The organism is Gryllotalpicola reticulitermitis (genome assembly GCF_042651345.1).
Classification (GTDB): domain Bacteria; phylum Actinomycetota; class Actinomycetes; order Actinomycetales; family Microbacteriaceae; genus Gryllotalpicola; species Gryllotalpicola reticulitermitis.
Genome location: NZ_JBHSCN010000002.1, coordinates 450,687 through 505,049 on the forward strand (window position 1 = coordinate 450,687; position 54,363 = coordinate 505,049).

Annotated in this window: 59 protein-coding genes and 1 tRNA gene (2 of these 60 running past the window's edge); 32 read left to right on the forward strand and 28 right to left on the reverse strand. The window is 68.9% G+C overall.

Features of this window, described 5'->3' with window-relative positions:
- Positions 1–569, forward strand: the 3' portion of a protein-coding gene (gene serC, locus ACFOYW_RS02630) for a phosphoserine transaminase (protein WP_390227061.1). 544 nt of this gene lie to the left of the window's left edge; 569 of the gene's 1,113 nt are visible here — the last part of the coding sequence; the start codon falls outside the window, past its left edge; its stop codon occupies positions 567–569.
- Positions 570–595: 26 nt separating this feature from the next.
- Here the strand turns inward: serC and ACFOYW_RS02635 are convergent, their stop codons facing one another.
- The gene (locus tag ACFOYW_RS02635) at positions 596–1,375 is read right to left on the reverse strand and encodes a DUF3027 domain-containing protein (protein WP_390227062.1); all 780 of its coding nucleotides are present in this window, start codon (positions 1,373–1,375) and stop codon (positions 596–598) included.
- Positions 1,376–1,377: 2 nt separating this feature from the next.
- Positions 1,378–1,758, reverse strand: coding sequence for a cold-shock protein (locus tag ACFOYW_RS02640; protein ID WP_390227064.1), 381 nt, complete (start codon positions 1,756–1,758; stop codon positions 1,378–1,380).
- Between the two features lie 105 nt (positions 1,759–1,863).
- Here ACFOYW_RS02640 and ACFOYW_RS02645 point away from each other — a divergent pair, with 105 nt between their 5' ends.
- From ACFOYW_RS02645 to ACFOYW_RS02655, 3 genes are all read left to right on the forward strand, one after another.
- Positions 1,864–2,145 (forward strand): hypothetical protein, encoded by a 282-nt coding sequence (locus ACFOYW_RS02645; protein ID WP_390227065.1) that lies wholly within the window; start codon positions 1,864–1,866, stop codon positions 2,143–2,145.
- A gap of 29 nt (positions 2,146–2,174) precedes the next feature.
- Positions 2,175–3,983 carry a helicase-associated domain-containing protein gene (locus ACFOYW_RS02650; protein WP_390227066.1) on the forward strand — a complete coding sequence of 603 codons (1,809 nt, stop codon included), beginning with the start codon at positions 2,175–2,177 and terminating at the stop codon, positions 3,981–3,983.
- 71 nt (positions 3,984–4,054) lie between these two features.
- The gene (locus ACFOYW_RS02655) at positions 4,055–5,704 is read left to right on the forward strand and encodes a DNA repair helicase XPB (RefSeq protein ID WP_390227067.1); all 1,650 of its coding nucleotides are present in this window, start codon (positions 4,055–4,057) and stop codon (positions 5,702–5,704) included.
- Positions 5,705–5,727: 23 nt separating this feature from the next.
- Here the strand turns inward: ACFOYW_RS02655 and ACFOYW_RS02660 are convergent, their stop codons facing one another.
- The 3 genes from ACFOYW_RS02660 to ACFOYW_RS02670 are packed head-to-tail and all read right to left on the reverse strand — an operon-like array spanning position 5,728 to position 8,646.
- Positions 5,728–6,486: a dihydrofolate reductase family protein gene (locus ACFOYW_RS02660; RefSeq protein ID WP_390227068.1), complete on the reverse strand. Its 759-nt coding sequence runs from the start codon at positions 6,484–6,486 to the stop codon at positions 5,728–5,730.
- Positions 6,483–7,397 (reverse strand): dihydropteroate synthase, encoded by a 915-nt coding sequence (gene folP, locus ACFOYW_RS02665; protein ID WP_390227359.1) that lies wholly within the window; start codon positions 7,395–7,397, stop codon positions 6,483–6,485. Before folP ends, ACFOYW_RS02660 begins: the two co-directional genes overlap by 4 nt.
- Positions 7,398–7,413: 16 nt before the next feature.
- Positions 7,414–8,646 carry an NAD(P)/FAD-dependent oxidoreductase gene (locus ACFOYW_RS02670; protein WP_390227069.1) on the reverse strand — a complete coding sequence of 411 codons (1,233 nt, stop codon included), beginning with the start codon at positions 8,644–8,646 and terminating at the stop codon, positions 7,414–7,416.
- Positions 8,647–8,730: 84 nt separating this feature from the next.
- On the opposite strand from ACFOYW_RS02670, the gene ACFOYW_RS02675 reads away from it, so the two are divergent.
- From ACFOYW_RS02675 to ACFOYW_RS02685, 3 genes are all read left to right on the forward strand, one after another.
- Complete coding sequence (locus ACFOYW_RS02675; protein ID WP_344754799.1) at positions 8,731–9,423, forward strand: response regulator transcription factor; 693 nt, start codon at positions 8,731–8,733, stop codon at positions 9,421–9,423.
- A gap of 119 nt (positions 9,424–9,542) precedes the next feature.
- Complete coding sequence (locus tag ACFOYW_RS02680; protein ID WP_390227070.1) at positions 9,543–11,300, forward strand: sensor histidine kinase; 1,758 nt, start codon at positions 9,543–9,545, stop codon at positions 11,298–11,300.
- A gap of 128 nt (positions 11,301–11,428) precedes the next feature.
- Entirely contained in the window at positions 11,429–11,725 is a 297-nt protein-coding gene (locus tag ACFOYW_RS02685) for a WXG100 family type VII secretion target (protein WP_390227071.1), read from the forward strand.
- Between the two features lie 96 nt (positions 11,726–11,821).
- On the opposite strand, the gene groL is transcribed toward ACFOYW_RS02685, so the two are convergent.
- The 4 genes from groL to ACFOYW_RS02705 form a co-directional block, all read right to left on the reverse strand.
- Entirely contained in the window at positions 11,822–13,441 is a 1,620-nt protein-coding gene (gene groL, locus ACFOYW_RS02690) for a chaperonin GroEL (RefSeq protein ID WP_390227072.1), read from the reverse strand.
- 186 nt (positions 13,442–13,627) lie between these two features.
- Positions 13,628–13,828 (reverse strand): cold-shock protein, encoded by a 201-nt coding sequence (locus tag ACFOYW_RS02695; RefSeq protein WP_390227073.1) that lies wholly within the window; start codon positions 13,826–13,828, stop codon positions 13,628–13,630.
- Positions 13,829–13,964: 136 nt separating this feature from the next.
- The gene (locus tag ACFOYW_RS02700; RefSeq protein ID WP_390227074.1) at positions 13,965–14,564 is read right to left on the reverse strand and encodes a LytR C-terminal domain-containing protein; all 600 of its coding nucleotides are present in this window, start codon (positions 14,562–14,564) and stop codon (positions 13,965–13,967) included.
- Between the two features lie 32 nt (positions 14,565–14,596).
- Positions 14,597–14,851 carry a DUF3263 domain-containing protein gene (locus tag ACFOYW_RS02705; protein WP_390227075.1) on the reverse strand — a complete coding sequence of 85 codons (255 nt, stop codon included), beginning with the start codon at positions 14,849–14,851 and terminating at the stop codon, positions 14,597–14,599.
- Between the two features lie 159 nt (positions 14,852–15,010).
- Between ACFOYW_RS02705 and msrB the strand changes: the two genes are divergently transcribed.
- The 9 genes from msrB (at position 15,011) to ACFOYW_RS02750 (ending at position 20,653) form a co-directional block, all read left to right on the forward strand.
- Positions 15,011–15,433 (forward strand): peptide-methionine (R)-S-oxide reductase MsrB, encoded by a 423-nt coding sequence (msrB, locus tag ACFOYW_RS02710; protein ID WP_390227076.1) that lies wholly within the window; start codon positions 15,011–15,013, stop codon positions 15,431–15,433.
- A gap of 28 nt (positions 15,434–15,461) precedes the next feature.
- Positions 15,462–15,866, forward strand: a complete 405-nt coding sequence (locus ACFOYW_RS02715; RefSeq protein ID WP_390227077.1) for a TOBE domain-containing protein — start codon at positions 15,462–15,464, stop codon at positions 15,864–15,866.
- A complete protein-coding gene (gene modA / locus ACFOYW_RS02720) occupies positions 15,863–16,657 on the forward strand; it encodes a molybdate ABC transporter substrate-binding protein (RefSeq protein WP_390227078.1) in 795 nt (264 codons plus the stop codon). Before ACFOYW_RS02715 ends, modA begins: the two co-directional genes overlap by 4 nt.
- Complete coding sequence (locus ACFOYW_RS02725) at positions 16,654–17,514, forward strand: ABC transporter permease (RefSeq protein WP_390227080.1); 861 nt, start codon at positions 16,654–16,656, stop codon at positions 17,512–17,514. Before modA ends, ACFOYW_RS02725 begins: the two co-directional genes overlap by 4 nt.
- Positions 17,511–18,695, forward strand: coding sequence for a molybdopterin molybdotransferase MoeA (locus ACFOYW_RS02730; protein WP_390227081.1), 1,185 nt, complete (start codon positions 17,511–17,513; stop codon positions 18,693–18,695). Before ACFOYW_RS02725 ends, ACFOYW_RS02730 begins: the two co-directional genes overlap by 4 nt.
- Entirely contained in the window at positions 18,688–19,173 is a 486-nt protein-coding gene (gene moaC, locus ACFOYW_RS02735) for a cyclic pyranopterin monophosphate synthase MoaC (protein WP_390227082.1), read from the forward strand. Before ACFOYW_RS02730 ends, moaC begins: the two co-directional genes overlap by 8 nt.
- Complete coding sequence (locus ACFOYW_RS02740) at positions 19,170–19,640, forward strand: MogA/MoaB family molybdenum cofactor biosynthesis protein (RefSeq protein ID WP_390227083.1); 471 nt, start codon at positions 19,170–19,172, stop codon at positions 19,638–19,640. The genes moaC and ACFOYW_RS02740 overlap by 4 nt, the downstream gene beginning before the upstream one ends.
- Positions 19,641–19,693: 53 nt before the next feature.
- The gene (locus ACFOYW_RS02745; RefSeq protein ID WP_390227084.1) at positions 19,694–20,272 is read left to right on the forward strand and encodes a nucleotidyltransferase family protein; all 579 of its coding nucleotides are present in this window, start codon (positions 19,694–19,696) and stop codon (positions 20,270–20,272) included.
- Between the two features lie 69 nt (positions 20,273–20,341).
- Complete coding sequence (locus ACFOYW_RS02750; RefSeq protein WP_390227085.1) at positions 20,342–20,653, forward strand: hypothetical protein; 312 nt, start codon at positions 20,342–20,344, stop codon at positions 20,651–20,653.
- 10 nt (positions 20,654–20,663) lie between these two features.
- Here the strand turns inward: ACFOYW_RS02750 and ACFOYW_RS02755 are convergent, their stop codons facing one another.
- From ACFOYW_RS02755 to ACFOYW_RS02765, 3 genes are read right to left on the reverse strand one after another with little or no spacing between them, the layout of a single operon-like run.
- Positions 20,664–21,224 carry an isochorismatase family protein gene (locus tag ACFOYW_RS02755; RefSeq protein WP_390227086.1) on the reverse strand — a complete coding sequence of 187 codons (561 nt, stop codon included), beginning with the start codon at positions 21,222–21,224 and terminating at the stop codon, positions 20,664–20,666.
- A complete protein-coding gene (locus ACFOYW_RS02760) occupies positions 21,221–22,966 on the reverse strand; it encodes an MFS transporter (RefSeq protein ID WP_390227087.1) in 1,746 nt (581 codons plus the stop codon). Before ACFOYW_RS02760 ends, ACFOYW_RS02755 begins: the two co-directional genes overlap by 4 nt.
- Positions 22,963–23,400 carry a MarR family winged helix-turn-helix transcriptional regulator gene (locus ACFOYW_RS02765; RefSeq protein ID WP_390227088.1) on the reverse strand — a complete coding sequence of 146 codons (438 nt, stop codon included), beginning with the start codon at positions 23,398–23,400 and terminating at the stop codon, positions 22,963–22,965. The genes ACFOYW_RS02760 and ACFOYW_RS02765 overlap by 4 nt, the downstream gene beginning before the upstream one ends.
- A 95-nt stretch (positions 23,401–23,495) precedes the next feature.
- Here ACFOYW_RS02765 and ACFOYW_RS02770 point away from each other — a divergent pair, with 95 nt between their 5' ends.
- The gene (locus ACFOYW_RS02770) at positions 23,496–24,311 is read left to right on the forward strand and encodes an SDR family oxidoreductase (RefSeq protein ID WP_390227090.1); all 816 of its coding nucleotides are present in this window, start codon (positions 23,496–23,498) and stop codon (positions 24,309–24,311) included.
- A 44-nt stretch (positions 24,312–24,355) separates the two neighbouring features.
- On the opposite strand, the gene ACFOYW_RS02775 is transcribed toward ACFOYW_RS02770, so the two are convergent.
- On the reverse strand, positions 24,356–24,721 hold the full coding sequence (locus tag ACFOYW_RS02775) for a hypothetical protein (protein WP_390227091.1): 366 nt from the start codon (positions 24,719–24,721) through the stop codon (positions 24,356–24,358).
- A 137-nt stretch (positions 24,722–24,858) separates the two neighbouring features.
- Between ACFOYW_RS02775 and ACFOYW_RS02780 the strand changes: the two genes are divergently transcribed.
- Positions 24,859–25,476 carry a TetR/AcrR family transcriptional regulator gene (locus tag ACFOYW_RS02780; RefSeq protein WP_390227093.1) on the forward strand — a complete coding sequence of 206 codons (618 nt, stop codon included), beginning with the start codon at positions 24,859–24,861 and terminating at the stop codon, positions 25,474–25,476.
- A 300-nt stretch (positions 25,477–25,776) separates the two neighbouring features.
- Here the strand turns inward: ACFOYW_RS02780 and ACFOYW_RS02785 are convergent.
- From ACFOYW_RS02785 to ACFOYW_RS02795, 3 genes are all read right to left on the reverse strand, one after another.
- Positions 25,777–25,852, reverse strand: a tRNA-Thr gene (locus ACFOYW_RS02785).
- Positions 25,853–25,891: 39 nt separating this feature from the next.
- Positions 25,892–26,878 carry a beta-ketoacyl-ACP synthase III gene (locus tag ACFOYW_RS02790; RefSeq protein WP_390227094.1) on the reverse strand — a complete coding sequence of 329 codons (987 nt, stop codon included), beginning with the start codon at positions 26,876–26,878 and terminating at the stop codon, positions 25,892–25,894.
- Positions 26,879–26,929: 51 nt separating this feature from the next.
- Positions 26,930–27,853, reverse strand: a complete 924-nt coding sequence (locus ACFOYW_RS02795; protein ID WP_390227095.1) for a DsbA family protein — start codon at positions 27,851–27,853, stop codon at positions 26,930–26,932.
- 154 nt (positions 27,854–28,007) lie between these two features.
- Between ACFOYW_RS02795 and ACFOYW_RS02800 the strand changes: the two genes are divergently transcribed.
- The 3 genes from ACFOYW_RS02800 (at position 28,008) to lepB (ending at position 31,334) form a co-directional block, all read left to right on the forward strand.
- Positions 28,008–29,099: an ABC transporter ATP-binding protein gene (locus ACFOYW_RS02800; protein ID WP_390227096.1), complete on the forward strand. Its 1,092-nt coding sequence runs from the start codon at positions 28,008–28,010 to the stop codon at positions 29,097–29,099.
- 90 nt (positions 29,100–29,189) lie between these two features.
- A complete protein-coding gene (locus ACFOYW_RS02805) occupies positions 29,190–30,470 on the forward strand; it encodes a DUF4032 domain-containing protein (protein WP_390227097.1) in 1,281 nt (426 codons plus the stop codon).
- A 108-nt stretch (positions 30,471–30,578) separates the two neighbouring features.
- On the forward strand, positions 30,579–31,334 hold the full coding sequence (gene lepB, locus ACFOYW_RS02810) for a signal peptidase I (RefSeq protein ID WP_390227099.1): 756 nt from the start codon (positions 30,579–30,581) through the stop codon (positions 31,332–31,334).
- Positions 31,335–31,376: 42 nt separating this feature from the next.
- Here the strand turns inward: lepB and rlmB are convergent, their stop codons facing one another.
- Genes rlmB through ACFOYW_RS02835 form a run of 5 tightly spaced genes read right to left on the reverse strand, consistent with a single transcriptional unit; the run spans position 31,377 to position 36,628 of the window.
- Entirely contained in the window at positions 31,377–32,369 is a 993-nt protein-coding gene (gene rlmB, locus ACFOYW_RS02815; protein WP_390227101.1) for a 23S rRNA (guanosine(2251)-2'-O)-methyltransferase RlmB, read from the reverse strand.
- A gap of 23 nt (positions 32,370–32,392) precedes the next feature.
- On the reverse strand, positions 32,393–33,814 hold the full coding sequence (gene cysS, locus ACFOYW_RS02820) for a cysteine--tRNA ligase (protein WP_390227103.1): 1,422 nt from the start codon (positions 33,812–33,814) through the stop codon (positions 32,393–32,395).
- Between the two features lie 47 nt (positions 33,815–33,861).
- Positions 33,862–34,959 carry a hypothetical protein gene (locus ACFOYW_RS02825; protein ID WP_390227105.1) on the reverse strand — a complete coding sequence of 366 codons (1,098 nt, stop codon included), beginning with the start codon at positions 34,957–34,959 and terminating at the stop codon, positions 33,862–33,864.
- Between the two features lie 4 nt (positions 34,960–34,963).
- Positions 34,964–36,112, reverse strand: a complete 1,149-nt coding sequence (gene ispD / locus ACFOYW_RS02830; protein ID WP_390227106.1) for a 2-C-methyl-D-erythritol 4-phosphate cytidylyltransferase — start codon at positions 36,110–36,112, stop codon at positions 34,964–34,966.
- Between the two features lie 33 nt (positions 36,113–36,145).
- The gene (locus tag ACFOYW_RS02835; protein WP_390227107.1) at positions 36,146–36,628 is read right to left on the reverse strand and encodes a CarD family transcriptional regulator; all 483 of its coding nucleotides are present in this window, start codon (positions 36,626–36,628) and stop codon (positions 36,146–36,148) included.
- A gap of 180 nt (positions 36,629–36,808) precedes the next feature.
- Between ACFOYW_RS02835 and ACFOYW_RS02840 the strand changes: the two genes are divergently transcribed.
- Positions 36,809–37,351, forward strand: coding sequence for a hypothetical protein (locus ACFOYW_RS02840; protein ID WP_390227108.1), 543 nt, complete (start codon positions 36,809–36,811; stop codon positions 37,349–37,351).
- Between the two features lie 81 nt (positions 37,352–37,432).
- Here ACFOYW_RS02840 and ACFOYW_RS02845 read toward each other — a convergent pair whose 3' ends face one another.
- Positions 37,433–38,116: a response regulator gene (locus tag ACFOYW_RS02845; RefSeq protein WP_390227109.1), complete on the reverse strand. Its 684-nt coding sequence runs from the start codon at positions 38,114–38,116 to the stop codon at positions 37,433–37,435.
- The gene (locus ACFOYW_RS02850; protein ID WP_390227110.1) at positions 38,113–39,306 is read right to left on the reverse strand and encodes a sensor histidine kinase; all 1,194 of its coding nucleotides are present in this window, start codon (positions 39,304–39,306) and stop codon (positions 38,113–38,115) included. The genes ACFOYW_RS02845 and ACFOYW_RS02850 overlap by 4 nt, the downstream gene beginning before the upstream one ends.
- A 199-nt stretch (positions 39,307–39,505) precedes the next feature.
- On the opposite strand from ACFOYW_RS02850, the gene phoU reads away from it, so the two are divergent.
- Complete coding sequence (gene phoU, locus ACFOYW_RS02855; protein ID WP_390227111.1) at positions 39,506–40,165, forward strand: phosphate signaling complex protein PhoU; 660 nt, start codon at positions 39,506–39,508, stop codon at positions 40,163–40,165.
- A 63-nt stretch (positions 40,166–40,228) separates the two neighbouring features.
- On the opposite strand, the gene ACFOYW_RS02860 is transcribed toward phoU, so the two are convergent.
- Complete coding sequence (locus ACFOYW_RS02860) at positions 40,229–40,981, reverse strand: phosphoglyceromutase (RefSeq protein WP_390227113.1); 753 nt, start codon at positions 40,979–40,981, stop codon at positions 40,229–40,231.
- Positions 40,982–41,034: 53 nt separating this feature from the next.
- On the opposite strand from ACFOYW_RS02860, the gene ACFOYW_RS02865 reads away from it, so the two are divergent.
- Complete coding sequence (locus ACFOYW_RS02865) at positions 41,035–41,868, forward strand: class I SAM-dependent methyltransferase (RefSeq protein ID WP_390227114.1); 834 nt, start codon at positions 41,035–41,037, stop codon at positions 41,866–41,868.
- Between the two features lies 1 nt (position 41,869).
- On the opposite strand, the gene ACFOYW_RS02870 is transcribed toward ACFOYW_RS02865, so the two are convergent.
- From ACFOYW_RS02870 to ACFOYW_RS02885, 4 genes are all read right to left on the reverse strand, one after another.
- The gene (locus ACFOYW_RS02870) at positions 41,870–42,943 is read right to left on the reverse strand and encodes an FUSC family protein (protein ID WP_390227116.1); all 1,074 of its coding nucleotides are present in this window, start codon (positions 42,941–42,943) and stop codon (positions 41,870–41,872) included.
- A gap of 12 nt (positions 42,944–42,955) precedes the next feature.
- Positions 42,956–44,215 carry a CAF17-like 4Fe-4S cluster assembly/insertion protein YgfZ gene (gene ygfZ, locus ACFOYW_RS02875; RefSeq protein ID WP_390227118.1) on the reverse strand — a complete coding sequence of 420 codons (1,260 nt, stop codon included), beginning with the start codon at positions 44,213–44,215 and terminating at the stop codon, positions 42,956–42,958.
- 3 nt (positions 44,216–44,218) lie between these two features.
- A complete protein-coding gene (locus ACFOYW_RS02880; protein WP_390227120.1) occupies positions 44,219–44,815 on the reverse strand; it encodes an FABP family protein in 597 nt (198 codons plus the stop codon).
- A gap of 182 nt (positions 44,816–44,997) precedes the next feature.
- Positions 44,998–45,276, reverse strand: coding sequence for a hypothetical protein (locus ACFOYW_RS02885; protein ID WP_390227123.1), 279 nt, complete (start codon positions 45,274–45,276; stop codon positions 44,998–45,000).
- Positions 45,277–45,376: 100 nt separating this feature from the next.
- Between ACFOYW_RS02885 and ACFOYW_RS02890 the strand changes: the two genes are divergently transcribed.
- From ACFOYW_RS02890 to pstB, 8 genes are all read left to right on the forward strand, one after another.
- Positions 45,377–46,042 carry a winged helix-turn-helix transcriptional regulator gene (locus ACFOYW_RS02890; RefSeq protein WP_390227124.1) on the forward strand — a complete coding sequence of 222 codons (666 nt, stop codon included), beginning with the start codon at positions 45,377–45,379 and terminating at the stop codon, positions 46,040–46,042.
- 5 nt (positions 46,043–46,047) lie between these two features.
- On the forward strand, positions 46,048–46,947 hold the full coding sequence (gene mshD, locus ACFOYW_RS02895) for a mycothiol synthase (protein ID WP_390227126.1): 900 nt from the start codon (positions 46,048–46,050) through the stop codon (positions 46,945–46,947).
- A gap of 23 nt (positions 46,948–46,970) precedes the next feature.
- On the forward strand, positions 46,971–49,142 hold the full coding sequence (locus ACFOYW_RS02900; RefSeq protein WP_390227127.1) for an RNA degradosome polyphosphate kinase: 2,172 nt from the start codon (positions 46,971–46,973) through the stop codon (positions 49,140–49,142).
- Positions 49,139–50,074: an NUDIX hydrolase gene (locus ACFOYW_RS02905; RefSeq protein ID WP_390227128.1), complete on the forward strand. Its 936-nt coding sequence runs from the start codon at positions 49,139–49,141 to the stop codon at positions 50,072–50,074. Before ACFOYW_RS02900 ends, ACFOYW_RS02905 begins: the two co-directional genes overlap by 4 nt.
- A 211-nt stretch (positions 50,075–50,285) precedes the next feature.
- Complete coding sequence (locus tag ACFOYW_RS02910; RefSeq protein ID WP_390227129.1) at positions 50,286–51,431, forward strand: substrate-binding domain-containing protein; 1,146 nt, start codon at positions 50,286–50,288, stop codon at positions 51,429–51,431.
- Positions 51,432–51,555: 124 nt separating this feature from the next.
- Positions 51,556–52,707 (forward strand): phosphate ABC transporter permease subunit PstC, encoded by a 1,152-nt coding sequence (pstC, locus tag ACFOYW_RS02915; protein WP_390227360.1) that lies wholly within the window; start codon positions 51,556–51,558, stop codon positions 52,705–52,707.
- Entirely contained in the window at positions 52,704–53,810 is a 1,107-nt protein-coding gene (pstA, locus tag ACFOYW_RS02920; RefSeq protein WP_390227130.1) for a phosphate ABC transporter permease PstA, read from the forward strand. Before pstC ends, pstA begins: the two co-directional genes overlap by 4 nt.
- A gap of 28 nt (positions 53,811–53,838) precedes the next feature.
- A protein-coding gene (gene pstB / locus ACFOYW_RS02925; RefSeq protein WP_390227131.1) for a phosphate ABC transporter ATP-binding protein PstB crosses the window boundary here: on the forward strand, positions 53,839–54,363 show its 5' portion. The gene runs 255 nt beyond the window's last position; only the first 525 of its 780 coding nucleotides appear in the window; its start codon is at positions 53,839–53,841; its stop codon lies off the right edge, out of view.

The following is a 54,363-nucleotide window of genomic DNA, read 5'->3' on the forward strand; positions in this document are numbered from 1 at the left end:
TCGACCAGGCGGATGTCTACTATTTCGCGCCGCAGAAGAACCTCGCCTCCGACGGCGGTCTGTGGCTCGCGGCCATGTCGCCCGCCGCCATCGAGCGCATCGAGCGCATCGCGGCATCCGGTCGCTACATTCCTGACTTCCTCAGCCTCAAGCAGGCCGTCGACAACTCGCGCCTCAACCAGACGCTGAACACGCCGGCCGTCGCGACCCTCATCCTGCTCGACGAGCAGCTCAACTGGATCAACGACAACGGCGGCCTCGCATGGGCCTCCGCGCGTACGAAGCAGTCGAGCGACCAGCTCTACGAGTGGGCCGAGCGCACGTCATACACGACCCCGTTCGTCGCAGACCCCGCGGACCGCTCACAGGTCGTCGCGACGATCGACTTCGATGGCATCGACGCAGCAGCCGTGGCGAAAGCGCTGCGCGAGAACGGCATCGTCGACACCGAGCCGTATCGCAAGCTCGGCCGCAACCAGCTGCGCGTCGCGACCTTCGTCTCGATCGACCCGGCCGACGTCGCGAAGCTCATCTCGTCGATCGAGTACGTGGTCGAACACCTGGGCTGAGGCGAGGCTCCCGCCCCCGACGCGAGTCACTCCTCGTCGAGGGTGAGAGCGGCCGACTCTGCGCCCTGAAGCTCTGCCGCCTCGTCGAACTCGTCCGGTTCGGCGTTGTCGAGCCCGTCGTCCAGCTCCGACTCGTCGTCATCATCGTCGTCGTCGTCGGACTCGGGGTCGTCCACGTCGTCGAAGTCGTCATCGGATTCGTCGTCCTCGAGATCGCCGTCGTCGAGATCGCCGTCCTCGTCGTCATCGTCGTCGAAGTCGTCATCGGATTCCTCGACCTCGAGGCCCGAATCGTCGACGTCATCCACATCGACGTCGTCCACATCGACGTCGTCGGCGTCATCGTCCTCATCGCCCGACGGGAAGTCGTCGTCAGGCTCCGGTTCGCCGGCCGCGGCCGCAGCCTCACGCTCCGCACGCTTCTGCGCCTGGTACTCAGCGAGCCGGTCGGCCCACGGCACCCAGTCGGGCGCGGTCAGCGCCTGGTCGCCCGGCATGAGCTCGGCTTCGAGCACGTTCACTTCCGAGGAGTCCGCCTCCCGCGACAGCGAGACCGTCCAGTACCAGCCCGGATATCCGGGAAGCCGGTTCTCGAACAGCAGCGAGAGCACGCGCTCGCCCTCGACGACGTGCCCGGCCGGCGCACCGACGGTTGCCGGGGCTGTGATCTCGTGCAGCGCCGAGCGCGCGACATCCGCCGCGTTCAGCAGCACGTCGTCGGCGACGGCGACCGTCGTGGCCGCGGGGGTGGGTTCGGTGGCGGCAGCGATCGCGTCGTCGTCTGAGGTCACGGATTCATCGCTCATCTCTAGGCCTCGAGGTCGTCGGCGACGCGACGCAGGGCCTGGGCGACTTTAGCCCCGTGCGACTTCGACGGGTACCTGCCGTGCCGCAGGTCGTTGCCGATGCCGTCGAGCACCTGGATGAGGCTCTCGACCACGGCGGCCATGTCGTCAGGCTTCATGCGGCGCTGACGCGCGAGGCTGACGGGAGCCTCGACGACGCGCACGGACAGCGCCTGCGCACCGCGCTTGCCGTCGGCGATGCCGTACTCGAGCCGCGTTCCGGCCTTCACCTGGGCGCCGTCGGGCAGGGCGCTGGCGTGCAGGAAGACTTCCTGGCCGTCATCGCCCGCGATGAAACCGAAGCCTTTCTCCTCGTCGTAGAACTTCACCCGTCCGCTGGGCATCGAAACCTCTCTCATTGAATTGGCCGTGCGCAGCTGCGGGCCGGTTCATCTCACTGGCCCCGGTACGTAGCCGCCCCGAGGCCGAACTCAATTATCCTGTATCCCGTGCCCTCTGAATCCCGACCCAGCGCAGCCCGCGCCGACCGTGCCGGTCGTCTGCAACGCTCGCTGGCGTATTTCAGCCTCACGCTGATCGGTCTGTCCATCATCGCGATCGTCATCATCATGATCGTCGGCGGTGCAGGGGTGAAGCGGCCGGTGGCCGAGATGGCAGTCGTCTATCTCTTCCCCGCCATCGCCCTGCCGCTGGGTGCGCTCGGCATCATCGCGATCTTCGTCATCAACGCTATCGAGCGGCGCCGACTGAATCAGCGGCAGATCAAGTAGGCTGTGACAGCGACCGGGCGGGGGCAATCATGACGAGCACGTTGACGCTCGCGTCCCACCTCGCCGGGCTCGATGACGAGTCATTGCATCGTCTGATCTCGGCTCGCCTGCCGCTGCGACCGAAGATCGACGACTTCTTCGACCTGGCCGAAGCCCTGCTCGAGCATCCGTCGGTGCAGCACGCGCTGACGACGCTCGACCGGCCCGCGCTCGCGCTTCTGGCCGCACTGGTGAACGGCGACGAGGTCGATGAGACGGATGCGGCGAGCGCGGCCCGACTCGGGCTGCTCCGCGGCCGGGCTCTCATCGAGCGCTCCGACAACGGCTGGGCCGTCTACGACGCCGTCGCGGAACGGCTGCAGGCGTGGCCGCACGAGGGCCTGCCGAGCGTTCGCCAGCTGCTCACGGAGACGCCGCCGCCGGCTCTGGCCGCGGTGCCGAGCGACGACCGCGGGGCGACCGATCAGCTCGCGAGCGAGCGAGCGTTCCATTCGGTGACCGCCTTCGCCGAACTTCTGGGCGAGCTCGACCGCGAGCCGGCCAGAGAGTTGCAGAAGGGCGGCCTCAGCCTGCCTGACGGCCGGCGGCTCGCCGCCGTGATGGCCGTTGACGGTCCTGTCGTGCCGGTCGCGATGTGGCTCGCGGAGCTGGCCGGGCTCGTGGCGCGCGACGGGTCCGTGTGGCTCACCACCGACTCAGCGGAGCAGTGGCTCGCCGGCTCGACCGGTGACCGCTGGCGCGGGCTCGCGGCGACGTGGCTCGAGGCGGTTCCGCCGTCGATCCGCGATTTGCTGCAGCAGCGCACCCGCCAGCCGTGGGGGCGCACACTGCACGAGACGCTCGCGTGGTTCTACCCGGCATCCGGTGAGCCGTTGCAGCGCTCGGTCGAGCGCTTCGAGGCCTCCGCCGAGTTGCTCGGCATCACGGCGGGCGAGCTGCCCAGCCGGGCTGGAGCGGCGCTGCTCGAATCGGGGCCGGCGGCCGCGGCATCCGCAATGACCAGCCTTCTGCCGCCCGAGGTCGACAGGGTCTACCTGCAGCACGACCTGACGATCGTGAGCCCGGGCCCCCTCGCGCCGAGCCTCGATTCGCATCTGCGGCGCATCGCTGAGGTCGAGAGCCGCGCGCTGGCGTCGACGTACCGGGTCACGGCGGGCAGCCTCGAGCGGGCGATCGCGGGCGGCGAGACGGAGGCCTCGATCCGCGGCTTCCTCACCAGCATCTCCCTGAGCGGCATTCCGCAGCCGCTCAACTACCTGATCTCGGAGACGGTGAAGCGCTACGGCCTCGTGCGCGTTCGCGAGGCGCCGGACGACGGGCGTGCTCGTTCGCTCGTGCGCTCCGTCGATCCCGACCTCATCGGCGCGATCGAGGTCGACCAGGCGTTCTCGTCGCTCGTCCTGACCCGCGTTTCGCGCACCGAGCTCACCTCGCGATTCAGCCGCGACGTCGTCTACTGGGCACTCGCCGACGCACGGTATCCGGTCGCCGCCGAAGACCAGGACGGGCGCGTCGTGGGCGTCAGGAAGCGGCATGCGCCAGTGACGGATGCGGTGCCGACGGTCGATCGCGCGACGGTCCTCGTCGGCCGCCTGCGGGAGCACGCGGCGACCGAGGCGGCTCAGTCGCCGGAGGCGTGGCTCTCCCGCCAGCTCGAGACGGCGGTGAAGGCCCGGGTCCCGCTCATCGTCACGGTGGGCATGCCCGACGGCTCGGAGCTCAACTTCACCCTCGAGCCGACCGGCGTCGGCGGCGGCCGCCTGCGCGGTCGTGACCGCAAGGCCGACATCGAACGCACGTTGCCCCTCAAGAGCATCAAGGGCGTTCGCGCGCCGTGATCCTGACTCCGCGCCCCCGATCGGGGGCGCTCAGAGCGTGCGCGTAACTCTCGGGGGTAGGCTCGTTCGCTATGGCTGACGGACCTCTCATCGTCCAGAGCGACCGCACCGTGTTGCTTGAAGTGGCACACCCGCAGGCGGAGGACGCCCGGCACGATCTCGCGGTATTCGCAGAGCTCGAGCGCGCGCCGGAGCACATCCACACGTACCGCATCACACGTCTCGGCCTGTGGAACGCACGCGCGGCGGGCCACCGTGCCGAGGACATGCTGGCCACGCTCGAGCGGTACTCCAAGTTCCCGATCCCGCAGTCGGTCGCCGTAGACATGCGCGAGACGGTCGAGCGCTACGGCAAGCTCGTCATCGAGCGCGACGACGACGGTCAGCTGATCCTCAAGAGCAGTGACCGCGCGGTGCTCACCGAGGTGGCTTCGGCGAAGCGCATCGCGCCGCTGCTGCCGCGTCGCGTCGATGACGACACGTATGCCGTCGAGGCCTGGGCGCGCGGCGCCCTCAAACAGGAGCTCGTGAAACTCGGGTGGCCCGCCGAGGACCTGGCCGGCTACACCCCCGGCACGCCGCATCCGATCGACCTGGAAGAGAACGGCTGGCACCTGCGCGACTACCAGACCAAAGCCGTCGACAATTTCTTCGAGGGCGGCTCGGGCGTCATCGTGCTGCCGTGCGGCGCGGGCAAGACCCTCGTAGGCGCAGGCGCGATGGCGACCGCCAAGACGACCACGCTGATTCTCGTGACCAACACGGTGTCGGCGCGCCAGTGGCGCGACGAGCTGCTGCGCCGGACCTCGCTCACCGCCGAGGAGATCGGTGAGTACTCGGGCCAGAGCAAAGAGGTGAAGCCGGTCACCATCGCGACCTATCAGATCCTCACGGCGAAGCGGAAGGGGCAGTACGCCCACCTGGCCCTGCTCGATGCGCTCGACTGGGGTCTCGTCGTCTACGACGAAGTGCACCTGCTGCCCGCCCCGGTGTTCAAGCTCACCGCCGAACTGCAGGCTCGGCGCCGGCTCGGCCTCACGGCGACCCTCGTGCGCGAAGACGGCCGTGAAGGCGATGTGTTCTCGCTGATCGGCCCGAAGCGCTTCGATGCTCCGTGGAAGGAGATCGAGGCGCAGGGCTACATCTCACCGGCCGCCTGCTACGAGGTCCGGGTCGACCTGCCGCCCTCGGAGCGCCTGGAGTACGCGGCATCCGCCGACGACGAGCGCTACCGTCTCGCCGCGACGGCCGATGCGAAGCTCGACGTCGTGCGCTCGCTCGTGAAGAAGCACGAGGGTGAGCGCATCCTGATCATCGGGCAGTACCTCGATCAGATCGACACGCTGTCCGATGCGCTCGGCGCGCCGCAGCTGACGGGCTCGACGCCGGTCGACGAACGCGAGCGGCTGTTCCAGCAGTTCCGCACCGGCGAGTTGAAGGTGCTCGTCGTCTCGAAGGTCGCGAACTTCTCGGTCGACCTGCCCGAGGCCACGGTCGCGATCCAGGTCTCGGGGTCGTTCGGGTCCCGGCAGGAGGAGGCGCAGCGCCTCGGCCGCCTGCTGCGCCCCAAGGAATCGGGGCTGTCGGCCAACTTCTACACGCTCGTCGCCCGCGACACCGTCGACCAGGACTTCGCCCAGAATCGCCAGCGATTCCTGGCCGAGCAGGGCTACTCCTACACGATCCTCGACTCGGATTCCCTGGCCGAGGTCGCCGCGTAGACCCCCGAGCGAGTCGTGGGCGCTCAGTCCCGTACGTAGCGCAGGAGCAGCGTCGACTCGGAGCGTAGTGCGAGTGCGAGGCGCATCGCGTGGGGGTCGGCCGGCACCTCGCCCGTGATGCGGCCGGCGTCACCGCCCTCGAGCGTCGGCGAGAGCGTGAGGCAGAACTCGTCAACCGCACCATCGGCGAGCATCAGGCCGGCGAAGGTCGGACCGCCCTCGCAGTGCACGCGTAGGTGCCCGCGCCGCTGCAGCTCTTCGAGCAGGAACGTCGGCTCGACGAGGTCGACGCCGGCGACGACGACATCCGCCACCTCGTTCAGCTCGTGAAAACGGTCGTCCGGCGCGTCCGCGGTCGTGAAGATGATGGGCCGCACGGGAGCCGCGGCGAAGATCGGCGCAGCGGGCCCGAGACCGAGCTCGGCAGAGACCGTGGCGAACACCGGCTGCGCGCTGAAGCCGTGCGCGACGCGCCATGCGGCATCGGCGTCGGACAGCCGCATCGGCCCGTAGCCCTCCTTGCGCACTGTGCCCGCCGCGACCAGCACGACGTCGGCGAGCCGGCGCAGCAGTCCGAACACGCGGCGGTCAGCGTCGTCGCTGAGGCCGCCCGACACACCGTCACGCGTGACGGCGCCATCGATCGACGTGACGAAGTTGAGCCGCACCCAGGGGCGGCCGTCGGGCCGTGCGGCGCCTTCCGAGTACCATTCGAGCACCTGCTCGTCGTCCGCGTCGGCGATGGCGCTCGGAACGAGCCGGTCGAGGCGGCCGCGGGTCATGCGTTCGCCTCCTGCGTGTTGTGCACGAGTGGACCCATCGGGCCGCGCCAGCCGAAAATCGCCTCGGTCATGTGCACCGCGGCGACCGCCTCGCGGACGTTGTGCATGCGCACGATGCGCGCGCCCTGGGTGATCGCGACGATCGCCGCGGCCAGTGACCCCTCGACTCGCGCCTCGCGGGGGGCGCCGAGGGTCTCTCCGATGAAATCCTTGTTCGATACCGCGGCGAGCACGGGAAGCCCGAGCTCCGCGATCTCCGAGAGCCGGCGCGTGAGCTCGAGCGAGTGCTGCGTGGTCTTGTTGAGGTCGTGACCGGGGTCGATGATGAGGTTCTGCGGCGCGATGCCCTCCCCGATCGCGTAGGCGACCCGCTCCGCGAGGAAGTCGCGCACCTCTGTCACCACATCGCCGTAGTCGGGTCGTGCGAACTGGGTGCGCGGTCCCGCACCGCGCGACGCCGCGAGCGAGTGCGTGACGACGAGGGTCGCGCCCGCGGCCGCAACTACGCCGGCGAGCCCGGGGTCGTGGAGACCGGTCGTGTCGTTCACGACGTCGGCTCCTGCGGCGAGCGCGGCCCGCGCCACCGCTGCGTCGAACGTGTCCACCGAGATCACCACATCGCTCGCGGCGCGCACCGCCTCGACCACCGGCACGACCCGATCGATCTCATCGCTCACCGAGAGCGCGGGCCCCGGAGCGAATGGCGCGCCCCCGATGTCGACCCAGTCGGCTCCGGAATCCGCCGCCGCACGGCAGGCCGTGACCGCGGCGTCCAGGGCAAAGGTGCCGCCGCGGTCGTAGAACGAGTCGGGGGTGCGATTCACGACCGCCATCACGGCGACCTGCCGCGAGAAGTCGAAGGTGCGTGCGCCGATGCGGCGCACGGGCTCGATCAGCGGGGGCTCGTACATCACAGGCACCGCCGCCTCACACCTCGAGGATCGGCACGTTCGGGTCGGTGAGCCGGGAGACGTCGACTCTGCGCCCTTCGCGGATCACAGTCTGGATGTCGTCCGACACGTCCCACACGTTGACGTTCATGCCGGCCACGAGCTTCCCGCCCGAGACCCAGAACGCGATGAACTCGCGTCGGTCGACGTCGCCGCGGAACACCGGGCGCACGTCGGTCGCGAGCATCGAGTAGCCCGCGAACTCCATGCCGGCGTCGTATTGGTCGCTGAAGAAATAGGGCACGTCGTCGTACACGACGTCCTGGCCGATCATCGCCTTCGCGGCCGTGCGGCCGCCGCCGATGGCATTCGCCCAGTGCTCGCTGCGCAGGCGCCGGCCGAGTGCGGGGTGAATGGGGTTGGCGACATCTCCCGCGGCGAAGACGTGCGGGTGCGAGGTGAGCAGCGAAGCGGATGTCAGGATGCCGCCGCGCACGTCGAGCCCGGCGTCTTCGGCGATCTCGACGTTGGGCACGGCCCCGTGGCCGACGATGACGATGTCGGCGGAGATGACTTCGCCGTCCTCATCGGTCGCGACTCCCGTGACCGCGCCGTCCGCGTAACGGATCTCACGCACCTCGCGCTGCAGTCGGAACTGCACGCCGTGATCGCGATGCAGATCGCTGTAGATCGACCCCAGTTCCGGGCCGATCGCACTCGACAGAGGCACAGCGCCGCGCGCGACGATCGTCACGTCGTTGCCGTAATTGCGCGCCGTCGCCGCGGTCTCCATCGCGATCCACCCGGACCCGAGCACCACGACGTTCTTGCCGCCGCCTGCGATCGCCGCTCGAAGGTCCGCGCTGTCGTCGAGGGTGCGCAGGTGATGGACGCCGGAAGCGTCAGCACCCGGCACCGCGAGCCGTCGGGGCTTGGCGCCGGTGGCGATCAGTGCCTGGTCGAACGGAACCGACGACGTCTCGTCGAGAATCACGCGCTGGTCGACCAGATCGAGCTCGACCGCGAGCGTGCCGGTCAGCACATGGATGCCGTGCTCGGTGTACCACTCCCACGGGTGCACATACGTCTCGGCGGGCTCTTTGCTCGGGTCCGCGAGGTAGTCCTTGGAAAGCGGCGGTCGCAGGTACGGCAGGTGGCGCTCCGAACCGATCACCATGATGTCGCCGTCGTAGCCCTCATCGCGAAGCGTCTCGGCGGCAGTTGCCGCAGCCAACCCGCCCCCGATGATCACGAAGCGCCGTGTCGTCATGCATCGAGCCTATTCCGCCCGGGGCATACCTCGCGTTCAAATACCTCTCTGGTGGAATTCAGGAAACCATCAGAGAATGGCTCCATGAACGCTGGACCCCGCATTCTGATCGTCGACGACGAACCGAACATCCGCGATCTGCTGACCACCAGCCTCCGCTTCGCCGGTTTCGCCGTCCGCGCCGTCGCCAACGGCGCCCAGGCCATCTCCGCTGTGCTCGAGGAAGAGCCCGACCTCATCATCCTCGACGTCATGCTTCCGGACATGAACGGCTTCGGCGTCACCAAGCGCCTTCGCGGCGCGGGGTACACGGCTCCGATCCTGTTCCTCACCGCCAAGGACGACACGGAGGACAAGATCACCGGCCTCACGGTCGGTGGCGACGACTACGTGACGAAGCCCTTCAGCCTCGACGAGATCGTGGCCCGCATCAAGGCGATCCTGCGTCGCACGATGCAGGCCGACGATGACGCGATCATTCGCGCCGGCGAGCTGACGATGGACCAGGACACGCATGAGGTGTTCGTCGGCGACACTCCCATCGAGCTCTCCCCCACCGAGTTCAAGCTGCTGCGCTACCTGATGCTCAATCCCAACCGGGTGCTTTCGAAGGCGCAGATCCTCGACCACGTCTGGGAATACGACTTCAACGGCGACGCGGGCATCGTCGAGAGCTATATCTCGTACCTGCGCCGCAAGGTCGACGCGCACTCGAGCGAGCCGCTCATTCAGACCAAGCGCGGCTTCGGCTACATGCTCAAGGCCGGCAAGGCCTAGGTCGAGTTCCAGCGCCTGAGCAAGCACAGCTTGCTCAGCGGCGCGGACGCGGTGCCGACCCACCGGGTCCTCACCCTTAGCGGTCCACATCCAGCAACCCGGGGTACTTTTCGAGGTCTATGCACCGCTCACTGCTCGCCGCGTGGAACGCGATCTCGTTGCGTACCAAGATCACGGGCGTGACGGTGCTGGTGCTCACCTTCGGGCTGCTGCTCACCGGCATCGGCACCACGCTGCTGTTCAAGCCGGTGCTGATCTCTCAGCTCGATCAGCAGCTTCAGGCCGCGTCGACCGTAGCGAGCATCAATGCGATGGTCGCAGCCGAGTCGACCAGCAACGACACCGCAAAATCCGACGGCGACTCGAGCGCGTACTTCCTCGCCCTCTACGACTCGAACGGCAAGCTGCTGTCGTACAACTGGCGTGACAAATCGAGCACCGTGCGGCCGGCGATCGATACCTCGCTGCCCGCGTCGATGCAGTCGCTCTGCAAGGAGGGCGACGCGTTCGACCTGCAGAGCAACGACGGCACGGTGCAATACCGCGCACGGTGCGTGAACCTGCAGTACAGCTCCGACGGGTCGAACGGCTCGGCGATCGTCGCGACGTCGACCGGTTCCATCGACGTGCTCATGGCGGCGTACCTCACGATCTTCCTCGGTTTCGGCGTGATCGTCGTAGTCGTCGGCGCGGTGCTCACCCGCATGCTCGTGACGACGACGTTCGCTCCGCTGCGTCAGGTCGAGCGCACGGCCGCGGCGATCGCCGACGGCGACTACAGTCAGCGCCTCGGCGGAGCGGAGCCGAACACCGAGGTGGGGCGCCTCAATCGATCGCTCAACACGATGCTGTCGCGCATCGACCGGGCATTCAAAGACCGCGCCGGAACGATCGAGCAGATGCGTCGCTTCGTCGGCGATGCGAGCCACGAGCTCCGCACGCCGCTCGTGTCGGTGCGGGGCTACGCCGAGCTGTACCGCATGGGCGCCCTGCAGGACGAAGACGCCGTCGCGGGCGCGATGGAGCGCATTGAGAAAGAGGCGCTGCGCATGGGCGGCCTCGTCGAGGACCTGCTCGAACTGGCGCGCCTCGATGAGACCCGGCCGTTGCAGCTCGCCCACGTCGACCTGCTACCGCTCGCCTACGACGCCGCGATGGACGCCCGGGCGGCGCACCCCGCGCGTCAGTTCCGGGTGATCGCGGACCTGCCGCACGCGGAGCCCCCCGTTTCCGGTCTGTCGGCCGCTGTCGACCCGACGCCCACGGCGGTGCTGCCCATCGTCGGCGGCGAGCCCGCGCCGACCACGACCGGCCGCACGCGCGCGACCACCCGTAGCGGCATCCGCCTGCCGCAGCGCAGCACGAGCGGTGAGGGGGGCACCGGGCCCGTCGGCTTCACGGCATCCGCTCTCGCGCGCCTGCGCCGCCGCCCCCAGACGCGCCGCGTCGAGATCGCGCTCGCCGAGACCATCCCACTGCAGCTCGAGGACATTCCCGAGCCGCGCACCGTTCCTGCGCTGGTGATGGGCGAAGAGAACAAGCTGCGCCAGGTGCTCGGCAATCTCATCGGCAACGCCGTGCGATACACCCCGGGCGGCTCGCCCATCGAGATCCGCGTGTCGGCGGACCCGCGGGCGGGGCGCGCGAGCCTCGAGGTGGTCGATCACGGCGAAGGCGTGCCCCCGCAGATCCGCGAGAAGATCTTCGAGAGGTTCTGGCGCGCCGACACGTCGCGCACCCGCGAGACCGGGGGCAGCGGGCTCGGGCTCGCGATCGTGACGTCGATCATCGCCGCCCACAAGGGCGCCGTCGACGTTGTCGAGACACCGGGCGGGGGCGCGACCTTCCGCGTGCTGCTGCCGCTCGCCGTCGGCTGAGCCGACTTCTCGCCCACAGGCCGCGGCGCGGCCGACTTCTCCACAGCCGGCGGCTTCGGGCAGGCGACGGATGCTTCGCCGCAGGTAGCGTCGCGGCATCCGCTTTCGCTCAACCTTCGGAGGATGCCATGACCACGTTCCAGGTCGACAGCACTGCCGTGCTCGACGCCACCCGCACCGCTCAGGCGACGCTCGAGCAGCTGCGTGGTGACGCCACCCAACTGACGGCCACTCTGACCGCCCTGCAGGGCTCATGGTCGGGCCAGGCGGCGAACGCGTTCCAGCAGGTGCTCGCCAACTGGACGGCCACTCAGCGCACGATCGAGACCCAGATGGTTCAGCTGCAGCACGTGCTCGCGACGGCTGCCCAGCAGTACCAGGAGAGCGAGTTGCGCAACTACCAGATGTTCGCCGCCGGGCTGTAGCCGCGGGCGACGAGACGACGAAAGGGGCGCTCCCTTGCGGGAGCGCCCCTCTTCGCTGATTCGTCAGAGACGAGCTGTGGCCGACGGCCTGTGGACTTAGAAGTCCATGCCGCCGGTCGGGTCGGCCGGAGCCGCCGCAGCCTTCTCGGGCTTGTCGGCGACGACCGCCTCAGTGGTGAGGAACAGGCCGGCGATCGACGCCGCGTTCTGCAGCGCCGAGCGGGTGACCTTCGCCGGGTCGATGATGCCCTGCGCGAGCAGGTCACCGTATTCACCGGTGGCGGCGTTGAGACCGTGGCCGAAGGGCAGCTCGGCGACCTTCGCCGCGACGACACCCGGCTCGAGGCCCGCGTTCAGGGCGATCTGCTTGAGCGGGGCCGAGATGGCGACCTTGACGATGTTCGCGCCAGTGGCCTCGTCACCGACGAGCTCGAGCTTCTCGAAGGCGATCTTGCCGGCCTGGATCAGGGCGACACCACCACCCGCGACGACGCCCTCTTCGACGGCAGCCTTCGCGTTGCGAACGGCGTCCTCGATGCGGTGCTTGCGCTCCTTGAGCTCGACCTCGGTGGCCGCGCCCGCCTTGATGACGGCGACGCCGCCCGCGAGCTTGGCGAGACGCTCCTGGAGCTTCTCGCGGTCGTAGTCGCTGTCGGTGTTCTCGATCTCGTTGCGGATCTGCTGCACGCGGCCGGCGATCTGCTCGGCGTCGCCGGCACCCTCGACGATGGTGGTCTCGTCCTTGGTGATGACGACCTTGCGCGCCTGACCCAGCAGGTCGAGCGTGACGTTCTCGAGCTTGAGGCCGATCTCCTCGGAGATGACCTGGCCGCCGGTCAGGATCGCGATGTCCTGCAGCTGGGCCTTGCGGCGGTCACCGAAGCCGGGGGCCTTGACGGCGACCGACTTGAAGATGCCGCGGATCTTGTTCACGATCAGGGTCGCGAGCGCCTCACCGTCGACGTCCTCGGCGATGATCAGCAGCTGCTTGCCAGCCTGGATCACCTTGTCGACGACAGGCAGAAGGTCCTTGATGTTGGAGATCTTCTGGTTGGCGATGAGAACGTACGGCTCCTCGAACACGGCCTCCTGGCGGTCGGGGTCCGTCACGAAGTACTGCGACAGGAAGCCCTTGTCGAAGCGCATGCCCTCGGTCAGCTCGAGCTCGGTGCCGAAGGTGTTCGACTCCTCGACGGTGACGACGCCCTCCTTGCCGACCTTGTCGATCGCCTCGGCGATCAGCTCGCCGATCTCGGGGTCTGCGGCGGAGATAGAGGCGGTCGCAGCGATCTGCTCCTTCGTCTCGACCTCCTTGGCGCCGGCGATGAGCTCTTCGGTGACAGCCGCGACGGCCTTCTCGATGCCCTTCTTCAGGCTGATCGGGTCGGCGCCGGCGGCGACGTTGCGAAGGCCCTCGCGCACGAGCGCCTGGGCGAGCACGGTCGCGGTCGTGGTGCCATCACCCGCGACGTCGTCGGTCTTCTTGGCGACCTCCTTGACCAGCTCGGCGCCGATCTTCTCGTACGGGTCGTCGAGCTCGATCTCCTTAGCGATGGAGACACCGTCGTTCGTGATCGTGGGAGCGCCCCACTTCTTCTCGAGGACGACGTTGCGGCCGCGCGGGCCAAGGGTCACCTTGACGGCGTCAGCGAGCTGGTTGAGGCCGCGCTCGAGTCCACGACGCGCTTCCTCGTCGAAAGCAATGATCTTTGCCATGGTTGTTTCTCGTCCCTCCCGGACGTAGCAGCGAAAGAGGTCGTTAGCACTCCAATAGAACGAGTGCTAGTAGCGATTCTGGCACTCACCCCCCGAGAGTGCAAGAAAACGACGCGGCATCCGTCACATGTCTTAAATGGCGATGCCGCCCGGCGCCGGCCGGGCGGCATGCCGAAGTCCCCCGCGCTACGCGAGCCGAACGCCCTCGGCCTGCGGGCCCTTCGACCCGGTGCCGAGCTCGAACACGACCAGCTGGCCCTCTTCGAGCGTCTTGTAGCCGCTCATGTCGATCGCCGAGTAGTGGACGAACACGTCCTGCCCGCCGTCGGCCGTGATGAACCCGTAGCCCTTTTCAGCGTTGAACCACTTGACGGTCCCGTTCGCCATCGTCTCTCCATTGCGTAGTGCCAGCTTTTTCGCTGATCGTAGCGAGACGACGGGTACGCGAAGCAACCTCGACGGCCGAATCACGCGAATGGTTACGGTGGCGTCCGCAAGGCGTCACATCCGCGAAACGCGCCGGTCAGCCTTGGTAGTCGGAACCGAGGACCACGGCGACCTGCACGTTCGCTGCGTTCGACGGCAGGGCCGCCTGCGTGACCGACCCGATCCCGAGCGCCTGGGCGACGCCGAGAGCGATGCCGCGCAGCGACGGGTCGGCGTAGTAGACGGTCGACGTGGCGATGCCGCTCTGCGGCGCGTTGCCGGTCACGATCGAGTTCCAGCCCGCGGCGAGGAGCTTCGTCTTCGCGCCGGCGGCAAGACCTGCACGCCGCGAGCCGTTCAGCACCGCGAGCGGCGCCGTCGGCACCATCGTCGGCGTCGGGGTGGGGGTCGGCGTCGCTGTCGGAGTCGAGGTGGCCGTGGCGCTCGGCGTCGGTGACCCCGTCGGATTCGGCGTCCCCGTGGCTGCAGGATTCACGCCGTTGGTGCCGCCGAAGACTCTGTGATCGAGAACACGAAGATAGATCCAGCCGGCCGCGATGATCACGACGATCGCAACGGCGCACGAGATGATCCACGGGCTGCCCCTGAGGCGCTTCTTCGGCGTGCGGTGCGCACCGACACGCTGCAACTCGGCCGGTATGAGGTCGAAGCGATCCCTCGGGTATTGCTGGGGCATGCGCGCTCGGCTGTCCTTCCTGGCGTTCGGGCTCAGTCGATCGGCCGCACGCGCGCGGCTCGGAGCTCACGTCGCTCGTCCCGTTGCCTCAGCAGGCGCTTCACGAGTAGTGGGTCGTGAACGAGTGCGGCCGGGGTCTCGATCAGCCGACCGAGGATCTGATAGTAGCGGGCGGCCGAAAGGGAAAACTGAGTGCGGATCGCCTGCTCCTTCGCGGCCGGCCCTGCGAGCCAGTTCCTCTCGAAGTCGAGCACCGCGACCTCGAGGTCGCTCAATCCGGGCGGCATGGGGACAGGGTAGCGATCACATCGCCGCGAGCCGGGAACACATGCCGACATGAGGAACACCAGCGGGTGCCCCCGCGTTTAGGGTGATGTCGGGCTTCCGGATTCGTCCACATGAGGGAGCACGACGCCCAACTTCCCGTCTCTTGAGAGGAAACGAGCATGTCTGACGTCTCATCCGCCCGCACCACGGCCTCGAAGAGCGATGCCGAGTGGCGGGAAGAACTCAGCCCCGAGCAGTACGCGGTGCTGCGCCAGGCCGCGACCGAGCGCGCATGGACGGGTGAACTCCTCGACGAGGAGCGCGCCGGCATCTACACGTGCGGCGCGTGCGGCGCAGAGCTGTTCAAAAGCGGCACGAAGTTCGACTCGGGCTGTGGCTGGCCGTCGTTCTACGAGAGCGTCCGCCCCGAGGCGGTCAAGCTGATCGAGGACACTTCGCTCGGCATGGTCCGCACCGAGGTGCGCTGCGCGAACTGCGACTCCCACCTCGGCCACGTCTTCCCCGACGGCTTCGGCACGCCGACCGGCGACCGCTACTGCATGAACTCGATCGCGCTGAACTTCACGCCCGAGGCAGACTAGACGCACGTGCGGCGGTAGAGTCCGCAATGTGACGCAACTGCGGGTCTCAGACGCGGCGGCGCTGCTCGGAGTCAGTGACGACACCGTGCGGCGTCTCATCGAGCGAGGCGAGCTCGAGGCATCCGATGCGGTCGACGGCCCTCAGACCGTCGACGGCGCGAGCCTCGCGCGGGTCGCGATCGAGCGCGCCAAGACGGCTCCGGACCCCTCCCCGGTGAACAGCTCCGTGCGCAACCACTTCGTCGGAATCGTGACGCGCGTGCAGATCGACGGAGTGATGGCGCAGGTCGACATCCAGGCCGGCCCGCACCGCGTCGTGTCGCTGATCAGCGCGGAGGGTGCGCGGGAGCTCGGCCTCGAGGTCGGCTCGTTGGCGACGGCGGTCGTCAAGGCGACGAACGTCAGCGTCGAGACGATGGGAGACGGCAGATGAAGCGTGGGTTGGGACTGGCGGCGATCGCAGCGGCAGCGTTGCTCGCGGTGAGCGGATGCTCGAGCAGCGGCTCGGGGGCGAGCAATTCCACGGCGAGCAAGACGCCGGCGCCGCAGACGCTCACCGTGTTCGCCGCGGCGTCGCTGACCGCGACGTTCAACACCCTTGGCGCCGCGTTCGAGAAGGCGAACCCCGGCGTGACCGTCAAGTACGACTTCGACGGCTCCTCGACACTGGTCGAGCAGCTTGCACAGGGCGCACCCGCCGATGTCTTCGCCTCGGCCGACGAGGTGAACATGCAGAACGCGGTGAAGAAGTCGCTCATCGCGGGCACTCCCGCGGATTTCGCCACGAACATCCTCGAGATCGCCACACCCCCCGGCAATCCTGCGCACATCTCGTCGTTCGCCGACCTCGCCAAATCGGGTGTGAAGGTCGTCGTGTGCGCCGACGGCGTGCCGTGCGGCAACGCGCTCGAGCAGGTCGAGAAGAACACGGGCGTGAAGCTCAAGCCGGTGAGCCAGGAACAGAGCGTCACGAACGTGCTGGCCAAGGTCGAGAGCGGCGACGCCGACGCCGGCGTCGTGTATGTGACGGATGTGCAGGGCGCCGGCTCCAAGGTGACAGGGGTGAACTTCCCCGAGGCCAAGCAGGTCGTCAACACCTACCCGATCGCGGCGACGCAGGGCTCCAAGCATGCGGCCCTCGCCAAGCAGTTCGTGAGCTACGTCACCGGGGCGCCCGGGCAGGCGCTGCTCAAGGCGGCCGGGTTCGGCGCCCCGCCGCAATGAGTCCGGGCGGCCGCACGTATCCGGGCTGGCTCTGGGTGCCGGTCGGTGTCGGGGCCCTGTTCGTGCTGCTGCCGCTCGCGGCGATCGTGACGCACGTCGACTGGGCGCATTTCGTGAGGCTGATCACCTCGCAGGCATCCGTCGCCGCCCTCGTGCTCAGCCTCGAGACGGCCGCGATGTCGACGGTCATCTGCGTCGTGCTCGGCGTGCCGATGGCGATCGTGCTCGCCCGCGGCCACTTTCCGGGCCAGTCGATCGGCCGCGCGCTCGTGCTCGTGCCGCTCGTCCTTCCGCCGGTCGTGAGCGGTCTTGCGCTGCTGTACACGGTCGGGCGGCAGGGCCTGCTCGGCCCGCTGCTCGAGCAGCTCGGCTGGCAGGTCCCGTTCACGACGGCGGCGGTCGTGCTGGCGCAGTCGTTCGTCTCGCTGCCGTTCATCGTCATCAGCCTCGAGGGCGCGTTGCGCAGTGAGACCTCCAACCACGACGAGATCGCGCTCGCGTACGGCGCCAGCCGCACCCAGGTGCTGCAGAAGATCACGCTCCCGGCGCTCGGTCCGGCGCTGATCTCGGGTGCCGTGCTGAGCTTCGCCCGCTCGCTCGGGGAGTTCGGTGCGACGATCACCGTCGCCGGCTCGCTGCAGGGCGTGACGCGCACGCTCCCCCTCGAGATCTACCTGCGCAACAACACGGACCCCGACGCCGCCGTCGCTCTCTCCCTCGTGCTGATCGTGGTCGCGCTGGTCGTGGTCTTCGTCGCCGGGCGCCCCTGGCGCGCCGCCGCCGGCGCCGAGCTCGCGCTGCTGTTCGGCGGCCGCGGCGGGCGCGAAACGGCAGCGCGCGCCAGTATGGAGGCATGACCTCGGTCGACGAACACCGTGCCCGCGTCCGCGCGCTCATCTCGGACCATTGGCACCCCGCGCCCGAACGCGTGCTTCTCGGTGCCGCGCTCGGCCGCATCCTCGCCGCTGACGTCACGACGCCCATCGACCTGCCGCCGTTCGACAACTCGCAGATGGACGGCTACGCGGTGCGAGCGGATGCCTCATCAGGCGCGCTGCGGGTGACGGGGCACATCGCCGCCGGCGACGGCATCGCCGCATTCGAAGGCGGCGCGGTCGCGATCATGACGGGGGCGCCGCTGCCGCGGGGCGCCGACGCCGTCGTTCCCATCGAAGCGGTGTCCGACGCGGGCGAGTTCGCTCCGGTCGGCAGCGAGATCAGGCTCCGAGAGCCGGTCGCCGCCGGCACGTTCGTGCGGGCGCACGGCAGCGACCTGGTCGCCGGCACCGTGCTGCTCGCCTCGGGCACCCGGCTCGGGCCGCCGCAGCTCGGCGCGCTGGCCGCCGCCGGCGTCATCGAGGTGTCGGTGCTCACCCGGCCGCGCGTCCTCATCGTCTCCACCGGCGCCGAGCTCGCCGCCGCCGGCACGCCGCTCGCACCCGGCAAGATCTACGACGCGAACTCGACCTCGCTCGCGGCCGCCGTCACGGAGGCCGGCGCCGTCGCGCTCGCCGCGACCGTCGACAGCGACGATCCGGGCCACCTGCGATTCGCTCTCGACTCGGCGGGGCCGGTCGACCTCGTCATCACGAGCGGCGGCGTCAGCGTCGGCGCGCACGAGGTGGTGCGCGACGCGCTGGAGCCGCTCGGGCTGACGTTCGGTGCGGTCGCCATGCAGCCCGGAGGTCCGCAGGGCCTCGGCGTCGCCACGATCGCCGGCCGCCCGACACCGGTGCTCGCCTTCCCCGGGAACCCGGTCAGCGTGCTGGTGTCCTTCGAACTCTTCCTGCGGCCGTTGCTACGCGGGCCGCGGCCCGTGCAGTGGGCCCCGCTCGCGATCTCCGTCGACTCGCCGCCAGCCAAGCACCAGGTGCGTCGCGGGCGCCTGGACGCCGACGGCCGCGTCGAACTCGTGGGTGGCCCGAGCTCGCATCTGATCGCGGCATACGCAGGATCGCAGGCCCTCGTGCACCTGCCCGTCGGCGTCGCCCGCGCCGAGGCCGGTGACCTCGTCGAACTGTGGAGGATCGATGACTGACGACAACACGACCGGCCTGACGCACGTGCGCGCCGATGGCGCCGTGCACATGGTCGACGTGAGTGAGAAGGTGCCGACGAAGCGGCGAGCCGTGGCGCAGGCATCCGTCATCACCCGCCCCGATGTCATCGATCGCATCGCCGCCGGCCGCCTTCCGAAGGGCGAAGCCCTCGCCGTGGCGAGGATCGCCGGCATCATGGCCGCCAAGCGCACGCCGGATCTCGTGCCCCTCTGCCACCCGCTGCCGCTGACCGGCATCGAGGTCGATCTCGAGGTGCACGGCGACCGCGTCGAGATCCGCGCGAGTGTGAAGACGGTCGGCATCACGGGCGTCGAGATGGAGGCGCTGACCGCGGTGACGGTCGCCGCGCTCACCGTCTACGACATGATCAAGGCCGTCGACAAGGCCGCCGTCATCAGCGACGTGCGCGTGCTCGAGAAGGACGGCGGCAAGTCGGGCGAATGGCGGGCGGCATGACGGCGCTCGCCCTCTCCGTCTCGACGCGGGCTGCGGCCGGCGTCTACGACGACAAGACCGGGCCCCTGATCGTCGAATGGCTCACGAGCCGCGGCTTCGACGCGTCGCGACGCGTCGTGCCCGACGGGCCCGGCGTCGAAGCGGCGCTCCGGGGCGCCGTCGCGGCGCAGCTGCGCCTCGTCATCACGACCGGCGGCACCGGCGTGAGCCCCACCGACCGCACGCCCGAATACACGCGCGCCGTCATCGAGCTCGAACTGCCCGGCTTCGCCGAAGAGGTCAGGCGGCACGGTGCGCAGCACAGCCCCCACGCGCTGCTGACGCGAGGCATCGCGGGTGTCTCCGGCCGCACGCTCATCGTCAACCTGCCAGGCTCGACCGGCGGCGTTCGTGACGGCCTCGAGGTGCTCGACGGGTTCTACGCGCACGCTCTCGACCAGCTGCGCGGCGGCGACCACGTGCGCTGAGCGGCTGAGGCCTGTGGTGCGGCGCCCCCGTCATGCCGATGTAACTTACGACTATGGCTGTTGCGACCCCCTCGGCAGGCATCGTCCTCGCGGCGGCCGCGGGCACGCGCTTCGGCGTGCCGAAAGCGCTCGCTCGTGCCGCTGACGGCACGCCGTGGGTTCAGCTCGCCGCTGAGAAGCTGCTCACCGGCGGCTGCTCGCAGGTGACGGTCGTCCTGGGCGCGTCGGCGATCGAGGCGCGCGAGCTCGTGCCGACCGATCCCCGCATCTCGACCGTGACAGAGCCGCATTGGACCGACGGACTCGGCACGTCATTGCGCGCGGGGATGCGTCAACTCGAGGCATCCGCGCCGCCGTCGGTCTGCGCCGCCGTGATCACGCTCGTCGACTTCCCCGGTCTTCCGGTCGCGGTGGTGAGGCGCTTGCTGAACGCCGTCGCCAGCACCACGCTGCGGCAGGCGGCGTTTTCGGGCCGTTCGACCATGCCGGTCGTCGTCGGGCGGCAGCACTGGCCCGAGTTCACCGGAACACTGCACGGAGAGTCGGCCGGTCAGTCGTATCTCGGCGGCCACGAGGTGCAGCAGGTCGAGGTCGGCGACCTGTGGTCGGGCCACGACGTGCATGCCTACTGACTCGTGAGATCAGCGGATGCTGCGAGTACGCAGCCAGTCTGCGGGTCGGGCCGGACGTAGCCTGATGACGTGAACTGGCTCGACCGCATCTTCCCGAAAAGCCCAGTGCCCCGCGGCCCCGCGGTGGGGATCGGCATGCTCGTCGCGGTCGTGAACTCCGCACAGCAGACGGATGCCTTCGAAGACGACCCGGTCGGCGTGGTCATCGCGCCGGGCAACAAGGATCTTGCGCCGTACCCCGGCCTGCAGCGACCCCGGTACTGGACGGTGGCGTTCGATGAGGCGTCGTACACGGCAGACGGCCGGGGCCCGTTCGAGCAGGCGACGTTCCCCGAATGGAGACTTCGCGTGCTCGACCCTGACCCCGGCCGCGCCGGGTGAGAAGCCGCGTCTAGCGGGCTGAGAGCGCCTGCAGGACCTCGTCCGTCGTTCCGAGCTCACCGAGCTTCGGGAACTGATGCTCGATCGACGCGTCGTGCGCGGCCTCGCTCACGTCGGTCATCGCGTCGAGCACGAAGCCCACGTGGTAGCCGAGCTCGTAGGCCGAACGCGCGGTCGACTCGACGCCCGAGGTCGTCGAGATGCCGGTCAGCACGATCTGCGTGGCGCCGACGGCCTTGAGCTTCGCATCGAGGTCGGTCGACAGGAACGCGCCGAGCGTGCGCTTGGTGACCGTGATGTCGCTCGCCTGCTGATTCAGCTCGGGCACGAGCACCGTGGTGTGAGGGGGCAGGGTGTGCGCACCGCCTTCGGGGTTGCGTGCCGTGCGACCGGGAGCCGCGCCCTCGACGTTCACGAGCACGACCGGGAGACCCTGGGCGCGGAACGCGTCGGCAAGCTTCGCGGAGTTGGCGACGACCTCGTCGAAGGGGTGCACGGTCGGGTAACCGCGCAGCCCTTCTTGCAGATCGATCACGACGAGGGCGGGGGTCTGCTCGAGCTGAATGCTCATGCGTTCTCCTTTTCGAGGGTGGGGGTCTGCCCGGCGGTGCCGGGAAGCTGCTCTTCGCTGTCGACGGCGACGCCGGTGCCGCGCAGGGCCGACGCCACGGCGGAGATCAGCGAGATCGCGGCCGAGACGCTGAACACCACGATGAGGCCGTCGTGGAACGGTCCGGCCAGCAGGCTGGGGAAGAACGTGTGGCCGGTGAGGATGCTGCGGGCCTCGGCGGGCAGCTGGCCGAGCACGTGATAGGTCTGCAGCATGTACTGCACCGGGTTCGTGCCGAGCATCGCCGCGAACAGCGACGAGACCGGCGGCAGCGAACCGATCTTCTCGGCCACCGCCTGAGGCACGCTGTGCGTAGCCAGACCGCTCGTGAGCGTGTGCGGCAGCGACTGGGCGAGCCCCGCGACCATCAGCGAGAAGAACACGCCGATCGACAGTGACGTGCCGGAGTTCTGGAACGTGGCACGCATGCCGCTCGCGACACCGCGGTAGCGCGCCGGCACGGAACTCATGATGGCTGCCGAGTTCGGCGCCGAGTACATGCCCATGCCGATGCCGTTGAGGGCGAGAAGCGCCGCGAACGTCCAGTAGGAGAAGTCGACCGGCAGGAAGATCAGCCCGACGAAGGAGAGGCCGAACACGACCATGCCGCCGGTGGCGAAGAGCCGCGCACCGAAACGGTCGGAGAGCGCACCCGAGATCGGGCCGGCGATGAGGAATCCGCACGTCAGCGGAAGCATCAGGATGCCGGCCCACAGCGGCGTCGACTCATACGAGAAGCCGTGCAAGGGCAGCCAGATGCCCTGCAACCAGATGACGAGCATGAACTGCAGACCGCCCTGGGCCAGGCTGCCGCCGAAGCGCGTGACGTTGCCGAAGGCGAACGCCTTGATCTTGAACAGCCGCAGCTCGAACATCGGGTCGTGCACGGTGAGCTCGACCCAGACGAAGACGGCGAGCACCAGCACGCCTCCGATCAGGCCGCCGAGCACCCAGGGATTCGTCCACCCCATGGCATGACCGCCATACGGCTGCATGCCGAAGGTGATCGCGATGAGCACGGCCGAGAGGCCGGTCGCGAAGGTGAGGTTGCCCCACCAGTCCATGCGCCCCGGGTGGCGCTCGCCGTTGTCGCGCAGCATGAAGTACGCCCAGAAGGTCCCGACGATGCCGACCGGCACGTTCACCCAGAACACGCTGCGCCAATCCCACGCGGCCAGCAGGCCGCCCGCGGTCAAGCCGATGAACATGCCGGCGAGGCCCGCGACCTGGTTGATGCCGAGCGCGAAGCCGCGGCGTTCCCGCGGGAACGCGTCGGTCAGGATCGCCTGGGAGTTCGCGGTCAGCATCGAGCCGCCGAACGCCTGCACGAGCCGCCACGCGATCAGCCACAGCGCGGCGTGCGTGCCCCGCATCGGGTCGAAGGACAGCAGCACGCTCGAGATCGTGAAGACCAGGAATCCGCTGTTGTAGATGCGCACGCGCCCGAACATGTCGCCGAACTTGCCGACGGCGACCACGAACACGGATTGCACGAGGCGGTACCCCATGATCATCCACAGCAGGAAGACGATGTTCGACGGCGCGAGCGGGTCGAGGTGGATGCCACGGAAGATGGCCGGCATGGAGATGAGCACGATCGAGCCGTCGAGGCTCGACATGAAGACCGCCATCGTCGTGTTCGTGAGAGCGATCCAGCGGTAGCGGTCGCTCCTCTTGGCTGTCGTCGCCGATGCGGTTGTCACAGGCTCTCTGCCAATCTCTGCAGCAGCGGGGCTGCAGCACTGAGCGTCGCACGATCCGCGGCGCTGAAGTCTTCGGTGAGTACGCGCACGATCGCGTTCACGCGGGCGTCACGCCGCGCGTCGATGACCTCGGACCCGGCATCCGTCAGGCGCAGCAGGATGCGACGCCCGTCGTCCGCGTCTTTCTCGCGCTCGATGAGGCCGCGCGCCTCGAGGGCGGCGATGGTCGCGCCCATCGCCTGCGCACTGACGCCGGCCTTGCGGGCGAGCGCACCCGAGGTGGTCTCGGCCGCGCGCCGGATGTCGATGAGCGCGGCCATCTCGGACTGAGTCAGGCCGCCGTGCGGCCGCGCTTTGCGTGCGTCGCTGACGAGGAGACGGATGCTCGTCAGCAGCGCTGCTGCCAGTTCGTCAGCCCCGGATCCTTCGTGCATATCAATAAGTCTAGGTTTATCAATTCGCCTTTACAAATCGAGCCGCGCTCAGTTCGCCGTCAGCGCGGCGCCCCCTTCGGCGTAGCGTCGATTCCATGACGAAGATCTGGTTCATCACCGGCACCTCCAAGGGCTTCGGCCGTGAATGGGCGACCGCCGCGCTCGAGCGCGGCGACTCCGTCGCGGGCACCGCGCGCCGCCTCACCGACATCGACGACCTGGCCGAGCAGTACCCCGACACCTTTCTCCCGTTGCAGCTCGACGTCACCTCGCGCGATGCCGACCGCGCCGCCGTTGCAGCCGCGATCGGACGCTTCGGGCGCCTCGACGTCGTCATCAACAACGCCGGCTATGGGCACTTCGGCATGATCGAGGAGCTCAGCGAGCAGGACGTGCGCGACCAGCTCGAGACGAACTTCTTCGGCGCCCTGTGGGTGACACAGGCGGCGCTGCCCCAGCTGCGCGAGCAGCGCAGTGGCCACATCATCCAGGTGTCGAGCATCGGCGGAATCACCGCCTTCCCAGGGATCGGCGCCTACCACGCGTCGAAGTGGGCGCTCGAGGCGTTCTCGCAGTCGCTCGCGCAGGAGGTCGCCGACTTCGGCATTCACGTCACTCTGATCGAGCCGGGCGGATTCGAGACCGACTGGGCGGGGCCTTCATCTCGTCACAGCGCGGAGAATCCGGTCTACGACGAGATCCGTGCCCGGCGCGCGCAGCGCCCGACCACGAACCGCCGCGGCACCCCGGGTGCGACCCGTGGGCCGATCCTCGAAGTCGTCGACGCCGCCGAGCCCCCCTTGCGGATCTTCTTCGGCGAGCCGCCGCTCGCCATCGCCACAGCCGATTACGAGGCGCGACTCGCGACGTGGAACGAGTGGCAGCGCGTCTCGGTCGAGGCGCAGGGCTGAGTCAGTGTGGCGGATGCCCGAGCCGGGCGTCCGCCGCAGTTCCGCTAACCGGCTCGCGCGGCGTGCCAGTGATCAGCGCCGACCGAGCAGGTGCAGCCGACGCGAATCCAGTCCCCCGTCCGCTCGCTCATGAAGAGCTCGGCGTGGGTGCGCACCGTCGTGGGGCGGAACAGTCCCAGCGCACCGTGAGGCGCAGGCGCCACATCGACGACCGGCCCCGCCGCCGCGGGCTGCACCGCCTCGAGCGGTTCGGCGACGGTCGACCGCTGCGCCGCATCCAGGTGGGGTGCCGCGGCCGGATGTGCCGCCTCGACCACGCTGCGATCGAGGCCGATCAGACGCCGCAGGGTCGCCCACGGCGAGGACGCCCCCGAGGGGGCCGAGTCTGGAATGTCGAGAGAACCAGTCACGGCGATCTGCCTCCTGTCAGGAAAGGTGACACTGCCACTACGCGACAACTGTCAGATACGATATCGGACAGTTGTCGCGCTGTCTATAGGACACCTGTCGCGTATTTACCCCAGATGTGACATAGGGTGAACAGCGTATGGATGCCCGCACCCGCCGCTCCCGCAGCGCGCTCACCGATGCCGTCTACCGTCTTGCCGTGGAGAAAGGCATCGACGACCTGACAGTCACCGAGGTCGCCGCCGCCGCCGGGGTGAGCCGCGACACGTTCTACCGGCATTCCGCGGACCCGGTCGAGTTGCTCTGCATGGCCCTCGAGACCGAGCTCACCACCTCGGTGTCGGGCTACCTGGCGATGCCCGTCGCTCTCGGCAGCGCCGACAGCGTCTTCCTGGCGCCGGCGATGGCCGTGATGGAGCACATGCGCGACCACGCCGCCATCTACCGTCAGGCGCCCGGCAGCAAGAGCGGGGCACGGCTGACCGCACTCATCGACGCGGCAGCGCGCCAGGTCATCGAGACGCACCTCGACAATCATCCGGAGATCGTGCCGGCGGAACTGCGACCGATGACGGATGCCGTGCGCCGGATGTCACTGGCATACGCATCGTCCGGCGCGACCGCCTCGTTCTTCGCCTGGATCAACAGCGACGAGCTCGACGATGTGCGCCGGTACGCGCAGGTGGTCCTCGCGTCGGGGCCCGAATGGTGGCTCGGTCTGCCCGAGCCGATCGCGGCGCGGCGCGCGAACAGCTAGCACGCGGGGCGAACTGTCACTCCACGCGACTCATCACTCGCCCGCTCACGAGCCTGCCGGCTTAAGAAGATGCAGCCCTTAACGAGTGGAGCGCCCCGCACCAACCCGAATAGCGCGGGGCGCTCAAGACGGATCCTCCCCAGCCGGAGCGCCCTCTCAACAGCAAAGCTGCGGCACCGACTCGCGATGCTCTCTGACGTCAACCGGTCCCCCTGGGGCCGCCTCAACAACTAACAAGTTACGGGGCCCCCACGCCTTAAGAAATCCCCTTGACAGGCGCGCTCCCACGCGCTACCAGCATGGAGCCGGCTAGGGGTCTCGATCCCCTCACCTCCGATTTACAAGATCGGCGCTCTGCCTGATGAGCTAAGCCGGCGCAGCGGTGTCCCGCCGTGAGCAATCGTACGGGACCGCGTCAGGGCTTCCGGTTCGGGGTGAGCACGACCTGGCTCGCGTACGCGAACCCGCCGCCGAAGCCGAACAGCAGCGTCGGGGCGTTCGACGGGATGCGCCCCTCATGCCACCACTTGGACAGTCCGAGCGGAATCGACGCGGCCGAGGTGTTGCCCGAGACCTGCACGTCGGTGACCACCGTGCGATCGGTGAGCCCGAGCTGCTCGGCGAGCGGCTCGATGATGCGCAGGTTGGCCTGATGCGGAACGAAGACCTGCACGTCGTCCATGGTCAGGCCCGCGGCCTCGACGGCCGAGCGGCTGATTTCGGATGCCTTCGACATCGCCCAGCGCAGAATCATCCGCCCGTCCTGCGTGAACTTGTTGCCGCTCTCCTCCTCGACGATGACGGCCCGCGACATCGTGGGCTCGGAGCCCCACACGACCGGCCCGACGCCGGGGTCGTCGGTGGCCTCGAGCACGAACGCACCGGCGCCATCGGCGCACAGCACGCAGGTGGTGCGGTCCGTCCAGTCGGTGATCTGCGACAGCTTCTCGGAGCCGATGACGACGACCCGCTCGACCTGACCCGCGCGGATCGCGGCGTCGGCCACGGCCACGCCGTGCTCGAAGCCCGAGCAGGCCGTGTTGATGTCGATGATGACGGGGTTGTTCGTCATTCCGAGCGCGGCGGCGACGCGGCCGGCCATGTTCGGGCTGTGGTCCATGACGGAGGTCGAGGCGACGATGATCATGCCCACGCCGTCGACGTCGAGACCGGCATCGGCGATCGCCGCGCGCGCGGCCTCGGTCGCCATCTCGCCGACGCCCTCGCCGTCAGCGGCGATGTGGCGCTCGATGATGCCGGTGCGCGTACGAATCCACTCGTCGCTGGTGTCGACCATCGACGCGAGTTCGTCGTTCGTCAGCACACGTGCGGGCTGATAGTGCCCGAGGCCGATGATGCGGGAACCGGCGACGGCGCGTTGAGCCTTCAGCATGTGTGCCATCTTCTCAATCTACGGATGCCCGCGCGGGAATGTGCCGACCGTGCCGCCGCCCTAGGAGGCGGGGGTCACCGTGGCCGTGGGCGTCGGAGTCGGCGTCGTGTACTGCTCGGCCTGCGCCTGCTGAATGAAGGCACGGAAGTCGGAGGCATCCGTCACGGAGCCCGTGAACTGCTGCCCGTCGACCAGGACGAGCGGCAGGTTGTCGGCCGTCACCTTCTTCACGTTCGAGTTCGGCAGCGGGCCCGTGGACGCCCGGTTCAGTGCGCTCTGCGTCCAGTCGGCGTAGGTCCGGTCGTGGATGCACGAGCGGATACGACTCATGGAGGTGGCGCCGGCCTGCTCTGCATAGCCGGCGATCCGGCTGTCGGACAAGCCGGCGCTGGTCTGACTGGGTTCGTGCTGGAACATCAGCCGGTTGAAGTCGAAGAACTTGTCGGGCGCGTAGTTCGCCACGCACGCCGCCGCATTGGCAGCCCGCAACGAGTACTGGGTGCCCTGAGCGGAGCGGTTCGCATAGAACGGCAGCGGGTGGATCTCGAGCGTCGCCGCGCCCGACGAGACGAGCTTGCCGATCTGCTCGCCGTTGGTCCGATCGAACTCGCCGCAGTACTGACACAGATAGTCGACGTACGCGACGATGTTGACCACCTGGCCGGTCGTGTCGAGCGGGTGCGGGCTGGGTTTCGCGTCGGCCGCGCGGGCGGGCGATCGCTCCGCCTTGAGCCCCTGGCCGATCAGCACGCCGTCGCTCGCCATGTTGGCGGGGCCGGCGTGCGGGGGGCGAATCGAACTGACGATCACGAACGCGACGATCGCGACGACGGCGACGAGCACGACGACGAGGCTGGAACGGAAGAGCACGCGATTGCGGCGGTCCTTCCTGCGCTGCGACCGACGCAGGGCGCGCGCCTTGTCGCGGGCCGCTTTCCTGGCGTCGTTCGACGGGCGGATTCCGCTCGGCGACTCGTCAGTCATAGTCCTCGATTCTGTGGGTGACTGATCGATGCTAGCCGAGCGATGCATGGCGTAACATGAGAGCGCTGCCGATGTCGTCAGGCCCCGGTGGTTACAACATCCATTCACTACGGATCGTCCGGCACGTACCTGCCGGTGAAGGAGACATAACGCCATGTCAACTGTTACGTACGACAACGCGTCCCGGATCTACCCGGGTTCGAACATCGCGGCTGTCGACGCTCTGAGCCTCGACGTCGCAGACGGCGAGTTCCTGGTTCTCGTCGGGCCCTCGGGTTCCGGCAAGTCGACCGCCCTCCGCATGCTTGCTGGTCTTGAAGAGGTCAACAGCGGCAACATCCTCATCGGCGACCGGAATGTCACGGATGTTCCGCCGAAGGATCGTGACATTGCGATGGTGTTCCAGAACTATGCGCTGTACCCGCATATGACGGTCGCGGAGAACATGGGCTTCGCGCTGCGCATCGCGGGGGTGAACAAGGAGGAACGCAACCAGCGGGTGCGTGAGGCGGCGAAGATGCTGGACCTGGAGCCGTATCTGGACCGCAAGCCGAAGGCGCTCTCCGGTGGTCAGCGTCAGCGTGTGGCGATGGGCCGGGCGATCGTGCGCAGCCCGCAGGTGTTCCTCATGGACGAGCCGCTGTCGAACCTGGACGCGAAGCTGCGGGTGCAGACCCGCACGCAGATCGCGTCGTTGACGCGGCGTCTGGGGGTGACCACGGTGTATGTCACCCACGACCAGACCGAGGCGCTGACGATGGGGGACCGCATCGCGGTGCTGAAGGACGGGGTGCTGCAGCAGGTCGGTACGCCGCGTGAGCTGTACGCCCACCCGAACAACATCTTCGTGGCCGGGTTCATCGGCTCGCCCGCGATGAACCTGTTCGCCGCCGACGTCACCGAAGGCGGCGTCAAATTCGGCACCACCGTCGTCCCCGTCGACCGTGCCACGGTCGGCTCGGCCACCCAGGTCACGATCGGTGTGCGCCCCGAAGACGTCGTCGTGAACGTCGGCGAGTCGGCCGGTCTGCGAGTGACCGTCGACCTCGTCGAGGAGCTCGGCGCCGACGGCTACCTCTACGGCCACACCGAGGTCAACGAGAAGCGCATCGACATCGTCGGCCGCGTCGACGGCCGCCACCACCCGAACCTCGGCGACACCGTCTACATCACGCCGAAGGTCGGCCACGTGCACGTCTTCGACACCGAGTCGGGCGAGCGTCTCGGCGGCGCTGTCACCGACTAGCCGGCAACGGATGCCTGGAGGCCGCGGTTCCCTGTGGGGCCGCGGCCTTCGGCTTCTCTCGTTCGCGATTCCCCAGCTCGAAAGGACCACGTGGCCGGATCCGGATCCGTCAGCATCACGGCGGCGACAGTCGAACCCGCGCTGCTCGACCTGCCGTGGAGTCTGCCGCTCGACGAGTGGCCGTCGGAGTACATCGCCCAGCTGCCCAAAGGCATCAGCCGCCACCTCGTGCGCTTCGCCAATCTGAGCGGCTACGTCGTCGCCGTCAAGGAGACGACGACCGAGATGGCGCGGCACGAATACGAACTGCTGCGCACGCTGCAGCGGCTCGACGTACCGTCGGTCGAGCCGATCGCGATCATCTCCAATCGCACGGACACGTCGGGGAACGAACTGCCGACCGTGCTCGTGACGCGGCACCTCAAGTTCTCGCTGCCGTATCGCGCGCTGTTCTCTCAGACGCTCCGACCGGACACGGCCACGCGTCTCGTCGACGCGCTGGCGGTCCTGCTCGTGCGGCTGCATGTCATGGGCTTCTACTGGGGCGACGTCTCGCTCTCCAATACGCTGTTCCGTCGCGACGCCGGGGCCTTCGCGGCGTATCTCGTCGACGCCGAGACCGGTCAGCTCCACGAAGCCGGCCTGTCCAACGGCCAGCGTGAGAACGACCTCGAGATCGCGCGCGTCAACATCGCAGGCGAGCTGATGGACATCGAGGCCGGTGGCAAAGCTGCGCCCGAGCTCGACCCGGTCGCCATCGCGAACGGCATCATCGAGAAGTACCGCGAGCTCTGGCAGGAGCTGACCGGCGCCGAGTCCTTCGCCGCGTCCGACCGGTGGCGCATCGCGCAGCGGGTCGAGCGTCTCAACGACCTCGGCTTCGACATCGGCGAACTCACCATCAACACGAACGACGCCGGGACGACCGTGCGCATCCAGCCGAAGGTCGTCGACGCCGGCCACCACCAGCGTCGGCTGCTGCGGCTCACCGGCCTCGATGCCGGCGAGAATCAGGCACGCCGCCTGCTCAACGACCTCGACTCGTACGCCGCGACCCGCGGCAAGGCCGACCCAGACGACGAGGCGACCGCCCACCAGTGGCTGCGCCGTGTCTTCGAGCCGGTCGTCGCCGCGATCCCCGCCGAGCTCCGCGGGAAGCTCGAGCCCGCCGAGGTCTTCCACCAGCTGCTCGATCACCGCTGGTTCATCTCGCAGGAGCAGGGGCGTGATGTGCCTCTCGCCGAGGCGCTCACCAGCTACATCGACAATGTGCTGCGGCATCGGCGCGACGAGGCCACGGTCTTCGCGCCGCCGACGGAGACGATGTCCCTCTCGATGTCGCTGGCCGACGACCTCGATACAGAGAGGTAGTCGCCCGCATGCGCGGCACGCACGATAGACGTGCGTCTATCACCGCTCGGGATTACCTAGACTGAGCCGGGGCCCTGCTCGGTAATGCGCGCCCTGGACGGGGGCGACATGACTGAGAGCACGACGGACGCTGCCGAGAGACCGACCACGGCCTCTCCCCAGCGCAGCGCCGGGCGCTCCGCATGGGTGTTCGTGCGCGACATCATCGTCATCGTCGTCGTCGCCCTGCTGGTGTCGTTCCTCATCAAGACGTTCCTGATCAGGTCGTTCTACATTCCGTCGCCGTCGATGGAAGACACGCTGATGGTCAACGACCGGATCGTCGTCAACGAGCTCGAGCCGAAGCTGATCCCGGTGCATCGCGGCGACATCGTCGTCTTCACCGACCCGGGCGACTGGCTCGGGCCCGATGACACCGCCCCGGCTGCGACGGCCAAGAATCCGCTCGCCCGCGGGGTCGGCGATTTCCTCACCTTCATCGGTCTCGGAACCGCCGACAGCGATGACCACCTCGTGAAGCGCGTGATCGGCGTACCCGGCGACCACGTCGTGTGCTGCAACGCCCTGGGGCAGGTCTCGGTCAACGGCACGCCGCTCAAGGAGCCGTTCGTCGCGTCGCGCGTCGAGCCGGGCGACACGGACTCGCACGCGTTCGACGTGACGGTGCCGCCCGGCGACCTGTGGGTCCTGGGCGACAATCGCGGGAATTCCGCGGACTCCAGCATGCACACCGACCTTCCGAGCGGCGGCTTCGTGCCCGAGAAGGACGTGGTCGGGCGCGCGTTCGTGATCACCTGGCCGATCTCGCACTGGACCTGGCTGACGAACTACCCGAACGTCTTCCGCGGTATCAGCTCGAAGTGATCCGGCCCGGTGGCGCGGCCGCGGTGAGCGCGCCGCGCTCGGTCAGCGCTGGGCGCGGACCTTCGAGATCTCGTACAGGGCGACGGATGCCGCGACCGAGGCGTTGAGCGACTCGATGCCGTCGATCGGGATCGACACCACCGCGTCGCAGGTCTCGGTGACGATGCGGGACAGCCCCTTGCCTTCGGACCCGACCACCACGACGATCGGCCGGTCGGCGAGCTCGAGACCGTACAGTTCGGTGTCGCCGCCGCCGTCGAGGCCGATGACGAACACGCCGGCCTTCTTGAACTCCTTGAGCGTCGCCGTCAGGTTCGACGCCATGACGACCGGCGTACGGGCGAGCGCGCCCGCGGACGTCTTCCACGCCGCCGAGTTCACGCCAGCCGAGCGGCGCTGGGGCACGATGACGCCCTGACCGCCGAACGCCGCCGTCGATCGGATGATCGCGCCGAGGTTGCGCGGGTCGGTGACCCCGTCGAGGGCGACGAAGAGGGGGGTCAGGCCCTTGCGGATCGTCAGGTCGAGGAGCTCACCCGGGTGACCGTACTCATAGGGCGGCACCTTCAGCACGAGGCCCTGGTGCACCGCATCCCGCCCGGTCATGCGGTCGAGTTCGGGACGCATCACCTCGAGTACGGGGATGCCGCGATGCGTGGCGGTCGAGAGCGCCTCCTTCACGCGGTCGTCCATCTCAGTGCGCGCCGCGATGTACAGCGTCGTGGCCGGGATGCCGGCCCGCAGCGCCTCGACCACCGAATTGCGCCCGGTCACGAGTTCGGTGTCGTCGCTCTTCGCGCGGCGCTGCGTCGAGCCGCCGCCGGTGTTGGAGCGAGCGCCGGGCTGGCCGCCACGCTTCGCTGCGGCGCGTTCGGCGAGCACCTTCTTGCGGTAGGCGGGGTGGTACTCGCGCTCCTCGGCCTTGGGGGTCGGGCCCTTGCCTTCGAGCGCCTGGCGCCCCCGGCCGCCTGACCCCTTGCCGACCGAGCCCTTCTTCACCTTGCGGACCGCGCCCGCGCGCTGCTGCCTAGCCATGTGCGATTCCCCTTAGAAGCTCTCTAGTCTTCGATCGTCCACTGGGCCCCGGTCGGGGTGTCTTCGATCGTGATGCCGGCCGCGACGAGCTCGTCGCGGATCCGGTCGGCTGCGGCGTAGTCCTTCGCGCCGCGTGCGGCCTGACGGTCGTCAAGCAGGCGGGTGACGAGCGCATCGAGCGCCGCGCGTGCGGCGGTGTCATGCGAGCGCGTCCATTCGGGGGCGAGCGGGTCGAGCCCGAGCACCTGCGACATCGCAACAACTTTGCCACGAGCGGATGCTGCAGTCTGGAGATCCTCTGCATCGAGAGCAGTGTTTCCCTCGCGCACGGTCTCGTGCAGCACCCCGAGCGCCTGCGGCACCGAGAGATCGTCGTCCATCGCCTCGGCGAACTCGTCGGGGATGATGGGCAGCTCATCGGAGGTGAACCGCGTGCCCTCGAGGCGCCGGGCGCTGCGGGTGAGGAACCCCTCGATGCGGTCGAGTGCCGCCTCGGCCTCCGCGAGCGAGCGGTCGGTGTAGTCGATGGTCGACCGGTAGTGCGCCTGGCCGAGGGCGTAGCGCACGACGATCGGCGCGGCGGCCCCGAGCAGTTCAGCGGCGTAGAGCGAGTTGCCGAGCGACTTCGACATCTTCTGCCCGTTCACGTGGATCAGGCCGTTGTGCACCCAGTACCGCGCGAAGCCGTCACCGGCGCCCGTCGACTGCGCGAGCTCGTTCTCGTGGTGCGGGAAGCGGAGGTCGAGGCCGCCGCCATGAATGTCGAAGCTCGGGCCGAGGTAGCGCGCGGACATCGCCGAGCACTCGATGTGCCAGCCGGGCCGGCCCGGGCCCCACGGGCTCGCCCAGGCCGCCGACTCGGGCTCGCCCTCCTTGCGGCCCTTCCACAGCGCGAAGTCGCGCGGATCGCGCTTGCCGCGCGGGTCGGCGTCGGGCGCCTCCTGCATGTCGTCGATCGACTGGTGGCTGAGGGCGCCGTACTCGGGCCAGCTGCGCACATCGAAGTAGACGTCGCCGGAGCCATCGGCCGCCGTATACGCGCGCCCCGCGTCGATCAGGCGGGCGATCAGTTCCTGCATCTGCGGAATGTTCGCCGTCGCGCGCGGCTCGTACGTCGGCGGCAGCACCCCGATGGCCCGATAGGCGGCGGTGAACTCGAGCTCGACGCGATACGCGAGCGCCCACCACGCCTCTTTGCCGTCGGCCGCCGCGTTGAGCAGCACCTTGTCGTCGATGTCCGTCACGTTGCGAACGAGCGTCACGTTGAAGCCGCGGTAGTTGAGCCAGCGGCGCAGGATGTCGTAGACGAGAGCGCTGCGCACGTGACCGATGTGCGGCGACGACTGCACCGTCGGACCGCACACGTAGATTCCGACCTTCCCCTCGACGAGCGGGACGAAGTCACGCAGGGCCTGGGCTCGCGTGTCGTAGAGGCGAATGGTCACTCGACGAGTTTACGGAACCAGCGCAGGCGGTCACTGCGGCGGCGGCGCTAAGCGCCATCGGGGAAGCCGCCGCGATGGGTCACGGCGGCCTGGCGAGGCAGGCGCGCGGCGGGGTCATCGAGCAGCACCGCGGTCCGAGCCGCGTAGGGCGGCCGCGAGCGCCACGCGCCACGCGGCGGTTCGAGGGTCTGCCGCAGTGCGGCGGTGTCCGAGCGGATGTCTGCCACGACGGCGCTGAGTCGAGCGGCCGCGTCGGCGCCCAGGGTCGCGCCGAACACCGCGTCCGCGATGAGGGCGTGCTCGGAGTGCCGTGCGGCGGCTTCCGCGCCGCGCGCGGTCATCGTGAACGCGACCGCCCTCCCCGCACGGTGCTCGGCGAGGTATCCGCTGCGCACCAGGCCGCCGCCGAAGGCCGTGACCGCTTCAGTGGACAGCCCGCTGGCCGCGACGAGCTGCGAGCGGGTGAGCTCTCCCCCGGCCTCAGACACCGGCTCGATCAGATCGAAGCCGAGCACGGCGGACAGCTCGGCACCGCTCTCGTACGCGAGCGTCGAGGCGAGGACGCCGCGGGCCAGCAGCGTGCCGAGGTCGAGTTCGCCTGCGCTGACCGGCGGCGCCGGCTCGAGCCCCGCCGGCGTGCTCGCGCGACCGCCGTTCCCGAAGCCGAGCTGCGGCAGACCGCGTGGCGTGCGCATGGTCATCGACGCCGCGAACGGCTCGAGGCCCGCGCGGAGCGCAGCGATGCGCTCGGCGCCGAACCGCTCGAGCCACCTGCGCTCGATCGCCGGCTCGAGCTCCGACCAGATCCGGTGCGCCATCTTCCCGGCCCAGGTGAGTACGACCCGATCGTCCTCCTCGCGCACGTAGCCCCAGCGGCGCACGCCGGCGAGGTCGACGGAAGCGGCGCGAGCCGCGGCGGTCGGCAGGCCGCCGTCGCCGAGGAAACGCAGCAGGTTCTGCCATGTCGTCACCGACACGAGCCAGGGCCGGCGAAACGGATGCCCGCCCCGCGGTGCGGGCGACGGCGGCCCGCCCTCGCCGAAGGCACTCGTGCGATGCGGCAGCCAGCCCTCGACCGCGTTGTCGAATTCGATCAGGTAGGCGACGAGCAGCTGCGAGAGCGCGGGGTGCAACTGCTCGCCCACGGCGTCACCTCGCGACCAGTGCGGTGGCGATCGCCGCGACGCCTTCGCCGCGGCCGGTGAAGCCGAGGCCGTCGGTGGTGGTCGCCGAGATCGACACGGGCGCGCCGAGGAGCTCGGACACGGTCCGTTCCGCCTCCTCCTTCCGCGCCGAGAAGCGCGGACGATTGCCGATCAGCTGCACCGAGACGTTCTCGACGCGCCAGCCGGCGTGCTCCAGCATGCGCCGCACCTCCGCAAGGAAGACCGATCCGTGCGCACCGGCGAAGCGGGGATCGCTCGTGCCGAACACAGTGCCGATATCGCCGAGGCCCGCGGCCGACAGCAGCGCGTCGACGATGGCGTGCGCGACCGGGTCGCCGTCGCTGTGGCCCGCGAGACCACGTTCGCCGGGCCACTCGAGGCACGCGAGCCAGAGGGGCTCGACGGTGTTCTCGGCGAACGCATGCGTGTCGGTGCCGACGCCGATGCGCGTGAGGGCTGTCGTGCGCAGCAGGTCTTCGGCACGCCGCAGGTCCCACGCGGTCGTGATCTTGAATGCGAGCGGGTCGCCCTCGACGATCGCCACGGGGTGGCCGGCATCGGCGATGAGCTGAGCGTCGTCGGTGACCTCGCGCTCGGCGGCCGCGTACGCGGCGAGCAGCTGCCCGGCGGGAAAGCCTTGCGGCGTCTGAACGGCGGACAGCTCGGCACGGTCGACGGTCGCCACGATCGCGCCGCCGGCGCTCGTGCGCTTGATCGTGTCGGCGACCGGCACGCCGGGAACGGCGCCGTTCCCACTGGCGGCGACCGCGTCGGCGACGCGATCGAACAGCGCGGAGGGCGTGAGCGCCCGCGCCGCGTCGTGCACCAGCACGATGTCGGCGTCGCCGATCAGCCGCAAGCCGGCGGCGACGGATGCCTGGCGCGTCGGGCCGCCCGCGATGACTTCGCCCGTGCCGATGACGCGCTCGACGACGCGCTGCGTCTCCGCGCAACGGTCTGCCGGCACGACGACGATCACTCGAGGCGGCTGGGCCATTCCGGCGACGGCATGCAATGCGTGCTCGAGGATCGAGCTGCCGCCGAGCGGCACGAACGCCTTCGGCGCACCCGCGCCGAGGCGCACGCCGCTGCCCGCCGCGACGACGATGACGGCGAGACGGTGGGTGGTCACGTCAGGGACGCGGAGCTCGGACGCTGCGGCGTCTTAGGACGCCAGCACCTCGTCGAGCACGCTCGACGCCTTCTCTTCGTTCGTCTTCTCGGCGAGCGCCAGCTCGGAGATGAGGATCTGACGAGCCTTGGCGAGCATGCGCTTCTCACCGGCCGAGAGACCGCGGTCCTGGTCGCGGCGCCACAGGTCGCGCACGACCTCGGAGACCTTGATCACATCGCCGGAGGCGAGCTTCTCGAGGTTCGCCTTGTATCGACGGCTCCAGTTGGTCGGCTCTTCCGTGAAGGGAGCACGCAGCACCTCGAACACGCGATCGAGGCCCTCTTTGCCGATCACATCACGCACGCCGACCAGGTCGACGTTCTCGGCCGGAACCTCAATCGTGAGGTCGCCCTGAGTGACATTGAGCTTGAGGTAGACCTTCTCTTCGCCCTTGATGATCCGTTTCTTGACCTCGGTGATCGTAGCTGCACCATGGTGGGGGTAAACGACGGTCTCGCCAACCTCGAAAAGCATAAATGGTAGTCCCTTCAGCGTCTTCCAGTTTATCACGGCGAGCCTTGCTCACGATCCGCGCGGAGGGCGGCCCGGACGGGTCGCCGAGCGGGCATACGCTAGGCTCGAACCGCATCTGAGGGCGCACCAGGTCAGACCACGGCCCGCCCGCATGCGAAGAATTTTTCACGGAGGTTCTTGGTGAAGGCGCGCGTCGCAGCATCCGTCGTCCTGGCCATCGGCGTGGCCATCGGCACCGCCGGGTGCGGGTTCCTCGCCCCGCAGGAGACGACCAGAATCAGCCAGCCCACCGCGTTCGGCGTCCAGGGCGACGTCGGCAGCATTCACATCCGCAACGCGTACTTCGTTGCGCAGGGCAACCAGGTGGCGCTCATTGCGACGTTCGTGAACTCGGGCACCTCCGGCCAGACCGTGAGCATCCAGCCGAACGCCTCGGCGAGCGACACGCAGAGCCTGCACGTCGGCCAGGGCGACCCCACGGTCATCGGCCCGCAGCAGCAACTGCAGTGGAGCGACCTCAGCGCGACGCCGGGTTCGCTCCTCCCGGTGTTCTTCAGCTACGGCAGCGCGAGCGGCGTCACGTTGAAGCTGCCGGTGCTCACCGGCGACTTCGGGATCAACTCGACGCTCACGCCGACGCCGGCCCCGACGGACTCCACCGGGGTCGCCGGGTCGGCCGCCCCCACCGACAGCTCGACGCCGAGCGCCACGCCGGCGGGCTAGACCCCGACTCGAACGCAGAAGGGCGGGTGCCACCGGCATCCGCCCTTCTTTTTGCGCTTGTGCGCGGCTCGGCCGCGCCGGCTACTCGCTCTCGAAGCGATAGCCGAGCCCGCGCACGGTGACGAGCATGCGCGGCTCCGACGGGTTCGGCTCGATCCGGCTGCGGATGCGCTTGATGTGCACATCGAGGGTCTTCGTGTCGCCGAAGTAGTCGCTGCCCCAGACGCGGTCGATGAGCTGACCGCGGGTGAGCACACGGCCCGCGTTGCGCAGCAGGAGCTCGAGCAGCTCGAACTCCTTGAGCGGCATCGGGGTGTCGGCGCCCTTGACGGCGACCGTGTGACGGTCGACGTCCATCCGGACATCGCCGACTTCGAGCACGCCGTCGTCGACGAGCTCCGGCTCGACACGGCGTCGCAGCACGGCGCGGATCCGCGCGAGCAGCTCACGACTGGAGTACGGCTTGGTCACGTAGTCGTCGGCCCCGAGCTCGAGCCCCACCACGATGTCGACCTCCGAGTCCTTGGCGGTCAGCATGATGATCGGCACGTTCGAACGGCTGCGGATCTCACGGCAGACCTCGGTGCCGGGCATGCCCGGCAGCATCAGATCGAGCAGGATCAGGTCGGCACCGTCGCGCTCCCAGGAGGCGAGCGCTTCAGGGCCGGTCTCGGCGATGTCGACGTCATATCCCTCGCGGCGCAGCAGGAAGGCGAGCGGGGCGGACAGGGACGGCTCGTCCTCGACGAGAAGAAGGCGGGTCACGTGTTTTGATCTCCTTGAAGTCGGGCGGATGCCTGTGATGCCGACGACTGCAGCGCGGTGGCCGGCTGGTCGGCTTCGGGCAGGCGGATCGTGAACGTCGAGCCCATTCCGGGCTGCGACCAGACACGAACGTCTCCGCCGTGATTCTGCACGGCATGTTTGACAATGGAAAGCCCGAGGCCTGTTCCGCCGGTGGTACGGCTGCGGGCCTGGTCGACCCGGAAGAACCGCTCGAAGATGCGCGCCTGGTCCGCCTCGGGGATTCCCTCGCCCTGGTCGGTGACCGCGATCTCGACGACGCCGTCGGCGGCGCGCGAGCCGACGCCGATGCGCGAGCTGTCGGGCGAATAGCGGATCGCGTTCGAGATCAGGTTGTCGACAGCGGTGACGAGCAGCTTCGGATCCCCATAGACCACGGCGCCGGTCGGTGCGCCCGCGACGAGCTCGATCGCGTGGGCATCCGATTCGACCCGGTTCTGGTCGACCGCCGCCGCGATCACATGATCGATCTCGACGCGCTCCGCGTTCGCGATCGCGTCGACCGCCTGCAGGCGGGACAGCTCGATGATGTCCTGCGTGAGGCGCGCGATGCGGGTGGACTCGACGCTGAGCCGCTCGGCGAACATCCGCACCTGCTCGGGGTCGTCGGCCGCGGTGTGGAGCGCCTCCGATAGGAGGCCGATCGCGCCGATCGGCGTCTTCAGCTCATGGCTGATGTTCGCGACGAAGTCGCGGCGAACGGCCTCGAGACGATACGCCTCGGTGCGGTCCTCGATCAGAAGCAGCACGAAGCGGCTGCCGAGGAGCGAGGCGCGGACGTGTACGCGAAGCGACGCGTCCTTGAACCGGCCGCGCTGCAGGTCGAGCTCGACGTCGACGAGCGCGCCGGTACGACGGACCCGCTCCACGATGTCGATCAGCTCGGGGTACGTGAGCCGCGCGTTCGAGACGAGCGCGAGGGCGAAGGCCTTCGCAGTCGCCTTCACGACGTTGAGGGAGGCATCCGCCACGATGCCGGCGGAGTCCATCGCATCGAGAACCTGGTCGACCCCGTCGGGCACACCGCTGCTGCTCACTTGGACTGCCTGACGACTACGACGGAGGGCGAGGGACAGGATGGCGACGAAGCCGCCGCCGATGACGGCTCCCGCGAGTAACGCCACCAGCACCAACCAGGCTGGAGAGTGCACGGATCTAAGCGTATCCAGGCCGTGACCGGCCGGATTGCGCACGCGGCCTCGCCCGCTGGCCAGGCGGACGCTACTTTAGACACTGTTCAGAAATTGGGCACCGTTCGTTCACCGCACGCCGTGAGGATGGCTACGCAATTAGCGGCCTCCCTGTGCCGCTGTGACGTGTGCCCACCCACCTACCAGGAAGCACGGCCCGATGCGCGCAGTTTTCCAGCAGGAGCTCGCCGAGGTGCAGGACCGCCTCGTCGAGATCTCCGAGCTCGTCCTCGACTCGATCCGCGACGCCACCACCGCGTTCAACTCGGCTGATGTCGCACTCGCCGACAAGGTCATTGCAGCCGACCCGACCATCGACGAGCTCGCGGTCGAACTAGACGAGCTCTCGATCGAGATCCTCTATCGCCAGAACCCGGTCGCGCGTGACCTGCGCATCGTCGTGAGCGCGCTGCGCATGAGCGCGTCGCTCGAGCGCATGGGGGACCTCGCGCGCCACATCGCCCAGCTCACCCGGCGCCGGTACCCCGATCACGTGGCCCCCGAGAGCCTGCGCGACACCTTCACGCAGATGGCGGCCGAAGACATCCACATCGCGGAACTGCTCGACCAGCTGCTGCGCACGCAGGACGTCGAGCTCGCCGACAAGCTCATCCAGGGCGACGACGCCGTCGACGCTCTGCACGCCGGCGTCTTCGACGCGGTGCTCAGCCCCGACTGGCAGGGCGAGGCCGAGCAGACGGTCGACGTCACGCTCGCGTCGCGATTCTTCGAGCGCTTCGGCGACCACGCCGCATCGATCGCGAAGAAGGTGCAGTACCTCGCGACCGGCGACTGGGTGCCGGACGACAGCTCGGTCTAGCGAGCGCTGCCCCGCCGCGGGCAGCAATAACGCCGCTCACGCCATCGGCGCAGCGGCTGATCCCTACTTCTTGCCCTGGGCGGCGACTGCGGCAGCGCCCGCGGCAGCGGCTTCGGGGTCGAGGTACTCGCCCGGGCCGAGGGGCATGAAGTCGGCACCGAGCTCGTACACGAGCGGGATGCCGGTCGGGATGTTGAGCGCCGCGATGTCGGCGTCGCTGATGCCGTCGAGGTGCTTCACCAGCGCGCGCAGGGAGTTGCCGTGCGCCGTGACGAGAACGGTCTTGCCCTCGCCGAGTGACGCCGTGATGTCGCTGTGCCAATACGGCAGGAAGCGGTCGATCACATTGCTGAGCGCCTCGGTGCGGGGCACCTCGCCGTCGATGTCGGCGTAGCGCGGGTCGTCGACCTGCGAGTACTGGTCGTCATCGGCGAGCACGGGCGGCGGCACGTCGAAGCTGCGGCGCCAGGTCATGAACTGCTCTTCGCCGAACGCCTCGAGCGTCTGCGCCTTGTCCTTGCCCTGCAGCGCGCCGTAGTGACGCTCGTTGAGGCGCCAGCTGCGCTTCACCGGGATCCACAGTAGGTCGGCCGTGTCGAGCGCGAAGTCGGCGGTCTGGATCGCTCGAGACAGGAGCGAGGTGTAGAGGATGTCGGGGGCCAGGCCGGCCTGCTTGATGAGCTCACCGGCGTGCTTCGCCTCGGCGACGCCCTGCTCGGTGAGACGCACGTCGACCCAGCCCGTGAACTGGTTCGTGGCGTTCCATTCGCTCTGGCCGTGGCGCAACAGGATCAGGGTGTGGGGCGCGTCGCTCATGGCTCCAGCCTAGCGAGCGCGATGCCGCCGCTCGCGCTCTGGATACTTGTTTCATGCCCCGTTCAACCACCCCCGCGAAGCCGGTGGGCTCGGTCACTCGGGGCACGACCAACACGAATCGGCTCCGCCGCGTCGACCGCTGGATCGCAGCGCGGCCCGAGTTCACGAAGGCGCAGCGGCCGCTCGTCGTGGACCTCGGGTTCGGGGCGAGCGGCGTCACGAGCTTCGAACTGTGGTCGCGCCTTGCGGCGGTGCGATCGGATGTCCGAGTGCTCGGTCTCGAGATCGATCAGGCACGCGTCGCGGTCGCCGAGGCACAGCTCGCCGCGGTGCGCGCGTCGCAGACGTCGTTCCCACCGGACCTCGACGTGAGGTTCGCCCGTGGCGGCTTCGAAGTGCCGCTCCCCGCGGGCGAGGCGGCCACCGTCATCCGTGCGTTCAACGTGCTGCGGCAGTACGACGAGTCGCAGGTGGCCGACGCGTGGGCGCGCATGACCACCCGGCTCGCACCCGGCGGCCTGCTCGTCGAGGGCACGTGCGACGAGCTCGGCCGGGTGTGCTCCTGGGTCGACCTCTCCCCCGCCGGGCCTGAGCGGTTCACTGTCTCGCTGCGACTCGCCGGCCTCGACTCGCCGTCGATCGTCGCGGAACGCCTGCCGAAGGCTCTGATCCATCGCAATGTGCCGGGCGAGCCGGTGCACGCGTGGCTCTCGGCGCTCGACGGCGCGTGGCGGAAGGCATCCGTTCTGGCGCCGTACGGCGTGCAGCAGCGCTGGATCGGTGCGATCGAGTCGCTGCGCACCGACGGCTGGCCGGTGCTCGGCACGCGCACCCGGTGGCGCCTCGGCGAGGTGACGGTGCCGTGGGCGACGGTGGCAGCGCAGTGAGCTACAGGGCGGGGAGCAGTCGCTGCGCGTCCGACTGCGCCATGCCGGTCGCGCAGAGCAGATCGACCAGGAGCGGGTGCAGCGCCATCACGATGCCCTTGTCTCGGGCAGTACCCGTCGGCATCACGACCTCCGGATCGAGGCGGCGCACGAGAGCGACGAAGATCGCCCGCGCCGCGGGCCGCTGCTCGACGTCGGTGAAGCTGTCACTCAACAGCTGCGCGCCGGTCTCCAGCTGCGTGATGATGTCGGCCACCGCCGGGCGCGCGACGCCGTCCCGGAGCAGGTACTCGGCCCGGCGCGCGACGACGCGCAGATTGCGCCAGGCGAGGTCCATCGAGGCGTGCAGCGTGCGTTGCGTCTCGAGTTCGGGCAGGTAGCGCCGTAGGAACGGCGAGATGCGCGCGACCGACAGTGCGGAGTCGAGACTGGAAGCCCACGCGTCCGTCGGCGCCTGCGAGGTGCGCGCGAGGTCGAGGGCCTGCGCCGACTGGGCGATGTCTCCATCTCGCAGCGCCGTGCCGAGCATGCGCAACACCTCGACGAACGAGTCGAGCGAGTCCTTCGCGGCGCGTGTCGCTTCGCGGCGCGGGTCGCGCGGCAGCAGCACCGTGGCGAGCAGGGCGACCACGCCGCCGATCACGCCGTCCAGGGTGCGCACGAAGGGTCCGCCGACGGGGGCCGGGACGAGCACGACGAGCATCGCCTGCACGAGGACCGTCGCCGCGAACCCCGGCTCGGCCGAGAAGAAGCGTGCCGCCGCGAGCGTCACCGCTGTGATGAGCGCGAGCTGCCAGAAGCCGACGCCGAAGAGGTGTACGGCGATCTCGGACAGCAGGATGCCGATGGTCATGCCGACCGCGGTGCGCAGCACGCGGACGGGACGCGCGTCTCGTTTGAACCCGAGTGACGCCACCGCGACCGTGATCGAGAGCAGCGGCGTCGGTTCGCCGAGCACCCAGTGCGCGAACGCGTACCCCGCCATCGCGGCGACGACGATCTGGGCGATGGCGGGCGACGATTCGGCAAGCCGTCGCGTCGAGGCACGAAGCCACAACGCGACGGCCCCCCTCACCCCGCGCCGCCCTTACGCGTTCGGACGCGGGCGCGTCACCGCGCCGAGTCTGGGCAGGCGCGGCACGTCGGCTGAAGCACCGGCTGAGGGGGGAACGATGATCTCCTGGGCGGCGGCGATCTCGGTGCCGTCGCTGCGCACGCGGAGTTCGGTCGCAGGGTCGGTGGAGCGCTTCACCACGGCGAGCGCGACCGGGCCCAGCTCGTGGTGCATCGCGCTCGACGTCACCCGGCCGACGACCGCGTCACCCGCGACGACCTCGTCGCCCGCCGCGGGCAGCACCGCGTCGGAGCCGTCGAGATGCAGCAGGACGAGGCGGCGCGGCGGGTGCCCGAGATTGTGCACCTTGGCAATCGTCTCCTGCCCGCGGTAGCAGCCCTTGTTGAGGTGCACCGCGGAGCGAAGCCAGTCGAGTTCGTGCGGGATCGACCGCTCGTCGGCCTCGGTCGCGACTCGCGGCCGGCGCGCGGCGATGCGCAGCGCCTCGGCTGCGCCGGCGCCGGCGACGGAGAGGAGACCGGATGCCGCGCGGGCCGCGAGCCCCGCCGCGAAGTCACGTGTGACCACGGTCTCGTACCAGCTCCACGTCGAGTAGTCGTGGTCGTCGGGCGCGTACTGGTGGCCCCCGAGGGCGACGTGCGACCAGGGGTCGGTCCACACCACGGTGCGCACCGGCTCCTCGGCAACGTGTGGTGTCGCGCTCGCGCTGTCGCGATCCGCCTCGTGCTGCTCGGACGCGGACCGCCCGGGGCGGATCTGCGCAGCGGAACCGTCCGCGGGCTGCGGCACGGCGCGGGCCACCGCGTAGAGCGGTGCCGTCGAGCCGATGACCGTGAAGCGGTCGCTGACGTCTTCGGGTTCGACGCGCAGCATGAACCGCATCGAGTTCAGGAACGCGAGCAGCGACTCCGCCTCCGTGCGGTCGACGATGAGCCACAGCCGATCGCCGTCTTCGACGACCCGCACGGCGTGCTCGATCCGGCCGCTCGGGTCGAGCACAAGAGTCTCGCTGGAGTCGCCCTCGCGCAGACCGAGCAGGTTCTGGCTCGTGATGGAGTTCAGCCAGCTGAGCCGGTCGGAACCACCGACCGTGAGGACGGCGCGCTGCTCGAGGGCGACGACCGCACGCCCCGCTTCGAGCGTGCGCTGCTCGCCGACCGGATTGCCGTAGTGCCAGACCGCGCCGGCGTCCGGGCCGTCGAGCACGCGCACAGCACCCGGAAGCGCCGCGAACGGCGACGGGTCTGCATCGGGCAGTGAGGAATCAGGCATCCGCTAGTCCACCTTCGCGAGTCGCGCCGACGCGTGCGTGCGCAATTGCTGCCCGAGTGCGGCGATGTCCCACGCCCAGAGCAGGTGGCTCTCGACGAGACCGTAGAGGCGGGTGGCGGCCGCGTAGTCCTTGGAACCGGCGGTGCGCATGACAGCGTCGGTCGAGAGGTCGATGCGCGGCCCCTTCACCTGACCGAGGTAGACCTCTGAGACGCCGTCGGGGTGCACGAGGGCGACCTCGATGTCGAATCCGCCCGCATCGTTGCGCAGCGTCTCGACCGATTCGGCGTTCGTGAACGGACGCGCGCCCTCGCCGGGGAGCATGCCCGGCCCGGGGTCGCCGGGGGTCTGCGGGCGGAACAGGCGCCAGTACCCGGTCTCGGCCGCCAGTGGCGAATGCTCGTCGTCGAGCACCCAGCTGGAGGAGTTGTAGTTCAGGTAGGGCAGGCCGTCGTGACTGAAGCTGACGCGCTGCCCGAACTCGCGCTGCACGTGCTCGTCGCCGATCTTGTAGTCGAGCACGCCGGTGCCCTCCCACACGCCGATCAGCCAGGACAGTGGCACGAGCTCTGCCGGCACGCCGACGGGAAGCTCGATCATGGCAGGCCCGGGCGTCAGTGCTGGCCGCGGAACAGGTTGTAGACCACGAGCACCGCGGTGCCCGCGATCGCCAGCCCGGCCAAGCACAGAAGCGCGATGAACACGAGTTCCAGCGTGAGAAGCATGCCTCAAACCTAATCGATCATGTGCGAGCTGCCAGGTCACGCACCGCCTGAAGCGTCTCAATGGATCAGATAGATCACTCCGGTCGCGATGGCCAGGATGATGAGCGCGCCGCTGACCGACGACGCGAGGCGCGAGACGAACCCGCGCTTCTCCTGCGTCGCGATCTGAATGACGAGGGAGAGCACGACGGATGCTCCGAGCGCCAGCCCGAGCCACGCACCGTCATAGTGTTCGTTGGAGAAGACGGCGATCAGCACTGCGGCGACGAGCGCGAAGCCCCACACGGCCGACACTGTGCCCCTCGCTGCGACCCGGGGCAGCGCTTCCTCCGTCATGCGGCCATTCTGCCGCCAGCCGGCCATCGACTGCCCTCGGGAATTTCACTCAGGCACGTTCCGATAGGATTCCCAGCAAACCCGAACTCGTGGAGGTCGTATGGCGCAATTACTGATCCTGACATCCGCGCAGGATCAGGACGTGCTGCCTGCGCTCAGTCTGCTGAATCATCGCGGCCGCGTGATTCCTGCCGATGCGTCCTCGCTGGTCACGGCGCCGAGCAGCGACGTCGTGATCATCGACGCGCGCCGTGACCTGGCCGGCGCGAAGGCGCTGTGCAAGATCCTCACCACCACGGGTTCGGCTGCCCCGATTCTGCTCGTGGTGACCGAAGGCGGGCTGCCCGCCGTCAATGCCGACTGGGGCGTCGCCGACGTCGTCCTGACCGACGCGGGGCCGGCCGAGGTCGATGCCCGCATCCGCCTCGCGCTCGACCGGCGCACGACCGACTCGGCGTCGAGCAAGATCCAGGCCTCGGGCGTCACGATCGACGAGGCCTCGTATTCGGCGAAGGTGCACGGCCGTCCGCTCGACCTCACCTTCAAGGAGTTCGAGCTGCTGCGCTTCCTCGCCACGCACCCGAGCCGCGTCTTCACCCGCGAGCAGCTGCTCTCCGAGGTGTGGGGCTACGACTACTTCGGCGGCACCCGCACGGTCGACGTGCACGTGCGGCGACTGCGCGCGAAGCTCGGCGACAACGAATCCCTGATCGGAACCGTCCGCAACGTCGGCTACAGATTCAACGACGTCGAAGACGGCCAGTAGCCCGCATGGCGGCCCGGCTGATCGACGCGGATGCCTCATCGACGGAGTTGCTCGCGCCGTTCGACGAGCAGACGGGCTTCGACGTCGCGGCCGGCCGACGCCGCCTCTACGAACTGCGTGACGCCGCGAGCGGCGACGTCGTCGGAAGTGCGGTGCTCGGCGCGGAGTCCCTCGACCTCGACGTGACGCCCGAGTTCCGCGGCCGGGGGTTCGGCCGCAGCGCTGCTGAGCAGCTGCTCGCCCGGGCCGGTGACGGTCCTCTGACGGCGTGGTCGCACGAGAACCACCCCGCTGCGAGAGCCCTCGCCAATCGCTTCGGCTTCGCTGCGACCCGGACGCTGCTGCACCTCCGTCTCGACGAGCTGCGGGGGGTCGACCTGGCGGCCGCGGCCGGCCCGGCCACGATCGGCGCGTTCCGGCCCGGAACGGACGACGCGGAGTGGCTGGCGCTCAACGCGAGGGTGTTCGCAGCCCACCCCGAGCAGGGCGGTGTGAAGCAGAGCGATCTCGATGATCGGATGCGTGCGCCGTGGTTCCGCGCGGACGACTTCCTCGTCGCGCGGGACGACACCGGCCGCATGGTGGGCTACAACTGGCTCAAGGCCGATGGCTCTGCCGCCCGAATAGATAGCCCGGCAGGCGCGACCCCTCCGGGCGGCGGGGCCGCCCGAATAGATGAGACTGCGGAGATCTACGTGATCGGGGTGGCGCCCGAGGCATCCGCTCGTGGTCTCGGCCGTGCCCTGATGACGGCCGGTCTCGCGCACCTGCGTGAGCGCGGATTCCGCTCCGCCGAGCTCTACGTGGAGGGCGACAACTCACCCGCCGTGCACCTCTACCGCTCTCTCGGCTTCGTCGACGAATCCGTGCACGTGCAGTATTCCCGGTCGTTCACCCCGCGTTAGTGCGTCGTGTGAAGATAGGGCGCATGGACGGCGACACCATGGTCGACAGCGATCTCGGACCCGACACTCTCGATGACGACTTCGTGCCGTGGAACCCGGGTGATGACGCGACGCTGCCCCGCGACCGCTATATCGACCGAGAACTGAGCTGGCTCGCGTTCAACCAGCGGGTGCTCGAGCTCGCGGAGGACCCGAACCTGCCGCTCATCGAGCGCACGAACTTCCTCGCCATCTTCGCGAGCAATCTCGACGAGTTCTTCATGGTGCGCGTCGCGGGCCTCAAGCGGCGCATCATGACCGGGCTCGCCGTGCCGACCAACACCGGCAAGGCGCCGGCGGACGTGCTCGCCGACATCTCGGCGAAGGCCCACGAGCTGCAGATGCGGCACGCCCGCGCGTTCCAGGAGGTGCGCGCACTGCTGCGCGACCAGGGCATCACCCTCGCCTCATGGGACGAGCTCAGCGAGGACGAGCGCGTGCCCCTGCGCGAGCTGTACCAGAAGCAGATCTTCGCCGTGCTCATGCCGCTCGCCGTGGACCCGGCCCACCCCTTCCCCTATATCTCCGGGCTGTCGCTCAATCTCGCCGTGCGGGTGCGGAACTCGAAGACGAAGAAGGAGCAGTTCGCGCGCCTCAAGGTGCCGACGGTGCTTCCCCGCTTCATCCGCATCGACGGCGGCGGCTCGGACCGGGTGCGGTACATCCTGCTCGAGGACCTGATCGCGAATCAGCTCGACGAGCTGTTCGCCGGAATGGAGGTCGTCGAGCACCACGTCTTCCGCGTCACCCGCAACGAAGACGTCGAGATCGACGAGGACGAGACCGAGAACCTGATCCAGGCGCTCGAGAAGGAGCTGCTGCGCCGCCGCTTCGGGCCGCCGATCCGGCTCGAGGTCGCCGAGGACATGGACGAGGTCACGCTCGACCTCCTCGTGCGCGAGCTCGACATCACCGAGCAGGAGATCTACCGGCTGCCGGCGCCGCTCGACCTGCGCGGCCTGTTCGACCTCGGTCGCATCGACCGGCCCGAGCTCAAGTACACGCCGCACGTGCCCGTCACCGCCGCTCAGTTGCAGCCGCTCGAGCCGAACGGGAAGCCCGACATCTTCGCGTCGCTGCGCCGGCAGGACGTGATGGTCCACCACCCGTACGAGTCGTTCGCGACGAGCGTGCAGGCCTTCCTCGAGCAGGCCGCCCGCGACCCCGACGTGCTCGCGATCAAGCAGACCCTGTACCGCACCAGCGGCGACAGCCCGATCGTCGAGGCGCTCATCGACGCCGCGGAAGCCGGCAAGCAGGTTCTCGCCCTCGTCGAGATCAAGGCGCGCTTCGACGAGCAGAACAACATCGAATGGGCGCGCAAGCTCGAGAAGTCGGGCGTGCACGTCGTCTACGGGCTCGTCGGCCTCAAGACGCACTGCAAGCTCGCGCTCGTGATCCGCCAGGAGGGCGGCCAGCTCAAGCACTACAGCCACGTCGGCACCGGGAACTACAACCCGAAGACCAGCCGCATCTATGAGGACCTCGGTCTGTTCACCTCCGACGACCAGGTCGGCAAGGACCTGACGCGGCTGTTCAACGAGCTCTCGGGCTACGCGATCGAGAAGAAGTTCAAGCGACTCCTCGTCGCGCCGCTGCACCTGCGCAAGGGGCTGCTCAAGGCCATCGCCCAGGAGACGGCGAACGCCGAGGCGGGCAAGCCGTCAGGCATCCGCATCAAGGTCAACTCGATGGTCGACGAGGCGATCATCGACGCGCTCTACCGCGCGAGCCGCGCCGGCGTGCCGGTCGACGTGTGGGTGCGCGGCATCTGCGGGCTGAAGGCCGGCCAGGAGGGGTACAGCGAGAACATCCGCGTCCGGTCGGTGCTCGGTCGTTACCTCGAGCACTCGCGCATCTTCAGCTTCGTGAACGACGGGGACCCGCTGATCTACATCGGCAGCGCCGACATGATGCACCGCAACCTCGACCGCCGGATCGAAGCCCTGGTGCGGCTCACGCGCCCCGAGCACATCGAAGAGCTCAGCGCGCTGTTCGATCTCGCGATGAGCGATGAGACCTCGTCGTGGTCGCTCGGGGCCGACGGGTCGTGGACACGGCACTCGACGGATGCGTCGGGCGCCCCGCTCGTCGACATGCAGGACCGGCTGATGTACCAGATCTCGCACCGTCCGCGTGCGGCAGTGCGCCGGTGAGCGACGCCACGATACTGGCCGCGGGCGCGGTCTGCTGGCGGCTCATCGGCGATGAGGTGCGCGTGCTCGTCATCCATCGCCCCCGCTATGACGACCTGACGCTGCCCAAGGGCAAGGTCGATCCGGGCGAGACGCTGCCGCAGACCGCCGTCCGCGAAGTCCGCGAGGAGACCGGCCTGTCGGTCACGCTCGGCGTGCCGCTCTCGCAGACGCGCTACCAGGTCGCGCACGGCCGCGAGAAGGTCGTGCACTACTGGACGGCGGAGGTGACGGAGGCCGGCGTCAAGGCATCCCGCTTCCACCCCAACGCCGAGGTCGACGCCGTGCACTGGATGCCGCTCGCCAAGGCCAAGGTCGCGCTCAGCTACGAGCACGACAGCGCCCTGCTCGACGAGTTCGAGCGCATTCACGCCGAAGCCGGCGGCTCGACGTTCGGCGTGATCGTGCTGCGGCACGCCAAGGCTCTTGCGCGCAGCGACTGGAAGGGCTCGGACGCCGAGCGGCCCCTCGCCGCTCGTGGGCTGCAGCAGGCCCAGCGCATCGTCACGACGCTCAGAGCGTGGTCGCCGCGACGCGTCATCAGTTCGCCGGCGGTGCGCTGCGCGTCGACGGTCGCGCCGTTCGCTCGGGCCGCGGATCGCAAGGTGCGCTACGAGCCCGGCATCAGCCAGGACGCCTGGGACGACGGCGCCGGAGACATCGAGGCGGTCGTCGCCAAGCGCGTGTCATCAGCGAAGACGGCCATTCTGTGCAGCCACCGCCCCGTGCTGCCGGACATTCTGCGGGAGCTCGCCTACGCGGCGGGGAGCGAGATGGGCGATCGGATTCGTGCCGCCGCGAGCCTGGAACCGGCCGCGTTCTCGATCGTGCACCTGTCGGTCGAGCATCCGTCCGCCGGCATTCTCGCCATCGAGACGCACAACCCGCTCTAGAGCTTTGCGCTCTCTGACCGGCCGAGAAACCGCGCGGACACCCGGAATGCACCATTCCATTCGCATTCCGTTCACCTCCCGTTTACGTACGAGGAAGAACCGCGTCAGACGCCCCACCTAGCGTCACACGGGGGTCAGCACCGACCCATGCCTCGCGTGCACCCGAACTCTTCGCGCGTGAGGCGAGCCGATTCATTCCGAAGGGAACACAGTGAAGCTCAAGAACGTGGCGGCCGCCGGCGCAATCGCGCTGGTGTCCGCTCTCGCGCTCTCGGCCTGCTCAGGCAGCAACAGCGGGTCCGGCGGGTCCGGCGGCGGCAGCACCAACAGCAGCTCGCCGTCCTCTGCGCCGAGCGTCGACTACAGCTCGCTCTCGGGCACGATCACCGCGGGTGGTTCGTCCGCTCAGGCCAACGCCCAGGCCGCCTGGAGCGCTGCCTTCAAGGCTCAGGCCAGCGGCGTGACCATCAACTACGACAAGTCGCAGGGCTCCGGTGGCGGTGTCACCAACTGGCTGAGCGGCAGCTACGACTTCGCCGGCACCGACGCGGCGCTCACCCCGGCCCAGTTCACCCAGGCGCAGACCAGCTGCGGCACCGGTGGCGGCCTCAACATCCCCGTGTACCTCTCGGGCGTCGGCATCATCTACAAGCTCCCGGGTGACCCCAAGGTCAACCTGACCGGCCAGCTGCTCGCCCAGATCTTCTCGGGCAAGATCACCAACTGGAACGACGCCAAGATCAAGGCCGTCAACTCCGGCGTCACCCTGCCGAGCCTCAAGATCTCGGTCGTCCACCGTTCCGACGGCTCGGGCACGACCGCGAACTTCACCACCTACCTGTCGCAGATCGACCCGACCGACTGGACCAGCGCTCCCGGCACCGCATGGCCGAACAGCGTCGGCTCCGGCCAGCAGGGCGGCTCGGGCGTCGTGAACACCGTCGAGGCCGGTAGCGGCACCATCGGCTACGCGGACCAGAGCTCAGTCGGCAAGGCCACCATGGCCGCCATCCAGGTCGGCACCTCGGGCAGCAACTTCTCGTCCTACTCGGCCGCCGGCGCCACCGCGGCCTTCGAGGCCGCCGCGCAGGACGCGTCGCAGGGCGCGGACGACCTGACCAAGAAGCTCGACTACACGAAGATCACCGACTCGTCGGCGTACCCGATCCCGCTGCTCTCCTACGACGTCCTCTGCAAGACCTTCAAGGACTCGACCCAGGGCAAGCTGACCGCGGCCTACCTCGGCTTCATCGGCAGTGACACCGGCCAGAAGGTCGGCGCGCAGAACGCCGGTGCGGCTCCGCTGCCCGCGTCGATCATCGCCGAGATCACCAAGTCGCTGGCTGACGTCAAGTAAGTTCGGCACAAATCGCGACGGCCGGGCTATCAGTCGATAGCCCGGCCGTCGCACAATAAAGCGAGACCCCCCACTCCCCCTGACGAGGAACGAGAAGCATCCCGTGACTGAGTCCACTGCTGCCCTGGGTCAGCGTGCAGGCGCGCCGGGCTCTTCCGCTAAGAAGTCCGGCCCGACACCCGAGGCCCGCCGGATCAGCGCGAAGGCCAGGCCCAGCGATCAAATCTTCAAATTCCTGAGCACAGGCTCGGCCGTGCTCATCATGGTCATCCTGGCCGGCGTCGCCATCTTCCTGATCGTCAAGGCACTGCCGGCGATCACCGCCGACTGGAGCAAGGGCGCCCTGGCCGGCGGCACGACGGCGAACCACGCCGACTTCTGGACGTACACGCTCCCGTTGATCTGGGGCACCGTCTGGTCGGCCCTCATCGGCCTCGTGATGGGCGGCCCGGTCGCCATCGGCATCGCCCTCTTCATCTCGCACTACGCGCCCCGTCGCGTCGCCGGCGTGCTCGCCTACCTCGTCGATCTGCTCGCCGCGGTGCCGTCGATCATCTTCGGCCTCTGGGGCATCTTCACGATCCGCAAGTTCCTGTTGCCGTTCCAGACCTGGCTCAACCACCACATCGGGTGGTTCCCCCTGTTCGGCGGCACACCGAGCTCGACCGGTTCGACCATGTTCGCGGCATCCGTCGTGCTCGCCGTGATGATCCTGCCGATCATCACCTCGATCACTCGCGAGATCTTCCTGCAGACCCCGCGCCTGCACGAGGAGGCGGCGCTCGCGCTCGGCGCCACCAAGTGGGAGACCGTGCGCCTCGCCGTGTTCCCCTACGCCCGCAGCGGCATGCTCAGCGCCATCCTGCTCGGCCTCGGCCGTGCGCTCGGCGAGACGATGGCCATCGCGATGATCATGTCGCCGGCGCTGATCTTCTCCCTGCGGCTGTTCACCGACAATCAGAACTCGCAGACGATCGCGGCGAACATCGCACTGAACTTCCCGGAGTCGAACTCGCTGCAGCGCGACGCCCTCATCGGCACCGGCCTCATGCTGTTCGTCATCTCGCTCATCGTGAACTTCGCCGCTCGCTTCATCATCGGCCGCACCGGCAGGACGGGCGGCGGCCGCAAGGCGAAGAAGCTGCCCCCCGTGAACGCGACCTCGATCCTCGCCCTCGACGACTCGGCAGGCCCCCTCGAGGCCCTGCACCCCCACGCATCGTCGGCCCACCCTGAGGGGTTGCCGCCCACCCCGACGGAAGGACCTCGCGAATGACCGCGACCGCCATCCCGAACGCGCCTGCTCCGAAGCGCCGGGCCAACGCACTGACGAGCGGCCAGCTGCCGCGCCTGTTCGAGCTGTACTCGCTGCTCGGGGCCCTCATCGTCGCCGGCCTGGTGCTCGCGATCGTGGGCTTCAACGTCGTCGGCTGGGTCGTCCTCGCGGCGATCGTCTATCTGCTCTTCGTCGGGATCATCTCCTCCGTCGTCGAGAACAGGCGCAAGGCCGTCGACCGCATCGTGCGCGGTGTCGTGGTCATCGCGTTCCTGCTCGCCATCGCCCCGCTGATCTCGACCCTCCTCGAGGTGATCCTGCGCGGCGCGGCGGATGCCTTCGACCCGTCGTTCGTGTTCAAGACCGGCAGCACCGGCTTCAACGCGCAGACGCTCAAGGTGACGACCACGATCGGCGCCTGGCAGTCGGTCGTCGGAACGCTGATCATCACCGGCATCGCAACTGTCATCAGCGTGCCGATCGGCATTCTGACCGCGGTCTACCTCGTCGAGTACGGCCGGCCCAAGGCCTGGATGAACCGCACCGTGACCTTCCTCGTCGACGTGATGACAGGCATCCCCTCGATCGTCGCCGGTCTGTTCGCGTTCTCGCTGTTCACCCTGCTCCTCGGGCCGAAGGCGTTCAGCGGCTTCTCCGCCGCCATCGCCCTGTGCGTGCTGATGATCCCGATCGTCGTCCGCTCGAGCGAGGAGATGCTGAAGCTCGTCTCGATGGACCTGCGCGAGGCCTCCTACGCCCTCGGAACGACCAAGTTCGTGACGATCACCCGCATCGTGCTGCCGACCGCGATCAGCGGCCTCATCACCGGCGTGATGCTCGCCATCGCCCGCGTCATCGGCGAGACGGCGCCGATCTTCGTCGCCGCCTCGTTCACCAACAACTTCAACTCGAACCCGTTCGAGAACGCGATGTCGACGCTGCCGGTCATGGCGTACACGGGCTACAAGTTCCCGAGCACGGACATCCAGGGCTCGTACAACTCGGCGTGGGGCGCGGCGCTCCTGCTCGTGATCCTCGTCGTCATCCTCAACCTGATCGCCCGCCTCATCGCCCGCCTGTTCGCCCCCAAGGGCCTGCGCTAAGCCACCCGAAAACACGAAACGGATTCCTGTGTCCAAGCGAATCGAAGTCAACGACCTCAACGTCTACTACGACAAGTTCCTGGCCGTCGAAGGCGTCTCGATCAACATCGAGCCGCGCTCGGTCACGGCCTTCATCGGGCCGTCCGGCTGCGGTAAGTCCACGTTCCTGCGCACGCTCAACCGCATGCACGAGGTCATCCCCGGCGCGCACGTGAAGGGCGAGGTGCTGATCGACGGCAACGACCTGTACGGCCCCGGCGTCGACCCGGTGCTCGTGCGCCGCCAGGTCGGCATGGTGTTCCAGCGGGCCAACCCCTTCCCCACGATGTCGATCCGCGACAACGTGCTGGCCGGCGTGCGCCTCAACAACACGCGGATCTCCAGGTCGGACGCCGACGAGCTCGTCGAGTCGTCGCTGCGCGGCGCGAACCTGTGGAACGAGGTCAAGGACCGCCTCGGACTTCCGGGCTCGGGTCTCTCCGGCGGCCAGCAGCAGCGACTCTGCATCGCCCGTGCGATCGCGGTGAAGCCCGATGTGCTGCTGATGGACGAG

What these genes read in the sequence shown, in the direction of transcription:
- ACFOYW_RS02635 (WP_390227062.1), bottom strand. Translation starts at nt 1,375, where the DNA reads ATGAGCGATGAATCCGTGACCTCAGACGACGACGCGATCGCTGCCGCC.
- ACFOYW_RS02640 (WP_390227064.1), bottom strand. Translation starts at nt 1,758, where the DNA reads ATGCCCAGCGGACGGGTGAAGTTCTACGACGAGGAGAAAGGCTTCGGT.
- ACFOYW_RS02650 (WP_390227066.1), top strand. Translation starts at nt 2,175, where the DNA reads ATGACGAGCACGTTGACGCTCGCGTCCCACCTCGCCGGGCTCGATGAC.
- ACFOYW_RS02655 (WP_390227067.1), top strand. Translation starts at nt 4,055, where the DNA reads ATGGCTGACGGACCTCTCATCGTCCAGAGCGACCGCACCGTGTTGCTT.
- ACFOYW_RS02660 (WP_390227068.1), bottom strand. Translation starts at nt 6,486, where the DNA reads ATGACCCGCGGCCGCCTCGACCGGCTCGTTCCGAGCGCCATCGCCGAC.
- folP (WP_390227359.1), bottom strand. Translation starts at nt 7,397, where the DNA reads ATGTACGAGCCCCCGCTGATCGAGCCCGTGCGCCGCATCGGCGCACGC.
- ACFOYW_RS02670 (WP_390227069.1), bottom strand. Translation starts at nt 8,646, where the DNA reads ATGACGACACGGCGCTTCGTGATCATCGGGGGCGGGTTGGCTGCGGCA.
- ACFOYW_RS02675 (WP_344754799.1), top strand. Translation starts at nt 8,731, where the DNA reads ATGAACGCTGGACCCCGCATTCTGATCGTCGACGACGAACCGAACATC.
- ACFOYW_RS02680 (WP_390227070.1), top strand. Translation starts at nt 9,543, where the DNA reads ATGCACCGCTCACTGCTCGCCGCGTGGAACGCGATCTCGTTGCGTACC.
- ACFOYW_RS02685 (WP_390227071.1), top strand. Translation starts at nt 11,429, where the DNA reads ATGACCACGTTCCAGGTCGACAGCACTGCCGTGCTCGACGCCACCCGC.
- groL (WP_390227072.1), bottom strand. Translation starts at nt 13,441, where the DNA reads ATGGCAAAGATCATTGCTTTCGACGAGGAAGCGCGTCGTGGACTCGAG.
- ACFOYW_RS02695 (WP_390227073.1), bottom strand. Translation starts at nt 13,828, where the DNA reads ATGGCGAACGGGACCGTCAAGTGGTTCAACGCTGAAAAGGGCTACGGG.
- ACFOYW_RS02700 (WP_390227074.1), bottom strand. Translation starts at nt 14,564, where the DNA reads ATGCCCCAGCAATACCCGAGGGATCGCTTCGACCTCATACCGGCCGAG.
- ACFOYW_RS02705 (WP_390227075.1), bottom strand. Translation starts at nt 14,851, where the DNA reads ATGCCGCCCGGATTGAGCGACCTCGAGGTCGCGGTGCTCGACTTCGAG.
- msrB (WP_390227076.1), top strand. Translation starts at nt 15,011, where the DNA reads ATGTCTGACGTCTCATCCGCCCGCACCACGGCCTCGAAGAGCGATGCC.
- modA (WP_390227078.1), top strand. Translation starts at nt 15,863, where the DNA reads ATGAAGCGTGGGTTGGGACTGGCGGCGATCGCAGCGGCAGCGTTGCTC.
- ACFOYW_RS02725 (WP_390227080.1), top strand. Translation starts at nt 16,654, where the DNA reads ATGAGTCCGGGCGGCCGCACGTATCCGGGCTGGCTCTGGGTGCCGGTC.
- ACFOYW_RS02730 (WP_390227081.1), top strand. Translation starts at nt 17,511, where the DNA reads ATGACCTCGGTCGACGAACACCGTGCCCGCGTCCGCGCGCTCATCTCG.
- moaC (WP_390227082.1), top strand. Translation starts at nt 18,688, where the DNA reads ATGACTGACGACAACACGACCGGCCTGACGCACGTGCGCGCCGATGGC.
- ACFOYW_RS02740 (WP_390227083.1), top strand. Translation starts at nt 19,170, where the DNA reads ATGACGGCGCTCGCCCTCTCCGTCTCGACGCGGGCTGCGGCCGGCGTC.
- ACFOYW_RS02745 (WP_390227084.1), top strand. Translation starts at nt 19,694, where the DNA reads ATGGCTGTTGCGACCCCCTCGGCAGGCATCGTCCTCGCGGCGGCCGCG.
- ACFOYW_RS02755 (WP_390227086.1), bottom strand. Translation starts at nt 21,224, where the DNA reads ATGAGCATTCAGCTCGAGCAGACCCCCGCCCTCGTCGTGATCGATCTG.
- ACFOYW_RS02765 (WP_390227088.1), bottom strand. Translation starts at nt 23,400, where the DNA reads ATGCACGAAGGATCCGGGGCTGACGAACTGGCAGCAGCGCTGCTGACG.
- ACFOYW_RS02770 (WP_390227090.1), top strand. Translation starts at nt 23,496, where the DNA reads ATGACGAAGATCTGGTTCATCACCGGCACCTCCAAGGGCTTCGGCCGT.
- ACFOYW_RS02780 (WP_390227093.1), top strand. Translation starts at nt 24,859, where the DNA reads ATGGATGCCCGCACCCGCCGCTCCCGCAGCGCGCTCACCGATGCCGTC.
- ACFOYW_RS02790 (WP_390227094.1), bottom strand. Translation starts at nt 26,878, where the DNA reads ATGGCACACATGCTGAAGGCTCAACGCGCCGTCGCCGGTTCCCGCATC.
- ACFOYW_RS02795 (WP_390227095.1), bottom strand. Translation starts at nt 27,853, where the DNA reads ATGACTGACGAGTCGCCGAGCGGAATCCGCCCGTCGAACGACGCCAGG.
- ACFOYW_RS02800 (WP_390227096.1), top strand. Translation starts at nt 28,008, where the DNA reads ATGTCAACTGTTACGTACGACAACGCGTCCCGGATCTACCCGGGTTCG.
- lepB (WP_390227099.1), top strand. Translation starts at nt 30,579, where the DNA reads ATGACTGAGAGCACGACGGACGCTGCCGAGAGACCGACCACGGCCTCT.
- rlmB (WP_390227101.1), bottom strand. Translation starts at nt 32,369, where the DNA reads ATGGCTAGGCAGCAGCGCGCGGGCGCGGTCCGCAAGGTGAAGAAGGGC.
- ACFOYW_RS02835 (WP_390227107.1), bottom strand. Translation starts at nt 36,628, where the DNA reads ATGCTTTTCGAGGTTGGCGAGACCGTCGTTTACCCCCACCATGGTGCA.
- phoU (WP_390227111.1), top strand. Translation starts at nt 39,506, where the DNA reads ATGCGCGCAGTTTTCCAGCAGGAGCTCGCCGAGGTGCAGGACCGCCTC.
- ACFOYW_RS02860 (WP_390227113.1), bottom strand. Translation starts at nt 40,981, where the DNA reads ATGAGCGACGCGCCCCACACCCTGATCCTGTTGCGCCACGGCCAGAGC.
- ACFOYW_RS02865 (WP_390227114.1), top strand. Translation starts at nt 41,035, where the DNA reads ATGCCCCGTTCAACCACCCCCGCGAAGCCGGTGGGCTCGGTCACTCGG.
- ygfZ (WP_390227118.1), bottom strand. Translation starts at nt 44,215, where the DNA reads ATGCCTGATTCCTCACTGCCCGATGCAGACCCGTCGCCGTTCGCGGCG.
- ACFOYW_RS02880 (WP_390227120.1), bottom strand. Translation starts at nt 44,815, where the DNA reads ATGATCGAGCTTCCCGTCGGCGTGCCGGCAGAGCTCGTGCCACTGTCC.
- ACFOYW_RS02885 (WP_390227123.1), bottom strand. Translation starts at nt 45,276, where the DNA reads ATGACGGAGGAAGCGCTGCCCCGGGTCGCAGCGAGGGGCACAGTGTCG.
- ACFOYW_RS02890 (WP_390227124.1), top strand. Translation starts at nt 45,377, where the DNA reads ATGGCGCAATTACTGATCCTGACATCCGCGCAGGATCAGGACGTGCTG.
- mshD (WP_390227126.1), top strand. Translation starts at nt 46,048, where the DNA reads ATGGCGGCCCGGCTGATCGACGCGGATGCCTCATCGACGGAGTTGCTC.
- ACFOYW_RS02900 (WP_390227127.1), top strand. Translation starts at nt 46,971, where the DNA reads ATGGACGGCGACACCATGGTCGACAGCGATCTCGGACCCGACACTCTC.
- pstA (WP_390227130.1), top strand. Translation starts at nt 52,704, where the DNA reads ATGACCGCGACCGCCATCCCGAACGCGCCTGCTCCGAAGCGCCGGGCC.